Here is a 57,671-nt window from a genome sequence, read left to right as displayed (position 1 = left end):
CTCAAATTACACCTCCAAAAGAAAAAGAGTTATTCTTTTATCTCATAAAGATGGATGTGAACGAAAATACGGGTGAAACATTACAAGATATTATTCGACGAATTGAGGTTACTCTAGAAGGAGATAACGAAGCAATTGCTCTGTTTTGGAAGAAATTATTAAAGATGAATTATCCAACAACAGGAATACATAATGCTATTTACTTCCATGAACTCCTAATTCATGAAAGATGGTATCGTATTCCATCTACATTGAGTGACATCGAACACGATTCTTGTTTGAGGATGAAAAACATTGATTTTTCCTCCTTTTTATTTGAACAATCATACCCTGAAAACACTACAAATGAGAAAGAGGCAATCCGTTATCTGAAAAAACAAAAGAAAATTCTATAATTTGTAATAATAGAAAGTTGCTGTTCTAGAAGGTGTATTTGACTAGCTCATCAATACTAATAATTGATGAGCTAGAACCAATTCAATAAGAACTTAGGCTTTCGTAAAGTAACCAAAAGCGACAAGATAATTTGGATTTTGAGGATATTGTGGTTAACTTACCCACTACTTCTTTAGATGCTGATGAAGTAAGAGAAGGAGAAAGAAATCCAACAGTTAGAAAAAGAATATCAATATTGGATTTTGAATTTGAGGATATAGGATTAACTATGAGTACAATAGGGTTTTTAAAGGAAGTAAAAATAAGTGAAAAATACTCAATTATTACTTTAACTGATGATTATGATAGATTGACATTTCCTCTATTTCTTGAAGAAGTATTTTATGTAAATTCAAGTTTAACTATAAATGCTATGCTTGAGGGATTAAAGAAACTTCATGAGAACGGGGAAGAATTAATTGTTACTTGCCTAGGTGAGGTAGTTTTAAGAGAAGGTCAGTTAGGCATGTTAATAATGGATGTGGATAAATTTAATTTTAATAGACTACATTTATCTTCTCTTCTATTATCGAAAAATACATTATTTTAATTAAAAGAAGGTGTCAGTTTGACAGCAATTGAAGTACTTTCATGGCCGTTTAAACATGAAAGCATGAGCCAAATTAGCAATAACGAGCAATATTTAAATTATCCAGTCATTTACGTGTTAAATGGAAATAAGGAAGCTTACATCGGTGAGACGGTTTATTTTAAAAATCGAATGAAGGCGCATTTAAAAATACGTAAAAATATCGACCAAATTAATCTCATTAAGCATGAGAAGTTTAATCGTTCGGCAACATTCCACTTAGAGACGAAACTCATTAACTACTTCCTAGGTGATGAAAAATATACACTTCAAAATAAAAGTAAAACGGCTAGTGATTTTACTCACAACTACTACAACAAGCCATATTACGATCAACAATTATTTAAGGAACTTTGGCAGAAGTTGCATGAACAAAAACTTGTCGACCATGAGTTACATGTAATAGAAAACAAAGACATTTTTAAATTATCTCCATTTAAAGAACTATCCCTGGAACAACTCGAATTAAAAGAAAAAGTACTCAAATTTTGTGAGAAGCAGGTAAAAGTAAATACAAGTGAATATGGCAGCTTATTAGTCATTGAAGGAGAGGCTGGCGTTGGAAAAAGCGTCGTGCTAAGTTCGATTTTTAATACGATTCAGGAACGTGCAGAGGAAGCATCCTCTAATCTGTTTGGTACAGAAAATTATTTAGTCGTGAACCATGAAGAAATGTTCAAGACATACAAAGGCATTGCGAAACAAGTGAAACATCTAAAAGGGAAGAACTTTGCAAAACCAACTCCTCTTGTAAATAAGTTGCAAAAAGGGAGCAATAAAGTAGATATCATTTTCGTGGATGAGGCACATTTATTATTAACGAAATCTGATACGTACAATAACTTCCACGGCAACAATCACTTAGAGGAATTACTGAAGTTAGCGAAGGTAGTTGTCATAATTTATGATCAGGATCAAGTGTTAAAGTTGAAAAGCCTATGGGGTGCAGCAACGTTACAGCAATTAAAGAAGCATAGTACCTATCATGAGGAATACCAATTAACAAACCAGTTCCGAATGCAAGCAAACGATGATGTGATTAACTGGATTAACTCTTTTAAACGTAAAAAGTTAAGCCCACTCCCGAAAGATAAAAACTATGAATTTATGGTGTTTGAAAATATGAAAGATATGCACGAAAAAATTAAGGAGCAAAACAATGCATTTGGTTTAAGTCGTGTTGTATCAACATTCGATTACTTACATAAAAAAGATGGCGGTACATATTACGTGAAAGAATCCACTGGTGAATACAAAATGCCATGGAACACAACAAGCACCAAATACACGTGGGCTGAAAAAGCGGAGACAGTTCATGAAGCTGGCTCGATTTATACAATTCAAGGATTTGATTTAAATTATGTTGGCGTTGTTCTTGGCCCTTCTGTACAGTATGATGCAACCAAAGATGAAATTGTTATTGATACAAGTAAATACATGGATAAAGGTGCTTATACAGGTACTGAAGTCGTTGAAAATATAAATGAAGCGAAAGAAAAAATCGTTCTTAATTCCATCAACATTTTGATGAAGCGTGGTATTAAGGGGCTTTATATTTATGCAAGTGACGAAGCATTACGTGAAAAATTATTAGAATATCAAAAAGCAGTTGAATCAAATGAGTAACTTTAAGAAACTATCCTGTGTTAGAAATGTTCATGTTAATTCAAACAATCTTTAATGTTATGATTTTCATGTTTTTTTCAACACAGGAACCAAACACAAGAGGAAAAATCATTATTTAGTATGTTTAATACAAAATTTAAACCACATATTCTAAAGGTGCTTTAATTAAATTTCTGAAACAAAAAGAGTGGGGGGATGAAAATATGAAAAAAGCTGAACTAATAAATTTTATAAATGAAAAATTTGATGAACTAGATACAATTCTTATTGATGACTTACAAGATATCTTTGAAGAAGAAGATGAGAGTTCTCGAAATGAAGCATTGTTAAGAGCATTACACAGTAAAGATTTAGAGGTAAATTTTGGGCTTCCTCTAGAAAAAGTTATTAGGGATTTAGCTGTATGGACTACGGAACAAATCTTTAGAAGTGGTACTATTGAAGAATTACATGCAGGAAGATATAATTTTGAGCATTACGAAAATATTCCTCCAAATACACCGATTGAACATATCAGTCAGCTTACCCAGGAAAATATGAAAACTTTGAACAAGGAATTAGTAGACAATATAGGGTTTATTTTAAATTTATTTTCTAGAGCTGATTATTTCAAACTAGCCAGTTTTGTCAATTCATATAGACACTATGGCGATGATTGGGATAATCCGAATGTAAATTCTATAGAATCCAAGCATGAAGACTATTTATTGCTTATTACAGGAGCGGATAAATATTTAGATAACAAAAATATGAAATAGCCCTCTTAAAAGAAATATTAATGTGTTGAGTGTTGGAACTAATTAATAGAGATACTGGATACGTCCTCATACAAAAGAGGTAAACCCTTGTAATATCAAAGTTTTACCTCTTTTTATCTTGTTAGTAGTTATATTTTGGATTTGGGTAACAAAAACTCATAAACTAGGAGGCGAGCGCAGTTTATTTTTATTATTTGGATAATTAGCGATGATTTTTTCCGCTTCCGCAAATCATCTTATTCTTTGTCTTCTCATCCACTGTGTCTCAACCCACTTCTCACCAACTGTAACGGGCGCCCCAGCATGCAAAGTCAACGGTAGTTCAAAGTTTTATTAAGTAGAAATGAATTTATAACTAAGCAATCTACGGGGTGCTTTTTTATTCGTAGTTTTCGTAAAAATGAAAAATAAGGACGATGAGAACCCAAAGAAGATGTCATGCACCTTATTCATGTGAATCAAACAAATGAGAATGTAATTATTTTCAAGTTTGTTTCTGATATAGAATCAAATAGAATGTTATAACTTCAATTCCGGAGCTCCCTAGTGTATTCTGTAACTAGAATTCATAATGGAGAGGGTGGCACAGATGGGCTTATTTGATTCTATAAAGAAGAAACTATCTTCAATAGTAGACGAAGAAGATCGAGAACAAAATGTGGTAACAGGACAGGCACCTCCTAGAAGAACTATATCTAATTTAAAGTCTAGCAAATATTATCAACCTGTAAAAAAATATAAATTCCATAAAATAAGCACAATCAAACTAAAGAGGGAAATTCTTTCTACTTGGGATTCTTTTTTCTCGATGGCGAAAACGAATCCTACAATTATCGGGTTCGACCGACGTTCAAGGAAGAAATTCAAACACCTTTATCATGATGAAACGATCCTCATTGCGGAAGCTGCTGGTGTTATGGAAATAGTAACAAAAAAGGAAATTAAACAAATAACACTTAAAGATTCACCTCTCGAAAAACTTACGGCAGGGGTAAGTAATCAAATAGGCACCCTATATATTAAAAATGAGCAAGTTGCTTTTGTAAATCACCAAGAAAATAACGCGATGCTATTTGAATTTAAGTGGCAACCATTTCGTTTCTCTATAGGAGCAGATTTTTGGTTGGTCGGAACAAGAGAGACATATAATGGACCGGGAGAATTGTATTGTTTTGATTTGAATGGAAATGTGAAATGGGCAATCGAATTCAAAGAAATAATACCGAGCTTGTTTGGGGAAATTTCGTTTATGCCTTATTTGTTGGAGGTATCTACAGATTCTACCGACATTTTTGTGGCTTCAATGGATAGATTGTATCGTTTGGATATAGAGGGTAATTTAAAGGCGCGCATAGCAATATCTGAATTGAAAGAGAAAGAACTACGGGAAAAGCAAGAAAAAACAAAGCGCTCTTTAACCAGAACACCACGGACCGAACAAGAAACTATCAGTCAACTTGCAGAACAATTAGCAAGTGAGTTTTCAGCTGGTTTTGAACGGATGGCACATAGTTCGCCGTTTGCCGGGTTCGCGCATGACCCGATAACGGATATGGTGTTTGTATTAGAAGAACAAGGTAGGTTGTCTGCGTGGGATGAAGAAGGAAAAATGGTCTGGTTGAATATTTTTAAAAACGAGGGAAGGTTTATTTCGTGGATTGATGAAAAGGTTGTGGTTTCGTTTAAAACTGGGGAAACCTTTTGGATGACTCGAGATGGACAGGTTGTGTATGGGGCTAAACTTCCTAATCAGGTCAGAACGATTGGATTAATACCAAATCAAGAAAAATATTTGATTGTAAATGAAGATAATCGCTTATATGAGCTTCATAAATCAACTGGTGAGTTAGTTACAGGCTCAGAAGGACATCCGGGTATGGCATTATTTACAGTGTCTGGGCAAATGATATTCTTTGACGGGGGACTCTCGACCCAAGGCTATTTTTGGTTATCTCCAGAAGGACATTTATGGAAACATTACGAAGCCAAAACGATTGCGGATGGATCTTCTGTAGAGGCAGGAACAGGTGGTCTCGCTCCAGAAATTGCTGCTATCAAGAATTTCCCAAAGAAATACTCGGTGAAAACGGAGAAAGGTGAATTCGGGAATCGTGTTATCGATTTGGTTGGTGAACGAATATATGTAGCACATCGAACGGAACGAATGGAGAATATGGACGACAGGTATTTCTCTTTAAGTGATGAAGAACGAAAACTTGAGAATAAGAGGCATAATTTGGTGTGTATGGATTTTCAATCTAACGTTCTGTGGAAGAAAGAATTCTATTCTTCTATGTGGTCCTTGTTCATTTCCCCAGATGGCAACTACATTTTCACCAGTATTCCGGAAGATACAGAAATAACCTATCTGCCGGGTCATTTATTAATCCTGACAAAAGATGGGGAAGAAGCAGGTAGGATAAAGGTTTCTGCTCACGGATTTAATTTGGAATTTACAACGAAAGAGACGGCGAATATCCAGTTAGCTGCTGAGTCTGCTGGAGAATTAGTGAGAGGGATCCTGCGTGCTAACTATAACAAGAAATGGGAATTTATCGAACAAAAGAATGGGTCTAATTCTTCCGAATTTGGAGCAGGTTTATACAAAGAAAAAACCACTAATTTTAAGCTTAAAAGAACAGATAAAAAAAGGTATATATTAGCGACAAAGGATAAAGAAGTAGAGTTGAAGTTGTCAGCTGCTGTTTATGAAATATATGAAGTAAAGAATAGAAGAATTGTTTTGAGAACAGGTACAAGGGTTGTATCTATGTATAATGAGAGTCTGGAAAAAGTCATGGAAGTAAAGGAAACGGAAAATATTACTTCTGTTGTGGTTTCTAATAATGGGTTTGCAGTGGTCACGAAAAAAGAGGTTAAAGGATATAACTTCGAAGGAAAGATTATGTGGAATTATAGTGCACTCCCTAAATCTTATGAATCGACTGTTGTTTGGAATCCGAATAGCCAGCAGTATGTGTGGGTCGTGTCGAATAATTTAGAAACGGTGATTGCAACTGTAGCCGAGAATGGCGTAATTGCACATAGCCAATCTTTTAATAAAAGTTTGTATCATCATCAACCTATTGTTTCTGTGGAAAAAGGATGGTTTGTTGTTCAAACGAATGATGTGATAGAAGCATATAAAATGGGGTAATGGTTATTCCGTGTAACAGAAATAATCACCAATTTAACCATTTTCATTAGTGATTCACATTTGCTTATTAATTCATGATTAACAGTACTAACACAATGTTAGAAGGAATGATTACTCGATCGCCATCTTAACTTTTGCAACACATATAAAACGCAGCATCTAAAATGAGATATTATGTTTCCACTATTATTCCTTCAATTCCTTAGAGCAAGCATAGAGAGAGGGATTAGGATAGTGAGGTATATTTGAGTGAATATATAGCAATGATAAGTAAATGAAAACAGTGCATCACAACTAAAACTATTGTGATGCACTTTTTATTTTATTTTCTATTAAAATTATCCATCAATACTATTTAATATTTCATCTGTGTTTCTAAATCTGTTTTTCCTTATCCCTTCCCTTATTCATGACCTTCAAGTTTGTAATAATTTTTAATTGAAAATTGTGTCTAACACAGGGAACAAAATAACGCAGAACGGTTTAGGCATGAACACGAGTAAATCATCAAACTGTGCTATTTCAAAACAACTCAATAAATATAGTAATAGATTTGGGCTAGAGAACATCAATGCACATGCTATTAGAAGGGCTTTTGCAAAGAGATTATTAGAAAAAGGAGCAAGTGTACCTCTAATCAGTAAAGCATTAGAACACTCTGATTTAGCTGTTATTGTTTAAATACAAAAAAGACCACCTCCGAAAAGATAGCCTCTCTTGTTATTGTCTCCTAGAACTATATCAGATTATTCCGTTTACAAAAAAGAAATAATAAATCATCTAAATCGTTGTAGCTACTCGTTTATGAAAGGTTGCTAAATCTTTTGATAACTAACTAATTAACTAACTACTAACTTACTTAGAACGCAATTCTATGTAAAGGTATATTGACATTCAGGCTATTTATTAGGAGCCGTTACTGCAATAAAAATTTTTGTTGTATTTATTCTTTTGTACAACCAATTACGTTATTCACAACATAAACTATTTTAAATCTATAATGTGAAAGGAGGTGATAAATTTGTCATCTAGAAGAACAATAAATAAAGGGGGCTGTGGGGGTTGTGGAAATTGCGAAATTTGCAGACACAGGCCCGCATTTAAAAATTGTTGTTCATGCGGGTCTCCAAAACCTTGTGGGTCTCCAAAACCTTGTGGGTCTCCAAAACCTTGCGGGTCTCCAAAACCTTGTGGGTCTCCAAAACCTTGCGGGTCTCCAAAACCTTGTGGGTCTCCAAAACCTTGCGGGTCTCCAAAACCTTGCGGGTCTCCAAAATCTTGCTGTCCTTCAAAACCTTGCGGGTCTCCAAAACCTTGCTGTCCTTCAAAACCTTGCGGGTCTCCAAAACCTTGCTGTCCTTCAAAACCTTGCGGGTCTCCAAAATCTTGCTGTCCTTCAAAACCTTGCGGGTCTCTAAAACCTTGTTGTCCTTCATGCCCCGGGGTAACACCTACGTTTGGTTCGCTATATGGAAATTCTACTTTTAGAGATCCTGAATCAAATGTTCCTATAGAATTTGATTTCTCTGGACCTGTTTCGAATATAGTTGCTGATCCAGTTACAAATTCAATTACAGTCTTAATCAGTGGGGTATATGAAATATCTGCAAGCGTAGAAACTTTTAATGATAACAGTTTTGGGAGATATGATATTAGAATAAATAATGTTCCAATTGCAGGTTCATCATTTATATCCCAATTAACTGGTGCAGATGGCCTTAATACCACAGGAAAAACTATTCAAATCGTTTTGGTTGCTGGAGATTTTATAACAGTTACTACAGACGCCGCATCCAATAATACTCTATATTTAAATGCATCATTGACTGTAAATCTTATAGGTCCATAGATGAACCTCATTTTTTCACACAAAAAATGTCCCTATGTAATTAAGCTAGGGGCATTCTTTTTGCTATTTATTAGCAGCCGTTACTATGAAATAAAATTCTTCGGTATTTTTTTCAGAACTTTGATGGATTTATTCCGGATAAATATCCAATTTGGAGATATTTCTCACAAAGGAGGATGGGAAGAGTGGAGAATAAACAAGTTCTTTAATGTTGTATTACACCCTAATAATAAAATAGTTTAAATATAAAGTATGGATGCATGCAAGAGATTTCTAAGTTAGCGTACATGACGCCCGCTTGTCGGCATAGTGCTACGCGAAACCTAAATAGGTAAGATACACGCGTAGAAGCTTAAATGTTAGAGTTTCTGGGTGCGGGTTCGACTCCCGCCCTTTCCGTATACCGAAATCATATTATTTTATACAGTTTCATGTGAAATAAAGCATAAATTTTTCGTTTGGAAAGTTTATGCTTTATTTACTGTGGAAAACTTATACTTTAATATTTGTATGACAATCATTTGCTTATAATTATTCTAACAGAAGATTCCGTTCTATCACCTAGTGTAAAACAAATTATAAGATTATTATATTTAATGAAGTTGGAGGTTCTAATGTAAATGATAGAGCAGAAAAGTCCAAATAAATTACTTCTGAGAGTGACGATTATTATGTATAAGAAAATTTAATGGCTATCTGACACCGCGGCAGATGGAGGACCAATGCCGGGAAAGCAGTGTCTGCATTGCTTACCCCCACTTTTCGTGAACGACATCCATGGTGCTTCTTTCCTTCGCAAATCATAGGAATATCCCATAAATAGATGTCGTTCTGAAAAACTTAAGTGGATCCAATGGGGCAAATCAATTCTTTTCTGATATACGTTGCGGTTTCCAGAACTGCTCTAGTAATATGACTAGAATCGTTCCAACAAGAAGGCCATTGCTGACGATATCCTGGATGACCGCTGGCAGTGTGCTGAAAAGACCGGTCGGCAGGAACATGATGCCAATGCTGATCAAAAGCGTAATGCCAAGGATGGACAGTCTGCGCTGATCGAGTATTTCCTTCGTAAGTGACGTTAGTGCAATCGCAATCATATTAATGAAAGAAGCCATCAAAGCTGCATTCGCAATCGGTCCTGGAAGAAGCGACAGTACATGGACGACGGACGGAATGAGTGCGAGAACAGCAAGTCCCATGCTCGCGAATAGGAATGGCCGGATCTTCTTCTCACCAGTCATTTGCAAGAAGCCGGCTGTGACAGGGAGTGGCACGACCACGAGCGATGAAAAGCCGGATGCGAGAATATGAGATATGCCGCCTGCAAACAAGCCGCGATTAATTGTCGACTCGAAATTCTTCGTATCATTGCCAAGCGATTGCCGGACTGCGGTAACTGCAGCAATCGTATTGGAGATGAGCAGGAAAGAAAACAGAATTGCTGTAACGATCATCCCAGCATTCAACTTCGGCAATCCCCAGGCAAGCAGTTCCGGAACTTGGAATATCGCTGAATGTGTTCGCGTACTGATGGATGCCTTGCCCAAGACAAGTGCAATGAGCCATCCTGCAAGAATACCGATAAGAACGGCGTAGCTCTTCACCCAGCCTTTCCCCTTGTTGGAGAGCAGGATGACCAAGATGAAGACGAAGAAGGCAATCGCTGCCATGCCATAGTCAGGTACAGCCGGTTCCCCTTTTGTTGCAAGCATCCCTTCAAGGAATACACCACTCAACTGCAGAGCGAGCAGCAATAGAAACGTTCCAGTAACGAGCGGACTAAAGAGAAACAGGATTTTTTGCACAAGTCCGCTGATGCCGAGTACGATTAAAAGAATACCTGCGAAGAACACAGCCCCCATAAGGAGCGGCAAAGCTGTCTGTGGATCACCAGTCTGTTGGATAGCGATTGCTCCCAACATGACGAATATGCTGACCCATGAGCCAGCAGGACCATCTGCAAGAGGGAGCCTGTGACCGATAAATCCTTGAAGGAATGAACTGATTCCGACGATGAAGAAGACACGCTGCATGAGCGAGGTGATTTCATCAATGGAAAGGCTGAACGCCCCACCAATTACAATCGGCAGAGCAATCGCATTCGCCAAAAGGAAGATGAACCATTGGAACGTACTAAGCGTTCCGTTAATATATTTCTTATCCAAAACATTCACCTGCACAATCTATGTAATTTCAGCTTTGGGAAAAGTCTGGCCACGATTAAAGTTTTACCTGAATATAGCCTTTTTATTTTGCACCCGCTGTTAACCAAATTTCTTCAATTTCATAAATCCTCTAACATTCTAAAGCCTAGGTATGCCTCCTATATCCTTATACAAAATACGAGAGTTTGATCATTGAGAAATCATAAAGTAATGATATTCTATTTAATATCATATGGGAAATATTAAAAAAGTAAGTTTTTCTTATTTTTTTCATATACATAGAGGTTTCAGAAATGGATATAAGACAGTTACGTTTTTCATAGCGGATTGTGGAAGAAAGATTTCAGCTGCAGCCAAAATATTACATATTTCACAACCCCCACTGAGCTAATAATTAAAAGAAGTGGAAAAAGAGTTAGGGACTAAACTAGTGGAGAAAACTGGCAGATTTATAGGAGCGACAGAGGCAGGATCGGCAACCTCTATTATTCTTATACCGTTATTCTATTGTTGTTTATACAATTTTTATATTTTGTTCATTTTGATTTTATATATTGTTTATATGGATTTTATACTCTTTGTTTATTATTTGGTTAGACAAAAATTAAAGGAGATGTAAAATCTATGTTTACAAAGAAAAATTTATCGATGGTCATTTTGAGTGGTGGCCTTATTCTTGCGGGGTGCAGTCAAAATGGGAGTGTTAGTGAAAACGAGGAACAGAAAACAAAAACTCAGGAAGAAACTAGTCAAGTAGAAAATGTATCAAATGTTGAAGAGTTGTCCAAAGGCGAGGAACTATCCAACATTCTTACCACTACGAATTGGCAAGGCACTAAAGTATATGATGAAGAAGGAGATGATCTAACAGAAGAGAATAGTAATTTTATTGGATTGGCAAAATACGATCAAGAAACGAATCGTTATGAATTTTTCGATAAAGCAACAGGTGAAACACGCGGGGATGAAGGTATATTCTTCATTACGAAGGATGGAGAAAAGAGAATTTTAATTTCTCAAAGTATGGGCTATCAAGCAGTTGTGGATATTACGGAAATCACTGATGAAATCTTTACTTACAAACGTATGGGTGTAGACAAAGATGGCAACGAAGTAGAAGTGTTTGTTGAACACGTACCATATACTGAGTCTGAGCTTGAGTTTACAAATGCTGGTCCTGAGTTAACTAGTGAAACGGGCGAAATTGTTAAAGATATTCCAGGTGTTAATATTTTAGCGGATACTTTGTGGAATGGTACTAAAGTCTTGGATAAAGACGGCAATGACGTGACAGAGTTCAATAGTAATTTCATTAGTATTGCTAAATTTGATGCGGAGACAAGCAAATATGAATTCTTCGATGTAACTAGTGGAGAAAGCCGCGGAGATTTTGGATATTTTGACGTAATCAATGATAATAAGATTCGTACACATGTATCGATTGGTGAAAACAAATACGGTGCTGCTCTGGAAATCACTGAATTAAACGATGATCGCTTTACTTATAAACGAATGGGTAAAGATGCTGATGGAAATGACATCGAAATCTATGTGGAACATGAGCCTTATAAAGGCGAATTTAATCCTTCCTTTGGATTTTAAAGAAATTTAAGTTATCCTAATGAGGAATTGGTACTTACTATAGCTAGGGGGTGAGGAGGCAGTATGGATATGCGCACAAAATTTTTAATCACTTTTCTCGGTAGTCTGTTTGTTATTATATGCTCGATGGTAGCTATATTTTGGCTTTTGTTGTTTGCTATAAATGGACAAGTCTCCTCACCTGTTCAGCTTTATAAATCCGTTGCACAGCAAAAACAAATTACATATGACGAGCAAGAAGCGTTGGTTACCTTTCGTAAGATTGCTAAGGAAAATCCGGATGATTTGATGAAGCCCAACATTCAACAAAATATTGATACCTATGAAATGAAAGGTTTAAATATTGTTATCCGGAAACAAGATGATATCCTTTATCATTCTCCTGACCTTGTTCTAAAATCTTTAATCGTTCATGCACCTAAATTTGATATTGAAAATATTTATACTCAAGGCACCATTGACAACAAAGGCAGCCTTTATCGCTATCTTAAGTTTGATTTTCATTTTTCCGATAACGAAAAAGGTAGTGTGATGATCTTAAAGCAAGAAAATAGCTTTGCTGAATTTTTACAAAGATGGGGTTTCTTTATCGTCACCTTAATTTTAGCCATTGCTATTTTTCTTGTTATTATGTTTAACCGTTCTTTAAATAAGACAATTATTGTCCCTTTACGAGAATTAAGTATAAAAGTGCAACAACTAAAAGAAGGTAAGTTGGAAGGGAAAATTGAAATTTCAACAGGCAAAAAAGGGGAAGTGAATGAGCTTGCCCAAGAATTTGAGAAATTGCGTGAAGCGTTAAACAGAGTCAGTAAAGAAAATAAAAAATACGAGGAAAATAGAAAGGAACTACTTTCTAATATCTCTCATGACTTAAAAACACCTATCACTTCGATTATTGGCTATGTAGAGGGATTAAAAGATGGTGTAGCAGATACAAAAGAAAAACAAGGTAAATACTTGAATATTGTTTATAATAAGGCGAAAAGCATGAACTTTTTAATTGACGACTTATTTGTATTTTCTAAACTAGACCTCCAAAAATTACCGTTTCATTTTGAGTATATTGACTTAAAAAAATTTCTCGTCCATTTTGTTGAAGAATATCAATTAGACCTTGAGCAAATAAACATTCACCTTACTTTTCAAGATATTCATTTAAACAAAGCCATTGTACGAATAGATGTACAACAAATTCGGCGAGTGCTAGACAATATGATCCAAAATAGTGTAAAGCATATGAACAAGAATGAAAAAAAAATAACGATTGTTGCAAAACAAGAAGTCGATGAAGTGATTATTACCGTACAAGATAATGGTGCAGGGATGGCTGAGGAAAATTTAGAAATGATTTTTGATCGATTTTATCGTATAGAAAGCTCCAGAAATAGTGATAAAGGTGGCAGTGGTTTAGGTCTTGCTATTGCAAGGCAAGTTATTTTAGAGCACGGTGGAATCATAAAAGCGGATAGCAAATTAGGTGAAGGTACAAGCATCACTTTTACGCTGCCCTTAAAGGAGAATGGACATAATGAAGGAAATTCTATTAGTGGAGGATGATCAGGATATAGCAGAATTGCAAAGGGATTATCTGGAGCTAAATGAGATGAATGTCAATATCATTGCCGATGGATTAGTTGGTTTAGAAGAAGGACTCACCGGAAAATATGATTTAATCATACTAGATATCATGATTCCAAGTATGACCGGATTTGAAATTTGTAAAAGATTACGTGAGGAAGTGGATACACCTATTTTAATGGTATCTGCTAAAAAGGAAGATATCGATAAAATCCGTGCGCTTGGATTTGGTGCGGATGATTATATTACCAAACCCTTTAGCCCTAATGAGTTAGTCGCTCGTGTAAAATCACACTTAAATCGTTATGAGCGTTTAACAAAGGGACCTCAGTCCATATCGGATGAAATCTTAGAAGTCAATGATATTCGGTTGAATACAAAATCACATAAAGTATTTTCCTTTGACCAAGAGATTAATTTGACGACAAAGGAATTTGAATTATTGAAATTTCTCATGAAGCACCCAAATCAAGTATTTAGTAAAGAAGATTTATTTGAACGAGTTTGGGGGTTGGATTCACTAGGCGATACATCAACCGTTGTTGTTCATATTAAACGACTACGAGAAAAGATAGAATTCGATCCAAAAAATCCATTATTATTTGAAACAATCTGGGGTTCTGGGTATAGATTTAATAATAACTAAAAAGAACCCAATTTCTTTATTTATTAAGGAGAAATTGGGTTATTACTTTGTCATTTTCCTAGTTGGATATGCAAAATAAAACCTTAAGTGATTACTTTATACAGTTTGAATCATCTCTATAAAATTTTGAGCAGCCTTGGATAAATTATGATCTTTGAGCCATATTATTCCAACTGGTCCAGTCAACTTGGTTGTGCTTGATATCCGATAAGCATTTACCGGATATCCTCGAAATCGTTGAAGTAAGGTTTCTGGAACAATAGATGCAGCAAAGTCAGCTGAAACTAGATCCATCAAAAGACTAATATCAGAACACTCTCCAACAATATTAGGTTTTAGTTTGAAACGAGAAAACGCTTCTAAAATCAAGTAATGCACACCTAGTCCCTCTGTACTTGGAAAGAGGAGAGGGTGATGTTGAATATCAGTAAGTGAGATTTCTTCATCAAATGATGGATGTTCCTTAGACGTGACAAAATAAAATGGCTCGTTGCATAAATGAAGTACCGAAAAATCGTCTAGATTTAGTGGCATGCGGATAATTGCTAATTCTACCATTCGGTCCCTGACTAATTGGCAAAGATGGGAAGATTCGTTTTGTTGAATTTTATATGTTATATTTGGGAATTGCTTTCGAAATTGCTCAAGAATATGAGGCAATCGGTTAACAGAAAAGGTGTTCACTCCAATAGTGAGCCTTCCATTTAACCCTTTACCAACTTCCATTACTTCTGTTTTGGTTTCCTCCATCAATTGAGTTCTTTGTAAAGCATTTTTGTATAGAGCATTTCCTGCCTCTGTCAGTTCTAAATATTTTCCACTTCTCTCCACTAATTTTGAACCGAGCTCCTTCTCCATAGCTTTCAGTTGCTGGCTTAATGGTGGTTGGGACATATGAAGTTTTTTAGCAGCAGCAGAAATCTTTCTTTCTTCTACAATTGCAATAAAATAGCGTAGTTGCTTAATATCCATCATTAACATCCTTCCATTCTATATATGAAAAAAGTTAGTAAAGTGAAGTTTATTAATATTTTTCATATAGGTACTCTAATGATAACATGTTTATAAAGGAGGTGCAGGCTATTATGAAGCGGAAAGGGATTTGTTTAAGTTTTCTCGTAGTTATGCTTACCGCATGTAGCACGACTCCAGACTCAGAAGAAGGTTCAACTATTAAATTAGAAAAAAAGGGGAGAACTAATGTGGAACAACAGTTAATTGCTGCAGCAACAGAAGGGGACATAGAAACCGTTTTAGAATTATTAGAAGGCGGAGCCGATATTAATGCGACAAATAATCAGGGAGATACGGCAGTAATGGCTGCAACGCAAAAAAATAATGTAGATACTGTTAAGATACTTATAGAACAAGGGGCAGACATAGATATCCGCAATAACAATATGGATAATGTGCTTTTATATTCTGGAGCAGAAGGTTTGCTGGAAATCGTTAAACTTGCTATCCAAGCAGGAGCTGATACAACAATCACAAATCGTTTTGGTGGAACTGCGCTCATTCCAGCTTCAGATCGAGGACATGTGGATATTGTGGAGGAGCTTTTAACTAACTCTGACATCGACGTCAATCACCTCAATAACTTACATTGGACTGCATTATTGGAAGCAGTCATTTTGGGGGATGGAAGAGAAAATTATCAAGAAATCGTACAATTATTAGTTGATCATGGCGCTGATGTCAATATTAGTGATAGAGATGGGGTTACCCCATTAGAACATGCGAAAAGACGTGGATTTAAAGAAATTGAACGTATTTTGAAAGAAACTGGTGCATAATCGTCATATTTGAGCATGAAAAAGTGGTGACCAAAAACTTGGTATTTGAAGAACTAGTTGCTTTCACGAGTAATCAGGTTGCTCTTAGCCATTTACTGGATGCAGACAAGGAATGGCGGAATTAGTGAAGATAAGCTTTTTGGAGACGTTTGAAAATAGTACTTGGAAAAGAACAGGTTCAAAAAATACAGTTACATTTTCTTCAAAATGTAACTGTATTTTTTCGCGTCTGAAAACTAATTTACTCTCGGCTCTTGTAACCCAAATAGAAGCAAACAAACCAATACCATCACCAATCCTCATGAACCCGAAAGATAATATTACAAGTCGCATTTCCCGAAAGACTCGTAACAGCTAATGTAACTGGAGTTGTACCATTCAACACAGTGTCTACTGGAAAGCTTTGCTGTGCTGCATGTTGTCCTCCTTTAGCAAATCCGCTCATAAGTTTGATTCCAGTCGAGGTATTGATGGCAGAGGCAGAAACATCCGATTGGCTACAAGTTTCGGATGAAGGGGTATCGCTTATATTTCCAAAGGAAGCCCCGGTGAGTGTAGAACCATATCTTAATTGCCATCTTAAGTCGTTGCTTGCAAGAATATCGAAGCTGCTAATTTGTACATTGACCGAGTTATTTCGATTGGAGCCGTCAGGGAAGATGGCTTTTCGTCGGAAGCTGATCGTTGGAACAAAGGCGCCGGCTCCTACTGTCATATTTAACCGGCTTTCTGAGGTGATTCTATTCGTAGGTACTGTCGGGCCGAGAACAGCATAATACCTTCCTCGAACGATTATGGAAAAGGATCCGCCCGATCCTCCGTTTTCGGCACGTACACGAATGACTTGGTTTGGATCAGAAAGTAAAATGGAGTTAGTACCTTGGGTTTGTCGATGGCATACGACGATTTGTTGGAAATTTAAAGAGTTCACAAATACAATCCGGAACTCAATGATTCCGTACTCGTATCCAAATCGTATTTGAAACATTTTCCCCGCCGTTGTATCAAGTGTAAGTTTACTTGGCCCTGAACCATTAAGCTTATCCTCATTCCATGACGATTGATAAACCTTAAATATTTCGACCCCATTGTTGAGGACCCCGATAAAAATGCCTGCAGAATCCTGACCGAAGTAGGCTCCATTACTTCCATCAAAATATCCCCAAGTTGCTTTTTGAGTACCAGTTGGAGCTACCGGTATACGGATAGAAACACCGGCCTCGAATGAATTTCCAGGAAATAGCTTTCCGCGTTCTGCCGTATCTAAAATTGCTGAAGCATTTAGAGTTGCCGATGTTGATACTTGATAGAATCCTTGTGTGTTGGTAACTGTTCCGCCTCCTACAGTAGAAATGACATCTCTTAATGCCGAAATACCATAGTTGGATGTATAGTTAAACAGTGGAGTTGCTTCAGCGGTTTGTAAACGATCAAACATAGAATTTAATGTTGGGGAAATTCCTGTTAAATTAATCGTAGGCCAAATGAAATCTGTCACAAATTATGCCTCCTAGCTAAGAAATAAGTTCATTAACATGTATATTCCATGACGAACCATTAAAGAATCAATGGATTTCTTGTAAAAACTGCTATTATTTTGTTTTAAAGAGTGGGGGCGACTCTAACTGTATCCATACTTCTTAGCACACATATTTAAAAAACCTTCTAATTCAACTGGTGAATTAGAAGGTTTTTGCTAACGAATTTTGTACTAATCTGGTTTATTACTAATGTACATAAGGAGACCTCTAAGTTACGAAATTCTTTAATATGACCATAAAGTTCAATGAAACAACCCAGATTCTCGTGACTTTTTAAGCATTAGTTTTGTTTTTCGGTTTATCTTTTCTTTTAAAAAGGTGCCAAATAGTAAAAATGCTAAGCTGAAGAGCAACAGGAAGGAAGCATCTCGTATTGCTCTTTGCCAGACGATTCCTCCTACAGCTTCTCTCATAAGATCTACTGCATACGTAAAAGGGAGGGCAGGGTTAATCGCTTGAAAAAATTCTGGTAATAGAACGACTGGATAGGTTCCGCCTGCCCCTGCAATCTGCAGGACTAGCATAATAATCGCCAGCGCTTTTCCTACATCGCCAAATACGGAGACAAGTGTGTAAACGATGGACATGAAAGCGAAACTGATAAGAAATCCAAATAATATAAACCATAAAGAATCTTTGACATCCACACCTAATAGAACAATGTCACCTATTGTTACAATCAATGCTTGGAGTAGACCAATGGCTGAGAATGTAAACAATCTACCGAAATATACGCTACGCGTGCTTACATTCATTTCATGATTGGCGTCTGTAGCAAGCAGTGAGATAAGCAGCAAACAACCGACCCATATAGCGAGAACTGTATAAAAAGGAGTCATGCCTGTTCCATAGTTTGCGATAGGAAAAAGTTTGTTTTCATTCAAGACAATTGGCTCTTCGAAGAAGCTACGTTCCGCTTGTGGATCATTGCGGAGTAACTGGATTATTTCAGTGATATTCGTTTCCCCTTGAACTTTTCGTATCCTATCTGCTAACTGGTTCACTTTATCATGTATATATGGATATTGTGCCAATGCTTGATCTAGTGTTGTTTTTCCTTCTTTAATATGGGCGCCTGCGCTATTTAGCGTTTGAGCGACTTCGGGTAAAGTTGACTGTATACTGGTCAGCATTTCTTTCGCATTTCCTAGCGTCTTTTTTGCTTTGGCTACTTCGGAAAGAACAGTTGGTTCAATCGTGTTTTTGTATTCGTTTATAAAGGCATCCAGTTGGACGGATGTATTCTGAGCTATTTGTTGTAAATCATTCAACGTTGTTTGCAATTCTTTTTCTTTATCTTTTACAAGTGTATCGATGGTTCGGGTATTTGTTTGCGCTTCTTGTAGAAAAGCTTTCAGTTCGTTCGTTTTAGCAATGGCATTGTCTAGTCTTGTTTGTTGTTCTTCGTTGTTTGCTTCCGCACTCGAGTCGTTTGAGCTGTTGGATACTTCCTTTAACCAATTAAGGTCCTTGCTAATCGCGTCAACTGTTTGGATATTGGAGGTCATCTTGTTGTCGAGATCCTCTTTTACTCGGTCCAATTCTGTAAAATCCAGTTGGACATTTTGAACGCTTTGCAGAAATTCATTTGTATTCTTTGAAATCTTTGATACTTTTTCCAAATCATTCTCCACTTGAGGAGCCAGTTCATTTAAGCGATTTTGCGCTTTCGTCAAGAAATCTATCGTTCTTTCAATGGAACCCAAACCTTCTGTCGTTATTTGTTCGGCACGTGGTAACATGGAAGTGGCTTGAGTGATAATTTTCTGTGCGGAAGAGGCATCTTTTTGAGCGCCGGTCAGCAAATTGTGAATGGCGGGCAAGTCTTGTTCCATTTTGAATACATAGTTTTCGAAGTTTTGAATATCTGGCAGGTCTCTTTCTATTTCAATCCCTAAATCATTAAAGAGGTCAAAAATGACTCCATTCACACTTGAGATGAATTGACTGCTCACTTTTTGAACAATAACCGTGGCACCTTTTTCTGTTATTTTGGGCGCAATGGAGTTTATTTTTTCATTTACATAGTATTCGATATCCGCTTTCTGAGGATTATCCGAAACGACGGAAGCTAACTTTTCGGAGAAATTTTTGGGAATAATGATGACGGCAAAATAATCACCATACTCCACTTTTTCCATAGCCATTTTTCGAGAAGTAAAAGACCATTTCATGTCTTCATTATTTTTCAATGTATCAATCAGTTCATTTCCAACATTTAGCTGTTCTCCCCGTACTTCTGCTCCTACATCCTCATTTACAACGGCAACAGGAAGCTGATCCGTTTGAGAATATGGGTCCCAAGAAGCATAAATATTAAGCCATGCATATAAAGATGGTAGAAAAACTAGTCCTCCTATAAGAATGGCAGCAACCCAATTTTTACTTATATTTTGAATGTCCGTCTTGAAAATCTTCCAACTATTTTTCATAACTTGACCACCCTGTAAATTGAAGTTAATCGGTCCTTGATGGTGGTAGTATACCCCCAATAAATAGTGATTAACCTAAGTGGGGGAAGGAGGTATATTTTCGCTATTTTTAACTACAATCTGTAATGAATCTAAAACGTCTTTAATGAAAATGATATATGAAAATTATGTAGTTTATGTGAATTCAATCCCCAAAATTGTACTTTTCGTTACAAATGATGTACCTTTTGTTCTACATATGGACACTTGGTTATAAAAACAGCCGAGGCAATAATTCCCCGATTATAATGTGTTTTGTATCCCAAATTATTTGCATTTATTTGGTCATATAATTCACATTTCCGGAGGGGTCATCGTGCGAAATACACAGCAGCTGAATAGAGAAGAACAGCAGCCAGAAAAGAAAAAGAAGAAATTTGAGATGCCGCATATTTATGTTATTTTATTTGTCTTTAGTGCGTTAGCGGCATTGACAACATATTTTATCCCAGCGGGGGAGTTTGAACGTGTGCCAGGACCAGATGGCAGAACGACTATCGATCCGAATTCCTTTCAATATGTTGATCAGACACCAGTTGGTATTCAGGACTTTATAACGGTTATTCCTCGAGGATTGATTGATGCGGGAGAAGTTGTATTCTTCACGTTTATCATTGGTGGAATGTTTATGGTACTTAGACGTACGGGAATTATTGAAATTGCTGTTGATAAACTCGCAAGGAAATTTGCGCATAAAAGTATTATGCTCATCCCTGTTTTGACAACAGTATTTGCATTGATCGCAACATTGATTGGAACAGCTGAATTATCACTCGTTTATATTCCGGTAATCATGCCGCTGATTATTGCGCTTGGCTACGATTCCATAACAGCAGCAGCCATTGCACTTTGCGGGACAGTTGTTGGATTTACAGCGGGAGTTTTAAATCCGATTAATACAGGGCTTGGACAGAAGTTATCTGGACTGCCGGTTTTCTCAGGGCTTGGATTACGCTTAATCGTATTTATCATAGCGGTTACGGCAGCAGTTTTATTCATTATGCGATATGCAAAGAAAATCAAACAAAATCCGACGCATAGTTTTGTGTATGAAGATGATATGGAAAAACGTTCATTGTATAACAATGTAGGAAAAGCTGAAGCTATTCCTGCAACAGGAAGACAAAAGTGGGCAGCAGTTGTAGCTCTAGTATTCTTTGCCATCCTTGTATACGGAGTTATTTCAAGAGGCTGGTTTATGGTTGAAATGGCAGGACTCTTTATCATTATGGGAATTGTCGTAGGGATCATTTCTGGTCTTAAAGTCGGCGATATTTGCGAAGCATTTAATCAAGGTTTTAAAGACGTCTTAATGGGGGCGTTCATCGTTGGACTGGCCCGTGCGGTCGCTGTTGTACTAGAGGACGGTAACATTATGGATACGATTGTCCATGCACTTGGTGCAGTCGTTGGTGATTTGCCGCCGGCATTGGCAGCAGTTGGTATGTATGTTGTGCAAGTACTTATTAACTTTGTTATTTCATCCGGTAGTGGACAAGCACTTGTAACAATGCCAATTATGGCACCGCTTGCAGACATGGTTGGAGTGACAAGACAAACTGCTGTTCTTGCTTATCAGCTTGGAGATGGGTTTACACATATTTTCTACCCGACAAGCGGATACTTCATGGCAGCTTTAGCGATTGCAGGTGTGAAGTGGCAAACGTGGATTCGTTTCTTCTATCCATTATTCCTAATATGGGCTGGAATTTCTATTGTAGTACTTGTCATTGCCCAATTAATTGGCTGGTCATAATAATTGTAAGAAATAGCATCCATGTATATGGGTGCTATTTTTTTATAGTGTGTTACGGGAAGTAGGTTAATCAAATAATGATTAGCCTACTTCTCATTTTTGGCAAAGTAAAAGTAGCTCATTTAAATCCTAATTTTTGCATAACGTTTTTGGCAAAGGAGCGGCTGACGGGTACTTTTGAACCGTCTTTCAAAAATAAATTATAAGCACGGTTAAACCATGGTTCCATGGCAGTAACATACTTGACATTGACAATGTATCCTCGATGCACTTGCAAAAAGTCTTCCCCAAGTTTTTCTATCAATTGATATAGCAACAAATCCGATTCATATTTGTGATGAGCGGTTTTAATAAAGGTTTGGCGGTTTTCTGTTCCGATATAGTAAATCTCATCTGCTTGAACAATAATCATTCTATCTCCGTCTTTTGCCGGAATTGTTTTTGTTCCTTGCGGCTGTGTACTTTTTTGCATTTGCTGATCACTATGGAGCTGAGCGTGTGTTAGTAATTTGTCTACGGTTTTACGCAGTCTTTTTTCATCGATCGGTTTGACAATGTAATCAACGGCATCGAGATTGAAGGCTTCAAGCGCATATTCATCATAAGCTGTTGCAAATACGATCATCGGCTGCTTTTTCATATGTATAAATTGTTTGGCCAGTTCCATTCCATTTCCTTTGGCAAGTTCGATATCCAGAAACACAACATCCGGTTGAAGATCATTAATATCCCATAGCGCCTCATGCATCGTTTCCGAATCACCGATGATTTCTATATCGCCTGTCTCGGTTAATAAATACTTCAATTCTTCTCGTGCAAATTGTTCGTCTTCTACGATAAAAGCTTGTAGCATATCCATCTATCTCCTATTAAAAGTGTATCGGTAATGTGATAAAAATGGTTGTTCCTTGTCCCTGCTTACTTTCCATTTTAAAAGTGGCGTCTTGGCTAAATAGGGCAGTTAAGCGCTCTTTAATATTGAATAGCGCAGATCCGCTGCCGTTTTTCGTTGAATTGACCACACGCTGACCTAAATCCGCGAGCCTTTCCGGCGGCACGCCAATTCCGTTATCTGTAACGGTTAATAGCAGTTTCGCTTCTTCTTGTTTAATATCAATGCGGATTTTTCCGATTCCGCCTAGGTCTTTTAATTCTCCATGTGTAATAGCATTTTCAACAAGCGGTTGCAGTAAGAAAGGTGGTATAAGCGCATTATTTAGATGGGATTGCATTTCAATTGTGAGCTCAAACTTATCCGGAAACCGGGCGTTTTCTAATGCGAAATAAGCATGGACATTTTCCAACTCTTTTTCCACACGAACAAGACGATTTGTAAGTCCTCTTAGATTGTTCCTTAAAAAGGTCGATAAATGGAGCAGCAATTGACGCGCTAGCAATGGATCCATACGGCATAGTGCTACAATTGTATTTAAAGCGTTGAACAAAAAGTGCGGGTGAATCTGGGCATGAAGCGCTTTTACTTCAGCATCCTGCAGCAAGTGATTATAACGTTCAACCTCGCCTAACTCTAATTGGCTAGAAAATAAATTGCTAAGCCCTTCTGCCATTTCCCGATCTACAGATGTGACGTGAAATGGATGATTAAAGTAAAATGTTAATGTCCCAATCGTTTTATCTTTAACGATTAATGGAAAAATAATAAACTCATACTCTGGGGAGTGGGCGCTTTCCATCTTACCGGTTTTAAATACGAGCTCTCTATATTTTATTTCAGATTGGCTGCTAGGTCCGCCAGTATGTGCAAGCTCCCTAATGCCCCGTGTGATTGCCACATCATCAACGTTTGTTAACTGCTGGATGATCTTGGTAGCTTTTCTTGCAGAGGATTCGTTTAATCCTTGGCGAAAAAGTGTCAGCGTCTGATTTGCAATCGAGAGTGCCGTTGCCGTTTGGCTGGCGCGTGTATGTTCCTCATCCTGAATAACGCTATTAAAAACAATCGCACAAATCCAGATTCCTATGCCATTAATGACGATAATAGGTATCCCAGTATAACTGATTAAATGAAAAGCGGTACTGTGCTCGGAAGCAATCAATGGGATAAGCAGAATTTGAATGATAAGGATCAAAAGCCCGCTTAAAAACATTGGCAAAGGACGTATTAAGCCAAAGACTCGCAATTTCCGTCCAAACAGCCCTGCCAATCCACCACCAATAAGCGTAGCAATGAAAGTGGCATCTCCAATAAATCCACCCATTATTAAACGATGTCCACCTGCAATTATAGCTGAACCAAGCCCAACTACTGGACCGCCGACCAAGCCACCTATGATGATACCGATATTACGTGTATCTGCAATAGCATTGTCCATCTGAAGAGCAGGGTTCCACAAGCTGGAAATCATATGTGCTTCCGGATTGACAACTATAGCTGTATAATTTCCGATTACACCAAATAAACCAAAGAGTAGAATCATTATAAAGCTGTCTTTCATATTTAAATCTCGATAAATCATCTGTCTAAAAGTGCGCAGACGTGTTATGAGGAAAGCAATCGTGATGATTAGTGTCATTCTTGACAGCATTTGCGCAAGTAAATCCCACATGTCGGTATCCTCATTTCTTTTCAATTTATTAATCTTCCTGCATTCCAAGTATATCTTTTTTTCTGTTAACGCGTTGCTTTACTACTTGGCCTCTATAGTTGTTTATAGTTTCCTATGAAAATTGTATTGTTCTTTATAGGGTTTAACCGTATCAATAGTAAATTACCATTAAAATAATATCAAATCCTAAACAGTTGGATGTAATTGTTTAAGAAGTGAAGAAGTCCTTATTACCAATAGTTTTTTTGTCCAATTATTCAATAAGGACTATTCCTGCTAGGATTACTGAAATAAAGGTTGTTACTGTTTAAAAATTTGAATGTAGTCTTTCGTTTTATTTACTATTCCTCCATTAAAATCTATCCACTTTTCCTTTTCTCGCTCTACCGCTCGATTTTGCCATTCAAACCAAATTAATGAGCATTCACTACAATGACTTTCGACACCACTATTATTTTGCATATCTCTTCGTATAAATAAGGTCCTTTTCCGACAGCAATAACAATAAATTATTTTATCATCACTTTTTTTTATTATCATCATAATTTATCCCTCCAATATACACTAGTAATTGTCTATTGTTTGGAAATTTATTCTTTATTCTATAAATTGTTCTGTTAGTAAAATAGAAATGGAGGATGACATAGAAGGATAAGGAATTGGAGAAATAAGTGAAGATGGACAGGTGTTAGGCAATTTATGTTGATCATTGATTTGTGACTGAAGTAGCTGTTTTATTGATAAGCAGAAAAGAGAGTAAGGTGGGCTGGCCTTTCAGTATGCCTTCAGACAAGGGAAAGTACCCCTGTACAACTTAAATTTCAAGCGTCTCACTAAAGAAGTGCCTGTTTGTCCACAATCTATAGGGATTATGGACAAGAAAATCAACTAATTAAAAGCCCTCCATTTTATTGTTTTTATGAATTTCTTCTGTTCCAGCATCCAATGAGGTCTTGTAATAGTTGCATTTATGTTCGATGAGTTCCATTGTTTTTTCAAGTTCCTCCATCTGTGCTAAAACAGTAGCTTTGCGTTCCGTAAACATGTCATATCGTTGTTGCAATGAAGCATCCCCCTCCGAGCACCAATCGATGAAATTTTTAATCTCCTTAATAGGCATCCCTGTAGATTTTAGACATTCTATTACTTTTAAAGCATCTAGATCGGATTCTTTAAACACACGTATCCCGCTAGGTGTTCTTTCTACAAAAGGAATTAGTCCTTCCTTGTCGTAGTAACGTAAAGTATATGCTGTGAGATTTAATTTTTTTGCAACTTCTCCGATAGAATATGTCATCGTTGTTTATCTCCTTTTTAATGTAGATTTAGAGCTAACTCTATGAATTGACATGATTCTATCATGCTAAATGCTGATTGTAAAAAGTACGACTCAAATCCTGTTAAGTTTTGATTTATGCTCTAAACTGATGCCTTGACTTAGAGTTAACTATAAGGTTTATCCTAATTTTGAAAGAGAAAATATAAGAAAGTTCTCTTAAAGAATCGTATTATTGGAGGGGTAAACAAATGGTAATAGCTAAAGCGCGTGCGGTAGATGGTCCAGACAAACCGTTTCGACCTGCCGAAATCAAAAGACGTAATTTAGATTCACAAGATGTTCTGATTGAGATTAAATATGCAGGTATCTGTCATTCCGACATCCATACTGCCCACGGAGAGTGGGGGCCAGTCCATTATCCACTCGTTCCAGGACATGAGATAGCGGGGGTTGTCACAGAAGTAGGACCTAATGTTACAAAATATAAGGTAGGAGACCGAGTGGGTGTCGGCTGTATGGTTGGTTCCTGTGGCGAATGTACGAACTGCCGAAATGGAGAAGAACAATACTGTCTAAAAGGGAAAGTTGATACTTACGCTGGGGTTGATAAATACGGGGAGCCTACTCAAGGGGGGTATTCTACCCATATTGTAGTACCGGAAGATTTCGTACTCAGAATCCCTGATAATATCGAATTTGACGTTGCAGCACCATTGCTTTGTGCAGGAATTACAACCTATTCTCCACTAAACCATTGGGGAGCGGGTCCTGGTAAGAAGGTAGCGATTATAGGTTTGGGCGGTCTTGGACATATGGCTGTTCAAATTGCACATGCCATGGGTACTGAAGTCACTGTTTTGTCGCAAACTTTGAAGAAAAAGGACGATGGCCTGAAGTTAGGAGCAGACAATTACTATGCAACAAGTGACCCAGAAACATTTGAGAAACTTGCTGGAAACTTTGACTTAATCATTAATACGGTAAGTGCAAATATTGATTTGAATGCCTATTTAGGACTACTCACGCTTGATGGCACATTGGTAAACGTTGGTGCTCCTGCAGAACCACTTTCACTGAACGTGATAAACTTAATCGGTCATCGCCGTTCATTTGCAGGATCAATGATTGGAGGAATACGTGAGACGCAGGAAATGTTAGATTTTTGTGCAAAACACAATATTGTTCCTAAAATTGAAGTGATTTCTGCTGATCAAATTGACGAAGCATACAAACGAGTATTGGCTTCAGATGTGAAGTACCGATTCGTGATTGACATTAGCACAATGTGAATTGTATAAGTGATAAAAGAAACAATATTTTTCTGCAAAATTCTTTAAGGTGTCTTAAAAGCCCGGCTTTTTGGACACCTTTTTTATAGAAGGAAAGGTGATAAGCGTTGAAAAAAATTGTAAGTGTATTTATGGTAATGATCTTATTAGTTGGATGTTCCTCTAATGGTCAAAAAGAAACTGTATTTTACAATAACGAGCAGGACACTACACCCAGTCAGCAAGAAAATAATGAAATAGAAGTGGTTGCCGAAGATCTCGATGTTCCTTGGTCAATTGAAAAAAATAACAATACTTACTATTTGACTGAAAGAACTGGGGCCGTTGTGAAAATAGAAAATGGGAAAATGGAGAGGCAAAGTGTAGAACTTGAGAAAGACCTTGCGACAGCATCGGAAGCTGGTCTATTGGGATTTGTACTTACTCCTGACTTTCAAGAGTCGAATCTAGCTTTTGCTTATTACACGTATGTAGACAGTTCGGGGCAATTTAATCGTATAATAACACTTCGCTTAGAAGATAATGTGTGGAGGGAAGATGGGGTGCTTCTTGATAAGATCCCAAGTGGTTCCTATCATCATGGAGGAAGGCTTAAAATAGGTCCAGATGGCAAACTCTATGCAACCGCCGGTGATGCCGCTGATTCAACTATAGCACAAGATCTCCAGTCGTTAGGCGGTAAAATTTTAAGAATGAATTTAGATGGGTCAATTCCAAAGGATAATCCGTTTGCGGATTCATACGTCTATAGCTATGGTCATCGAAATCCACAAGGAATTACGTGGTTGCCTGATGGAATGCTATATGCTAGTGAGCACGGAAACAACGCAAATGATGAAATAAATAGAATAGAGCCCGGTAAAAATTACGGCTGGCCTATTATAGAAGGGCACGAAAAACAGGAAGAAATGGTTTCACCTCTATTCACTTCTGGAGATAATTCAACCTGGGCACCTTCTGGAATGGATAATTATAATGGAAAATTGTACGTTGCCGCATTAAGAGGGACTGCCGTTATAGAGTTTGACCTTGAATCAGGAGAAAAGCGTGAAGTAATAACTGGCCTAGGCAGAATCCGAGATGTGCTAATAGACGATAATTACCTTTATTTCATTAGTAATAATTCAGATGGACGTGGAAATCCACAGGAAAGTGACGACAAATTATACCGCATCCCTCTAACAGTTTTAAATTGATTGAAAAGTATTTATGGCAAAAAGGATAGGTGAGTTCTAAATTTATAGATCGGTGATGGAAGATTTAGAACTCCTATCAGCACTAATTATTTTTTGAGTTGTATATATCAATATTGCTTCGAAGCTGATCTAAAAACTTCTTCGCTGCACTCGAAAAAACTTGATGTTTTTTCCATATAATATTAAGCCCAGCTTCCAGTTTAGGGGATAACGGTCGAAAGCAAAGCTCGCTATCCTCTGAAGTGTCTATCAGTTTATCGATACACATGGCATATCCAATATTTTCTTTTACCATAAGAGAAGCATTATAAAGTAAATTATAGGTACCCACAATAGGTAGATATTCAATCTCTTGACCAAACCATCCCGCTATTTCATTGCTTCCAGCAGTTTGGCGCGAAATAATAAGCGGTTTATCGATTAAGTCTTTTGGTTCAAGAAAAGACTTATCTGCCAAAGGACTAGTCTTTAGCATGAGTACACCCCATGTATCTATCGCCGGTAATTGTATAAAGTTATATTTTTGCTTGTCTGCTGGTTCGATGACGATTCCGAAATCTAATAACCCACTATCTAACTTGGCGGTAATGTCATCTGCGTTACCGCTATATGTATGAAATTTAATATTTGGAGAAGTGGTCAGAACTTCTTTTAGTGTTTTGGCAATAATGTGCATCGCTTCTGTTTCTCCACCCCCAATATATATTTCTCCACTAATAATTTCTTCAGGCTGATTAAAATTTGCTTCCGTTTTATCTACTAATTCTACAATTTCTTTCGCCTTTTCTAATAGGAATACGCCTTCATCGGTCAAAGAGATTTTTCGATTTCCTCTTATCAATAAAGTGGTTCCCAGCTCTTTTTCAAGGTCATTTATTTGTCTGGATAAAGTAGGTTGCGATAAATGTAAATAGTTTGCGGCTGCTGAAATACTTTCTTGATTGGCTATAGCGATAAAATAACGTAATACACGAATCTCCATGTTATCCTCCTTTTGATATGTCTTTTAGTTATAGCAGTTCATTTGATATAGGTATTTGTTATCCAAAGCATAGCATCTTATAATCATATTTACAAAGATCAAGCTAAAGAGAAAGATACTAGGATGTAAAGGAGAAATTTAAAATGGATACCATTCAATTAAATAATAAAGTAACTATGCCATTATTAGGGTTTGGTGTGTTTCAAATAACGGATCAGGAATTATGTGAGCAAAGTGTTTTAAATGCTTTAAATACGGGCTATCGAATGATTGACACAGCTGCTAGTTATGGAAACGAAGAGGCTGTTGGAAATGCCATAAATAAAAGCGGAATTGCAAGAGAGGATATATTTATTTCTTCAAAGGTTTGGATACAAGATGCGGGCTATGAAAAGACAATGAAATCTTTTGAAAAAACACTGCACAACCTGCAAACCGACTATGTGGATTTATATTTAATCCACATGCCTTATGGTGATTATCATGGAAGCTGGAGAGCGATGGAGGACTTATATCGATCAGGAAGAGTTAAAGCGATTGGTGTGTGTAATTTTCTTGAAGATCGTTTAGTCGATCTAATATTGAGCCATGAAATTGTGCCGGTGATCAATCAGATTGAGATGCATCCGTTTTGTCAGCAAAAGGATTTGCGGACTGTGATGCAACAATATCACATTAAAACCATGGCATGGGCGCCTTTTGCGGAAGGCAATAATGGCATTTTTACGAATAAGACATTGGCAGAAATAGGCGTGAAATATGGGAAAAGCCCAGCTCAAGTCATTTTAAGATGGTTCCGACAAAATGACATTATCACGATTCCAAAATCAATTCGCCTGGAACGTATTCAAGAAAACTTTATGGTCGATGATTTTGCATTAAGTGGCGAGGATATGATTCAGATTGAACATATGGATTTGGTAGAAAGCTTGATACTGGAAATTCAAAATTTGGATGAAGTGTACCGACTCCATAAGATTCAATTTGAACAATAAGCAGTCCTCCGACAAACGAAAAACAAATAGAAGGGAAAGAGAAAAGTGAAGATACTGATGAAAATACTGAATGATGAATATCCAGTAACTTTAAATGATTCGCAAGCAGCCAAGGATTTTGGTGATTTGTTTCCCTTAACACTAACATTAGAGGATTATTCCAATACGGAAAAGGTTGCTGATTTACCTCATCCATTAGAAGTCAGTGATTCTCCTTCTGGAACAGCAGCAGATAAAGGAGATGTGTCTTATTATGCTCCTTGGGGTAACTTAGCAATTTTCTATAAAGATTTTAGATATAGTGAAGGGCTAGTAAATTTGGGGAAAATTGATCAAGGTAGTGAAATGCTTACAAAGTATGGGGAAAGTTTCGAGGTTACTTTTCTAAAATATGAATAAATCAAAGCAGGCCTGATTGTATGAAGGAAGTGAAACATTTTTTTATGAACGATTCAAAAAAAATATTAATATTTATATTAGCGGTAGGGGTTTTCGGTATTCTAAATACCGAAATGGGGGTTATTGGAATACTGCCTTCCTTAGCTGATCATTTTGATGTCAGTGTTACTAAAGCGGGTTTATTGGTTAGTCTTTTTGCATTAGCCATTGCCATTGCTGGTCCAACACTCCCATTGGTTTTTTCGGGTATTAATCGAAAAAAAATGATGGTACTAGTACTAGGTATATTCATTGTCGGAAACATTATTTCTATTTTCACGGCTAATTTTACAGTTGCTTTAATAGCACGTGTGGTTCCAGCTTTCTTTCATCCTGTTTATGTATCGATGGCTCTATCTGTGGCAGCAGCTTCTGTAAGTGAAAAAGAAGCTCCCAAAGCAGTATCAAGGGTATTTATAGGAGTTTCTGCAGGTATGGTGTTAGGGGTACCAGTAGTAAGCTTTATTGCCAATACGGTTTCACTTGAAGTCGCCATGTCCTTCTTTGCTATCGTAAATATTATTACATTAATTGCAACTATCGTATTTGTCCCATCCATGCCAGTAAAGGAAAGACTTACATACGGATCTCAGCTCAAAATATTAACAAAAGGGATTACATGGCTATCTATCTTTGCGGTAATTTTTTTAAATGGAGCCGTGTTTGGCATATATAGTTACCTGGCTGAATTTTTAGATGTGGTAACGAGTATGTCAGCAAATGTTATCAGTATTATGTTATTTGTTTACGGATTAGCAAATATCATTGGGAATGTTATTGCCGGTAACTTACTGACACATTCTCCTATCCGTACTGTAATTTTATATCCGATTATACTAATTGGGCTATACCTAATTTTCTTTTTTGTAGCTGAACTTACGGTGCCTACAGCCATTATTATTTTGATATGGGGAATCCTTGGGGGAATTGGAGGGAACGTAAATCAATACTGGATTATGACTTCCGCACCAAAGGCTCCAGATTTCGCCAATGGCCTATTTTTAACTGCTACTAATTTAGGAACGACCATTGGAGCAAGCATAGCTGGAATTATTATTGCACAAATAGGAACAAAATATATTCTATTTGTAGGAGTAATTGCATTAGTACTCGGTTTTATATGCGTGTTACTTAGAAACTCCCTGTATAAATCTACTAGTGTCTAGATTGAATGGGAAGCTGATCGGAGGGATTTTATGAAGAAGGTTGTTAATTGGATACTAGTAATATTTATGGTGTTACCTGTGTTTTTAACAGCCTGTAATAACGGAAGTAACGAAGAAGATGTGAATATTCATCAAGAAAGCATACAAGAAGAAAATGATTCAAATAAACAAAATGTTAAATCGAATGATGATACAGCTGATTCTAATAATGAGGCAAAAAAGATAGAAGATACCAAAATAAAATTAACGTTTAACAATGAAGAAGTAATTGTCAAAATGCTTGATAACCCAACAAGTAACGATTTCTTATCACAACTGCCTCTTACATTAACATTTGAAGATCATGCAGGAACCGAAAAAATCAGTTATATACCAAGTGAATTATCTACCGAGGGAGCGCCATCAGGAATAGAACCTGTTGCAGGAGACTTTACTTATTATGCTCCATGGGGAAATTTAGCTCTATTTTATGAGGATTTTAGATTTTCTAACGGACTGATTAAATTAGGTGAATTTGAATCTGGAATAGAAAAGCTTGAACATCTTGATGGTGATTTCGAAATGGTAATTAAAAAAATCGAGTAAATGTATTGCTACCAGGACTAGGTCAGGACTTAGTATTACAGAGGGCATATTTAATGATATAAAAACATGGTAAATGGAGGAGTAAGGTATGAAATATACAGTAATTACTGGAGCAAGTTCAGGAATCGGATATGCAACCGCTTTGGCTTTTGCAGAACGTGGAAAAAACCTTATACTGGCGGCCCGCAGAGAAGAAAAGTTAGAACAATTAAAAGACGAAATAAAGAAGATAGATCAAAATATAGATGTCATCGTAAAGCCGGTTGATTTATCAATAGCCGAAAATGTCTATGTATTTTATGAATCATTGAAAAAATATGAGTTAGAGACATGGATCAACAATGCTGGTTTTGGTAATTTTGCTTCTGTAAAAGAACAGAACTTACATAAAGTTGCATCCATGCTACATGTAAATATCGAAGCAGTAACCATTCTGTCTTCATTGTTTGTGAGAGATTATGAAAATGTGGAAGGGACACAGATTATTAATGTCTCTTCAGCAGGCGGCTATATAATGATTTCTGATTTTGTGACTTATTCCGCAACAAAGTTCTATGTAAGTGCGTTCACAGAAGGTCTTGCCGGGGAGTTAAAAAGTAAAGGATCAAAAATGCAGGCGAAGGTTCTAGCCCCAGCTGTTACACAAACAGAATTTGAACTAAGTTCTTTGGATGTAGACGAGTTTCAATATGAAGGACAATTTCCTAAGTTTCATACATCAGGAGAAATGGCTAGATTTATGTTAACGCTTTATGATAGCAACAAAACTGTAGGTATGGTAGACGAATCTACTTATGAGTTTCATCTAAAAGATCCAATTTTTCCATTCAGGGAATTTGAAAACAAGAAATAAAATTGGTGCTCCACTTAAACATGTTACCCTAGGGTTTTAGAAAACATTCCCGCCAGTTTAAGTATGACGAGCTAATCATTAATAAGGATAATATACAAATTCATTTTGTATTATGATTGAGAGAGCAAAGGTATACACTTAGACTAACAGGACGGATTAGCTTAAGTACAATTCTTCAAAACAATAAAGAAAAAGTCGATTTCCACTAAGGAACATCGACTTTTCTTCTATGCTGCATAGATGAGAAGCATTATTTTTTATCTGGCATTTCACCTTCTGCTAAAGGACAGGATGTATTTGTCACTTTATCTTTCCCCCAATTTACTGGATTGGTATCGTCTGGAATCACTTCGTTTATAATGTCACGGTAGTGTTTTTCTTTGTTAGTAATAAATTCTGCCATTAATTTTACTTCTTCTAATTCAGCTAGAACCGCCTCTTTTTGCTTCTGTATCATTTCATAGCGTTCCTGAATGGTTGATCCGCCTTCTAAACACAGGTCTACATATTTTTTGATATCTTCCACTGACATCCCGCTTTTTTTTAATCTTTTAGCACCAGTAAGCCAGTGTATGGAAGCGTCATTAAAAACTCGATTATTGTTCTTATCACGTTGTAAACTTGGAACCAATCCCTTATCAGTATAGAAACGAACGGTGTGTTCAGTAAGATCAAGTAATTTGGATACTTCTTTCACAGTGTACATGTAAGTCTACCTCTTTCACAGTATTTTATAGTTAAAACGATATCATTGACTTCGTGTTACACGAAGGTAGTAAAGTGATATTACTTTATGTTCCCAAGATTGTAAAGCCCAATTGTAGAATGTGGAAAAATTAATGTGACATTATTGACTTCGTGTAACCCGAAGGCTGTATGATTTAATCGAGGGAACCAAAGGGGGTATTGGACATTTTATAGTTGCTAATAACATTTAAGGTTTAACAAAAGAATAGCACTATTGACTTCGTGTTACACGAAGGTTATATGATTATTTTGGTACAAAGGAAAATTAAATCCATGGAGGTCCTATATAAAGTATAGGAGATTCATTTCACGGGAAAATAGTGTATATAAATTAAAGATGAAAGGAAGTAAAACAACCAAATGAAAGCAATTATTTTAAGAGAAGCAGGCCTTCCAAGCCAACTGAAACTGGAAGAAGTAGAAGTACCTAAAGCTGGTTCAAAAGAGGTTGTTGTGCGATTAAAAGCAACTGCTCTTAACCGAAGAGATTTAATGATCGTACAGGGGCGATATCCAGGTATGAAGTTACCATCCATTCTCGGTTCAGACGGTGCGGGAGAAGTAGTTGAGGTTGGAAGTGAAATCGAAAATATTTTCATTGGTGACCAAGTGATTATTAATCCCGGTGTAAATTGGGGCAGCGATAAGAATAAAAAAAGAGCGGACTTCACCATTCTTGGTAATCCATTTGATGGAACTTTTGCTCAGTATGTAAAAGTACCGGCGGAAAATGTCTATTCTAAGCCATCTCATTTATCGTGGGAAGAAGCAGCCGCACTTCCGCTTTCAGGTTTGACTGCTTATCGTGCTCTTGTGACAAAAGGCAATGTGAAGGAAGGGGAAAACGTTCTGATTCCTGGCGTCGGTGGAGGCGTAGCAACCTATCTCGTGCAGTTTGCATCTGCACTCGGTGCTAAAGTTTATGTGACATCTAGCAAAGAAGAAAAGATTGAAAAAGCAAAAAGCTTAGGCGCAACTGGTGGTGTTAACTACACATCAGATCATTGGTCAGAGGAATTAGAAAAATTAACGGGGGGCATTGATTTATCTATCGATAGTATCGGTGGTGAAGTATTCAAAACGCTAGTATCACTTGGAAAGATTGGAAGCCGAATCGTCAGTTTTGGGGCAACGAGGGGACCTGTTCCAGATCTTCTACTGCCAAGTATGACAGTAAAAGAAATGTCAGTAATCGGCTCAACGATGGGCAGCCCGCAAGATTTTGTAGAGATGATCAATTTTGTGGAAAAACATAAAATTCACCCTATTTTAGACAAAATCTATTCGCTAGAAGAAATAGTTGATGCATTGTTCAGAATGGAAAAGGGAGAAAATTTCGGAAAAATAGTTTTGACAATCCCACAAAATTAATGAGAGTGCTATTTAAGCCAAATAACAAACCAAATTATATTCTAAGGAGAAATACGATAATGAAAACTTTAGTTCTTATTTTTCACCCAAATTTAACTGCTTCTCGTGCAAATAAACAATTGGCAGCTGAAATGGAGAATCAGGAAAATGTCACGGTTCACCATGTCTATGAGGCTTATCCAGATGAAAAGATTAATGTTGCGGCTGAGCAAAGTTTATTGGAGCAACATGATCGCATTGTTTTACAATTCCCATTCTACTGGTACAGCTCACCTTCTTTGTTGAAGAAATGGGAGGATGAAGTTCTTACTTATGGCTGGGCTTTTGGAAGTAATGGGGATAAGTTACATGGAAAAGAGCTACTAATTGCTGTTACTACTGGTGTTGATAAAGAAGGCTATTCACCTGGCGGAAATGTAAAGTTCACTGTTCCGGAGTTACTACGCCCATTTGAAGCAACAAGTAATTTGATTGGTACACGCTACTTAACACCTTATGTATTGTATGGCGCCGTTCAACAGGCTGATAAACAGCTTGAAAAAAATGCGAAGGATTATGTGGCCTATGCATTGAACCCTGAACTTAATCTGCTTAATATCCGCTAACATTGTCTGAAATCGTCCATTTAAAGAAGTTAAAAAGAATGGAAATGATTGATAATGTCTAGGTAATGTGAGGCTTTGTCTTCTCTATATGTGGCTCTCTCATTCGCCTTTCTAAGGGACCTAGAGTTAATATGAGGTTAACTAAAGGATAATAGGGAGGTAGAAATATGTATAGCTATCAAATTGAGGTTTTTGTTGCTGTTGTAGAAAACGGTAGCTTTAGTAAAGCTGCTAATCAATTGTACGTATCCACTACAGCTATCATGAAACAAATAAATCTATTAGAAGATCGGCTAAAGATGACTTTACTAAAGCGAACTTCACAAGGGATTACTTTAACACCGGCGGGCGAATCATTATATAAAGATGCTAAAGAGATTATGGAGTTATCCGAAAAAGCCATTCAAAAAGCCCATAAATTAGCAGCTGAGTCTACTTATACTATTCGGATTGGGACTTCTTTTCTAAATCCTGTTAAACCTTTTATGCCCATTTGGAATAAAATCAATGAATTTTATCCCCAATTCAAATTGCAAATCATTCCTTTCGAAGATGATCATTCAACGATCATGGAGACAATTCGAACATTAGGAACACGGTTTGATTGTATTTTTGGTGCCTGTGATTCTAAACAATGGCTGGAATATTGTCAAATAGTAAAATTGGGGAGTTTTCAACTGAGCTGTGCATTTCCATCAGACCATCCACTAGCTAATCGTAATATAATTCGTTTAGAAGACTTGCATGGTGAACGTTTAATGATGGTAAGTGCTGGTGATAGCCAGAGTAATGATGAATTGAGATCTTTTATTAAAGAACATCATTCAGAAATTATTATTATTGATCTGCCTAATCATTATGATTTAGAGGTATTTAACGCTTGTGAACAAACAGGAAGTGTATTACTAACTTTAGATGGTTGGGAAGATATTCATCCTTCATTAGTTACCATTCCCCTGGATTGGGACGGAAACCCGCCTTCTTTTGGTCTTATTTATGATAAAAAACCAAATGATGCAATGCGTAAATTAATTCAAGCAGTAAATCAAGTTCAAAGTAGAACTGATAGTCGTTCACTTGAGATAAAGTGAAGCTCCTATCAGTGGTTGATCCCCTTTCCCCACTGATGTTAGTTGAACCAATTCACTAAGGTTAAACCAAAAGTTTATACACTGTGAACTTTTTAGAACTTCCTTCTATTTGCATTTGGACATAGAATTTTTAGAGACAAGTCATTCTGATAATCACTCTTTAAGGACTTGCTGTCTATTTAACTTTTATGTAAAAAGAAGGGAGATTTATTATTGTGGAATATGTTACGTTAAACAATGGAGTTCAAATGCCATTAGAAGGTTTTGGTGTGTTTACGATTGAAGACTTAGATGTCTGTGAACAAGCTGTTACCGATGCATTACATACAGGTTATCGGCTCATAGATACAGCTGCTGCATACTTTAATGAAGAGGCTGTTGGGGCAGCCATTAAAAAATCTGGTATCCCTCGCGAAGAGTTATTCATCACATCGAAACTTTGGGTACAAGATGCCGGTTATGAAAATGCGAAAAAAGGTATCCAAACTTCTTTAGATAAACTTGGTTTAGATTATATGGATTTATATTTAATTCACCAACCGTTTAATGACTATTATGGTTCATGGCGAGCAATGGAAGAAGCTTATGCAGAAGGTAAGATTCGTGCGATTGGCTTAAGTAATTTCTATCCTGGTCGTTTAACAGATTTAACAATGAATGCAAAAGTAATTCCCGCTGTGCTTCAAGCTGAAATGCATCCGTTCTTCCAACAAACAGATGCTATTGAAAATATGAAACAATTTAATATTCAACCTCAGGCTTGGGCTCCTTTAGCGAAAGCATCAGATGAGATTCTAAATAATGAACAATTAAAAATGATTGCCGAAAATTATTATAAAACAGTTCCTCAAGTAATGCTCCGTTGGAATACACAACGTGGTGTTGCCGTTATTCCAAAATCGACTAACAAAGAACGTATCGAAGAAAACTTCAATATTTGGGATTTTAGCTTAACTGATGAGGAGATGGCTACCATTACTCTACTTGATCAAGGGCATAGCCAATATATTGATCACAACTCGGCAGATTCAGCAAAGTTATTCAATGATTGGAAGATTCATGACTAAAAGAAATAATCTGATGATATTAATATTGACCATAGGTGTTTTCGGCATTTTAAATACCGAAATGGGGATCGTTGGAATATTACCTTCACTTGCTGATCATTTTCAGGTTAGTATACCTAAAGCAGGGTTGTTAGTGAGCCTCTTTGCCCTTGCAGTTGCAATAGCCGGCCCAACTATGCCCTTATTGTTTTCAGGTATAAATCGTAAGAAGGTAATGTTACTTGTACTTGGCGTTTTCGTAATGGGTAACATTGTGTCCATATTTGCATCAAACTTTACTGTTGTTTTAATTGCTCGTGTGATTCCAGCTTTTTTACATCCAGTATATATCTCAATCGCTTTAACAGTAGCTGCTACCTCTGTTAATAAGGAAGAAGCCCCGAAATCTGTTTCTAAAGTAATGATGGGTGTATCTGCTGGGATGGTACTCGGTGTACCAATCACCAGTTTTATCGCTAATACAACTTCGATTGAAATGGCTTTTGTTTTCTTCACTATCGTCAATGTTATAGCATTTTTAGCTACATTACTATTTGTACCAACTATGCCAGTTAAGGAAAGAATTTCTTATGGATCTCAATTAAGGGTATTAAAAAAATCGATTATCTGGCTATCTATTGTTGCTGTTCTTTTTATACATGCAGCAATATATGGGGTTAATAGCTACCTTGCTGAGTATCTGGAAACCGTCATCAATATATCAGGAAACACTATTAGTTTAATGTTACTCATATTCGGTGGTGCAAGTATTATTGGAAATATAGTGGCTGGCAAGTTGCTTACAAAAAATGCATTAAAATCTGTCATATCTTATCCTTTCGCATTAGGAATCGTTTATATCTTCTTATTCTTAATGGGGCAGTTCACTGGACCTATGGCTTTCATTATTTTAGCTTTTGGAATAGTAGTTGCTATAGGAAATAATATTTGTCAATATTGGATTACTTCTGCGGCTCCAGAAGCCCCTGAATTTTCAAATGGTTTGTTTTTGGCATCCGGTAATTTAGGAGTAACAATGGGTACATCTGTAAGTGGGTTGATCATAGCAGGAGTCGGTACACAGTACCTTGTATTTGGTGGCTTCCTTTTCTTAATATTGAGTTTAATATTTATCGCACTAAGAAGTTATATGTATAATCCTAAAACAATTAGCTAGCGAAGGAGACAGTGGAATGGTTCAATCATTAGAAGGAAAAGTAGCTTTTGTCACGGGGGCTGGACGAGGGATTGGAAAAGCCATTGCAATGGATTTAGCGAAGGCAGGCGTAAATGTAGGAATGCTGGATAAGAATGAGGAATTATTAAAGAAAGTAGCAAGCGAAATCGGCACTATAGGTGTGAAAGTCGCTTATGGTAAAGCAGATATTTCCTCTTTAGAGCAAGTAGAACAGGCAATTGAAAAGATGACAACTGAAGTTGGTGCAGCTGATATTTTAATTAATAATGCTGGAATTGGCATTTTCGGTAAATTGTTAGATATCGAACCTGAACAATGGAAGAAGGTTATTGATGTTAATTTAATGGGAACATACTATGTTACACGTACTGTTCTTCCACAAATGATTGAAAAAAATGGGGGAGATGTGATTAATATTTCCTCTACAAGTGGATTATCTGGTGAATCGACATTAAGTGCTTATAGCGCATCAAAATTTGGTATTATCGGTCTTACTGAATCATTGGCACAAGAAGTACGCCACAACCATATCCGAGTTACAGCGTTAACACCAAGCACTGTGGTAACTGATTTTATAGCTGACTTACAGTTAGTTGATGATGATAAGGCTGAACAATACATGCATCCGGAAGACATATCTCAATTTATCGTCTCCCAATTAAAATTGGATCAACGTATTCATGTAAAAACTGCAAGTCTAATTAATACAAACCCGTTTTAATATAGCAGGAAGGTCAACCTTTTTAGACGTTAACATTCTAAGATCTATCGTTATTTCCCCAGGGTCCGTTGATACAGAATTATATACATCCATTAATCACAAAGAAAATCGGGAATGGATTAAAAATAACTCAAGTAACCCTGAACTAAGCATGAAGCCTGAAGATATTGAAGATGCTGTTGCTTATGTTGTAGGGACACCAAATAATGTCTCTGTAAGTGAGATGATCATTCGACCTACTAGACAACCGATTTAATATCTAAATTAAAAGAGGCTGGGACAAAATAAAAGATATCAAATTTCTCGCATAGAAATTTGATATCTTTTATTGCATTTCCGTCGTGAAAGACAAGCATCCTTTGGCACTGCTCCCTCTCCCTCATGTAGACTGACACTAACGCTTTCGTCACCAAAACCATCTAACGAAAGTAAAATAAGCGGAGAATTTCCGTCTATATACGGAGTGGAGCTCCTTACAAGGAAAATAAGGGCATTTTTTCCGATTAAGCAAGGCAAAAACCGCCATTTTCACGTTTTTTGACTCAATAGGCGGAATATTTCCGTCTATTTAAGTCTTTTTTCCTGTTAATGACGAAATAAGCGAATTTTTTCCTCTATTTAGCGGATTGGAATCTTCATCTGATTTCCACAATCGGCGGGAAAGATGGAGAGTCCTATATAATAACTTGCAGGAACATTGCGCGCGACTTGTTCGCTACATTTGCCGCTTCCCCATCGATGCAGAAAATACTGTTCCAAATAGTCGCACTTTCATTTAAAATCCATACATGAAGCATCCATTTTTTGATATAGTTTCTTGTCTCATATAAGGAGATTTCTACTTCTGTCCCAATCTCTTTTAAACTCTTTATATTTTTAATGTCTTCCACTGAGATATCTCTTTTATCACGCTGTAAACTGGAACTAATCCCTTATCAGTATAGAAACAAACGCTGTATTTTGTTAGCTCAAGTTATATTCTGTCCCTGTAATAGAAACATTCATAGTAATTCAAACAAACGTAAAAATTGAAACTTTCGTGTTTGTTTTTGTCACAGAGACCAAAAGTGCACATATAGAGCATTTATCACGGTGAACACTCATATCAATAAGACGGTACCACAACAGTAGATTTCAACAAAATGGATGAACATGACTTTCTCATCCCAAAAAATAACCCATCCTTGAGTTGACGGCTCAGATGGGTTACTTACCTCAATAGCCAATTCCCTTGAAGGGAACCTACTATTATATTGGATCATTTGATGCGCAAACATCAAATGGTCTTTTTTATTGTACTCAAATGTTAATATAAGTATACGTTTTTATGTTGGTTATATCAAGCTTCAAAGCATAATATCTTGATTTGTTTACATTCATATCATCTTTTAAGGACAAATCAATGATTGGGCTAATTGCAATTCCTTCTACTATGATATACCAATTGTCATTTAATTTGTAATGGAGATGAAAAAAGTATATGTTTTATTAATAGTGGATTTTTGTTGGCACAGCCAAAAATCAAATATAAAGGAGATTAAAACTATGTATCGAAATATTCTTAGACATCCGGGACCTACTCCAATCCCTAAAAAAGTGGAATTGGCAATGGCTCAGGATATGATTAGTCATCGTACGGAAGAATTTGTCAAACTCTATCGAGAAACTACTGCACGTGTGAAACCTATCTTTGGGACAAAGCAAGATATTTTACTTATTCCTTCAGGTGGTACGGCAGCATTAGAAGCAGCTGTGGTAAACACTGTTTCGCCAGGAGATGAAGTAGTCATCATCACAGTAGGCGCGTTTGGAGATTATTTCGTTTCGATATGTGAAAAGCATGGCTTGCAAGTACATAAACTTGAAAAAGAGTGGGGGGAAGCCTGCACCAAGGAGGATCTGATTGACTTTTTGAAGCCATTATCCAATGTGAAGGCCGTATTTGCTACTTATAACGAAACTTCTACAGGCATCTTAAATCCTATTGAGCAATTAGCAGAAGCAGTGCGCGATCATTCGGATGGTCTTTTTATAGTGGATGGGGTGAGCTGTATTGGTGGTGCTCCTGCTGAAATGGACAAATGGGGTATTGATATTTTGGTAACAGGTTCTCAAAAAGCGATGATGCTTCCTCCGGGACTTTCCTTTGTAGCGGTAAGTGAACGGGCATGGAAAGTGATAGAAGCTAATCAAACGAATGCCTATTATTTAAATTTATTAAGCTACCGTGAATGGGCAGAAAAAGGAATGACCCCTAATACTCCAGCGGTTTCGCTCATTATGGGACTTTCCGCTGTATGTGATTTAATAGAAGAGGAAGGCGGATTTTCGAAAACAGTTGAACGACATGAGGTCATGAAAAATATGGTTCGCGAAGCTATGAAGGCTCTATCTATTGAATTGTTAACAAGTGCTGAGTATGCATCACCAACAATTACGACGATACGGACCCCAGAAGGATTGGATCTTGCAGACTTTTTAAGCCACTTAAAGAATAAGTATCACATTGATTTTGCTGGTGGTCTTGGTCCACTTCAAGGGAAGGTGTTCAGATTCGGACATATGGGATATTGCTTCCCTAGCGACATACTTCAAGCAGTTTCTCTTATCGAAGCAGGCTTGCAAGATTTTTCTTATCCATTTGAACTTGGAACTGGAGTAAGTGCGGCACAGCGAGTTTACTTGTCCTCATTAGGTAAGTAATATCTTATATTTGACCGTTTGATGCTCAAACATCATTCGGTCTTTTTTATTTTACTAATACCTTTTGCTGTATACTAACATCCATGTTTACTTCAAACAAAGGAGAAGAAATAAAAAATCTATTTAAATCGATAGGAGAAAATATGCAATATCATAGGGAAACTTCAGCTTCATGGCAGAAATATACGTTGCAGAAAACCAAGAGCGGTGGATAATTGTATAATTTGATCAGTTTAAATAGATAATTAACGAGATAAATAGCCTTGTTAAAAACAATTTAACAAAGCTATTTTAACTATCTTCTTCTACAGTCTTTCCCATATGTTGAAGAAGAAAATGTTATTAATAAACTAAATGATCGTTTTCTTGTTTCCACAACAGAATTTCATTAGCAACTCTATCAGGACAGTCCCAATGAAGGTGGTGTTTAGCGTTTTCTATACCAATTACCTTTAATACTTTAATACCTTTGTTAATTTCCTGTATTCCCTTTTTTCGGGCTGAATCTGTCGGTAGAACTGATGCATGAAGTAATAAAACAGGGCACTGAATACTATCAAAAGTGGTCGAACAAGGCTCTTTATAGAATGCCTTAATAATTGCTGAAATACTGAAAACATCAGCCTTAAATATATAGTTATCTTCCACTTTTTTGAAGGAAGATGCTATTAGTGAATTAAGATTTGTATCCCATTGCTTTGTTGTGTAACTTTGGTATTCTTTGACCACTTCGTCCCAAGAACCATATATACTTGATTCAACGTATTTCTTCCAATCTATCAAGGCTTTTTCCTCTGTCAGTCCATCAACATGTTCAGGAAATGCAAATCCTCCGTCTAATAAAATAACGCCACTTACCTTATTCGGAAACATTTTTGTTAAGTTTAGGCAAATGTCTGCCCCCCATGAATGTCCCAACATGTAAAAAGGTTTGTTAGTAATATTTTGTATTACTTGATAAATACGCTTTGCTAAGGAGGAAAATAGATAATCCTCCTCCAGTTTTAGTGATTCGGTTTCGCCATGTCCTGGGTTATCTATAAGAATAAGATGAAAATCATTTATTAGGTATTCAATAAGACCCGAAAAACTATTTAAATCACCAGTCATTCCATGAAGACAAACAAGTGAAGGAAGGCTATTATCACCAAATTCACTTCCGTGAAAAGTATATCCATCTACAGATATGTTAAACTCTTTCAATTTCATTCATCCCCCTAATTTTCCCTTTTATGTTAAATCCCTCAATCTGTTTACCTTCAGCTAAATGTCCCGTTTGTTGAAGGGTTATCTTTATCATAGTATCACACTTGCAAATTTAGAAAGCATTAAAAAAGTGCTACGTATCAGGTCTTTTTATTACACAGTGCGGTCCCGTTTCGACATGAATAATATCATGTCATTCCTAACGATTATCAGGGGTTAGGCGACCTCTTAATGGCCAAAAGAATTCATGCGGCACAATCATCTGCTTTTCGTTGTGTCCGCATATGGCAAGCCCTCCTAGTCTACATTTTTGAGTTTTTTGTTAATGAGATTTAATATATTAGCCACTCCTAAAAGTGAATTTACTAACAGTATTTCTTCTTGGTGCCCATGTATGGTCCATTTGTATCCTCATTCAGGCCAAATAAGCTATTTATCCTCTTCAAACGTTTTGAACGGTTGATATTTCTCTAAAATATTCTCTATCCCAGATGTTGTAAGCGAACGACCGATAAAATGAAAGTGTAGCTTAAATAGCTATTGACAAGAAATTAAAAGGAGACTAATATCTAAATAGAAATGATTATCATTATCATTTGAAAACTATAGAGATGATAACAAAAATAAAGGAGAATCTTAAATTGAAAAAACTAATCATACCATTCATTTTAATGTGTGTTCTTATCATCAGTGCTTGTAGCGATAGTACAGAGAATCAGGCAGCAGAGGATGCAAATAAAGAGGGTGAAAGTGAAACAATTACATACCAGTCTGAAAATGGTCCTATTGAAGTTCCTGCTCATCCGGAAAGAGTTGTAGTTTTGACTGGTAATGCAGGTGACTTAATATCACTTGGCATCAATATCGTAGGAGTAGACGAATGGTCTATGGAAAGTCCTTTATTTAAAGATCAATTAAAAGATGTTACAGTTGTTTCAGATGAGGCATTAGAGAAAATTATTGAATTACAACCAGATTTAATTATTGGAGCGAGTGATAGTAATAACCTAGATAAGTTGAAAAAAATTGCTCCAACAGTTATCTATACGTATAATAAAGTAGATTATTTAACACAGCATTTAGAAATTGGCAAAGTGGTAAACAAAGAAAAAGAAGCTCAAGACTGGATTGATGACTTCAAAAAACGTGCAACTACTGTAGGAAATAAAATTAAAGAAAAAATTGGTGAAAATGCAACGGTGACTGTAATGGAAAGTTACGATAAAGATATAGGTATTCTTGGCGATAGTTGGGGAAGAGGCACAGAAGTTCTTTATCAAGCAATGGGTCTGAAAATGCCTGAAAAAGTAAAGGAAATGACAAGTAAAGAAGGATACTATATGATTTCTTCTGAAGTATTACCTGACTATGTTGGGGACTACTTGATTGTTAGTAAATACAACGGCCAAGATAATTCCTATCAAAATACGGATCTATATAAAGAAATACCAGCTGTGAAGAACAATCATGTAATTGAAGTGGATGGAAATACCTTTTTGTTTAACGATTCTTTAACTTTAGATTACCAATTGAACTATTTAGAAGAACAATTTTTAAAATAGTCTGTTTTCTAAGAGTTTGTTGCTATAAATAGTATTGAATATAAATTGGATGGAGCGGTCCATTGTTTGTACCCTAACACAGCAAACTTTACGAAAAGAGCATTAAAATAGGGAACGCAGAATGTAATGATTTAGCATTCTGTGTTCTTTTTTATATATATTATCATACTTGTTGACTAACCTATAAAATCCGAAAAAGTCTAGAAAACTAGTTACTAATCTCTTAACAAATGCTCCTAATAGGGACTCAATACTAAAAGTGCACATATAGAGCATTTATCACGGTGAATAACCATATCAGTAACACGGGACCACAACAGTAGATTTCAACAAAATGGATGAACATTACTTTATAATAGCTAAGCTCGGCTTTTCGAAAACCAAAGAAATCCCCTTGACTGATTATATATATAAACGCACTGACCACCATAAGGCAGGACATGAAAACCGAACTGGTTGGCAAGGAAGTAACATAGCGCGGGTTGCCACTAGTCTCCATATAGAACGGAATGTCCAATTGCTTGCTTAATACAAAGCTTACAATGACTAGAATATAGAGGAAAAGCGAAATGTTGAACGGATGCTTGCGGTAATCGATCAGCTCCAGCATTATTTTCGTTTTTCCTTTATAATCCCAATTCTCTTCTACTTCTACTCGATCACCTCTTAAAATATACACAAACCCTGCCAGAACAAATCCACAAAGTAAATACAGCGAAAAGAGCTGAAAAAACAATGACCAGCTACAAAATAGCGCGAAGAGCAGGGGGATCATGATAATGGCAATAAGCCATTTGCTGAATGGGCGCTTATCCTGAAGCCTCATATTTAAAGCATCCCGATTATCCTTTCGATATACATATGTATCCTCATGGTACGTGGAAAATCGATTCATTATAAAAGTCACAATGACAATTGCCAATCCAATCCCAAATAAAATATAGGAAGCTTTCGGATAAATAGATACCGAATCGTAGTTGTCAATAATCCAATTGCCACTGAAAGCGACGATTAAAATGCCCAAAAACATGCTGTACGCGGATACGTGCCTCATCCAATCACCTCTTATTCTATTGGAATACGTTTATTCTTTAAATTTACGTTGTGATGAGGCGAATAGTTTCAATTTAAATTCTGACCCTGTGATAGAAACATTTACATTTATTCAAACAAATATAAAAGTAGGAATCTTCCCAATTGTTTCTGACGCCGGTAAAAAACAGGTTAGGGAGTATACTGATAAAGTAAAAAGGTTTACTTCAGTAAAATAAGGTATATTATATTTGTTGAATAGATTCTCTTTAAAGACAAGAAAAGTAGGTGAACAAAGTGGGGAAATATCAATTGGATACTAAGAGCAAGATGGCTGTGGCAAAGTATCATGAAAAACACAAGCCTGCCAAATTTGATAAAAAGCAGCAACTTGAAAAAATACGTGCCGAGTATTTGAAAAAAAAGCAAGAACAAACAGATAAATAATAAGAATGAAGACATAGGAAGACTAAAAGCTCTCTATGTCTTTTTTATTTGAAGATAGATATAGAGGTGGAAATGAGCTGGATTGATTAAAGGGAATTGTGATTAAGAATAAAGAACAGTTGTTGGTCATAACAGAAATAAGGAAAAGGGGAGGGGGAATATTTCACTTGTTTCTTTTTCAATGTACCTATTTTTAGTTACTTGGTTTGAATCATTCCAAGTTTTTCAAGTAAAGACTTTGGTTGAAAAATATCTCACTTAAGGTTCTTTCCTTCAAGAATGATAATAAATTTAACATTTATATAATTGAATTGTAATAAAATTTTTGTTAACTTAGAAGTGAAAATTTTAATGAACTTAGAAAAGGAGTGATAATAGTTGGAGATTGATGTGAAAATGAAAAAAGAAGCACGTAGAGATTTATTATGGTTTTTCATTTTTGTTGGACTACCCCTTATATCCATAATGTATTCAATCGCTGAATTTCTTTATATTTATAGATTTTGAGTCTAGTATCTCCAAACAATAATAAAAAAACTAAACATAATTCAATGAGCTTGGAAATCCATTTCCAGCTCATTTTTTGTGCATTAAGAGAACTTACAATAAATAAGACCAATTGATGCGTTAACATCGATTGGTCTTATTTATTGTACTCAGATGCAATCTCTTCTACAGTTGTAGGCATTTATTGACTCTGGATTATTCGCACATACGATAACTACCTACATTTATAATCAAAAGACTCTTCTCACCGTATTCTCTGCTTCCTCATCCACTGTGTTGCAACCCACTTCTCCCCAGTAATAACTGGTGTTCCTGCATGTAAAGTCAACTCATTTAAAGTTTGATCGTTATAGAAATACTCGAAATAAACTGCCATCCCTTTTTTAGGGGATACGGAAAAATTTAGTTTAGGGAAAGTGGTTTCTCCGCCTTCTTCTACATCATTCAAGTACATAACGAGCGTACTAATTCTATTATTGTTTGCTATTTTACTAGTGGATGAAAAGAAATCGTAGTGAGCTTTATACTCTTGACCAGGCGTATATCGAAGGATCTGAAGGCCTTCTCCGTGTTCAATGGGTATATTCATAATAGTAGAGATTCTTTTTTCAACTCTCGCAACTATTTCGTTTTCACTTTCTTCAATAAACATACTGCTGCTTGTTCTCAGTTCATTTACTTCGCGTGTTGCTCCAATTTTTGAACGCTTCATTTTGTCCCGGGACAATCTGATTAGTTCATCGCACTCTTCGTCACTTAACACATTTCCTAACATCAAGATCAATGGTTCTTCTAGTCTCGTGATTATATTAATCTCTCTATCTGTCATTATTTTATTCCCAACGTGATCAAATATAGTTTGCTCTCTGTTCTCCGTTATCATCTTTAATGCTCCTCAACTATGAAATTTATAAAACAACTACATTTTGGGTAAGAAATATACGTGTTAAAGGACTTTTTACTTTAAAAGGGTATTTTCTCCTACTTAATTCTGGAATTAATTTCATTTTATTTTATCACGGCGTTTTTATATTTCGCAACTTTGTGAAAATTTTCGCAAGCAGATTCTTATTTTATGTATCAACTAGTAGATAAAGACAATGGTAGAATAAGATAAACTTTAATTTGAAGGGTGGAGTGAGTGGAATGATTAAAAACCTTGCAACCAATGAACATTCCGAATTAGAAGGAGAAGCCTATTTAGAATTATTTGACCAAACTATTAAGCTATATATAGATCAAGATTCTGATATCGAATATGCAGAACTATGTATAACTTATTTAAACAATTTAAGCGAAGAACTGATAGTTTCTCTGTGTGAAGCATCTATTAGATACTGTAATGAATTTCTAGATGATATTGGGGAAGAGATGATCAAATTTTCTAAGCCGACAGATGTTTTAGCACATATTACACCAAACACAATATGTATTCCGAATCCTAAAAATAAAACTGAAGCTGTTATTGATTTAGAATTAAATTGTACATGGGAAGTGGAACATGGGATGGAATGGATCATACGGAATGGGGAAGTTATGTATGTTGGCCCGTATCATGGAATCAATCCATATGGAGATTGTGATAGGGGAGAAGATTGGAATTATGTAGAGGTGAATAATGTTTGAAAAACGAAGAGCTATTTAAAGTAGAACAAGAAAAATGGATACCGGAGATTTCATTAAAAAACAATTTTCAATTAGCAGATATCCATTTGGTAGCTGGCGTTGATATTGCATATTGGTCGGAAGGGCAAACTGATTTTGGGGTTTGTTGTATTGTAGTAATCGATTATATTTCCAAACAGATCGTAGAAGAAGTAGAATACTATGGACAAATAGATGTGCCGTATATTCCAGGATATTTAGCTTTTCGGGAACTTCCGTTAGTTAAGGAAGCAGTAAAAAAATTGCAAAGTAAACCGAATCTTTATATGTTTGATGGAAATGGGTATCTGCATTACAGGAAAATGGGGATTGCCACACATGCTTCCTTTTATTTGAATAAACCTACAATCGGCGTTGCCAAAAGTTATTTGAAAATAAAAGAAACAGATTTTGACATGCCTAATAACGAAGTGGGAAGTTTTACATATATTAAAGTTGATGGAGAAATATATGGAGCAGCATTAAGAACGAGAAAAGATGTAAGGCCAATTTTTATATCATGTGGTAACTGGATAGATTTAGAGACTTCCATAAAAATCACACTCCACTTTGTAGAAAAAAATAGCCGTCAACCAATTACAACACGATACGCAGATTTAGCTACTCATGAGAGTAGAAAGAAATATTCTTAGTAGATTCAATACTGCTTTTTTTATAGGAGAAAACAGAGCTTTTATTCAATAAGAAAATAATCTGAAACAGATGAGAATAGTACAATCTGGTTTGCTCTGGTTAAAACCAATCCAAAAAGCATGTAGCAAATAAATAAAATGCCCATATATCGATTAAATAGATCGCGATATATGGGTATTTGTCATACGTACCGGAAAGGTAAGCTTATTTTAATAATTCGTGCTTACATTCCGATTATTAACCACCTAGCTTGTGAGTGCTCCTAGGTCAAGAGCTACCTGAACCCAAAATTGACATCTCGACGAAGTTAAACGGCATTGTAAAAGTTCTTCAATTTTTTCAATTCGGTAACGTAAAGTATTTCGATGAATGTGTAGAGCTTCAGCAGTTTTTTCTCTATTAAAGTCATTTATTACGAGGCTTTTAAGTGTGTCATAAAGTATTTCTCCACGTTGTGAAAAAAATTCATTTGGTAGAATGGCTCTGCGAAGTTCATTAGCCTGTTCTGGTGTGATCCCTTGATAAAGAAGTATTTCTCGTCGTAATTCATCTGAAAAATATGCTCCTCCCTCAGAATACAGAGTCCTAACTATTGATGATAGTGACTTTGCATCATCATAACTCTGATTCAAAGAGTGGCATTCCGTTTTAATCCCACCAAATAGCAATGTTAGGGATGTCGTTTGTTTTAAATACATGTGCATTTTTTTTAGATTATCTTTCAGTTGTAGAATATCTAAATCAGAAGAGATTATGAGGACCAATTGTTGTTGATAAATCTGGCAAAAACCGTCTATTCCTTCTGAATCATTAAGCCAACTTTGACATTTTTCACGTATAGAGCTTAATTTTTGTGCATCGGACGATTGCCTATTTAAATCAGTGATTACAATTCCAGTTATCCACTGTTTGCTCCTTTTAAGTCCGAGATTGTTTAACTTTCCTTCCACTATACTTGAAGCAATCTCAGACTTTTCAAACAGCAGTTCAAGTACTTCGAATTGGGTTAGTTTTAGTTTTGCTGCTATTTCCTTTTGTTTCAAGTACAAATCTGTCAGAACCGAGCTCGTATATTCAAGGATTTTAAATTCCTTTGCTTGCTCACCATCTTTTTCAAAGTTGGGTAGCCAAAGAATGCCCCATACATCGGTTCCTATATATAAAAGAACAGCAACTCCACTTTGAAATTCAGGATTTGTAAAATAGATAATCTGCGTTGCCTGTTTGGATGAATTATCTTGTGAAATAGAATGGTCCAATTTATCGGACCAATTTTTAATTAGAAGTAGAGGATTGAACTTGGAATGATTATCATCCGGAATGGCTTGAGTTAATATTTTTTGATCAGATGTTGTCAAGATTACAGGGCTATTAAAATAGGACGCTAAGATTCTACAAGTCTCTTTATAGTTACCGGAAGATTTTAAATCCTCTGTGAGGTCTGGAGATATGGAGTTCATTAACTCATTTTTTCTGAATTGTTTGTTCATAATAAGTTGATTAATAGCTTTTGTTACTTTCACAAATGGTACATCAAAGGGCATTTCTAAAATTGGAATACTATGATTGTCTCCAAAATCAATAGCAGCAGGAGGACAATCCATAAGATAATGTCCTGTCGCAAAAATTATACCAGAGACCTGATGGTTCAAGAGCGATTGAAGTAAATCTTCTTCAAGAACAGGATTGTTTGGCCATCCTTTTCCACTTGTTAAAAGAAGTTCTCCACCCTCTAAAAAATGCGCAATCTTATTACCCCCCATCACATGTGTCCAACTTACTCTCCGAGACAGCCCGCCTTGACCTGAACGTACTGTTACACTACTTAATTCTGATAGAGATAAAGATTCCTCAACAGTAATCATGAGTTTTCCTCCAATGTGCAAAATGTACAAAAAAATTCAAAAATCCGTTTTACTTTTGAGCATAACTGTACCATAGTTTCAATTGTACAGAAGTGTTAGTATACAAACAAGTCAGAAAATTGGGGTGATTTACAAATTAGATAATACTAATGTATACAAAATTTTATTCTATAACTGCACAGGAGGAAGGAGAAAAATGATGCACCCTGCAACAAGGTTGAAAGAATTCATTCATAATAAAAAGATATTGGTGATGCCGGGAGCCTATGATGCACTTTCAGCGAGATTAATAGAAAGAGCAGGCTTTGATGCTATTCAAATCTCAGGATATGGTTTAAGTGCTTCTTATTTAGGAATGACAGACGCAAGTTTTACCAATTTGACAGATGTTTTTACGATTACGAAAAATATTGCTAATGCTGTAGAAATCCCCGTTATGACAGATGCTGACACTGGCTATGGAAATGCGGTTAACACTGCTTGGACAATTCGACAGCTAGGTTTAGCTGGAGCAGCTGGAGCGAATCTTGAAGATCAAGTCTTTCCTAAAATTTGCGGCAATCTGGAAGGAAAAGCCCTTATTTCCATGGAAGAAATGGTTGGAAAAATTAGAGCTGCAGTTGATCATAAGACACATCCCGATTTCGTCATTAATGCGAGAACAGATGCAGTAGGAGTTACTGGATTAGAGGATGCTATTAGACGTGGTAATGCGTATGCAGAAGCTGGTGCGGACATGATTTATATTTCTAGTCCTCCTTCAGTAGAAATTATAAAAACATTAGTAAAAAAAATAAATGCACCCATCAGTATCAATATGCGTGAAGGTGGGTTAACTCCGGATTTGACGGTAAAAGAATTTGAGGAACTAGGAGTGGCTCGACTTAGCGTTCCATTAACTACTATGTTCGCTGCGGCAAGAGGAGTAGAACAAGCATTAAATCATTTAAAGGAAAACGGTACTGCAGAACATTATGACGGACTCATGTCTTTTGAAGAACTAAATGTCATAACGGATGAGAAGTTAATACGTTGTCAAGAAAAGAAGTATGGAGTGCAGCGTGAGCCTTATAATAGTGCTGAATAATTATATATTTAGACTATGTTTTGTACAACACAAGTGAAAGCGCTTTCTAACAGAGGATACAAAAAGATTTTTTAAGGGTTATTTATGAGAATTTTTAAAAAATAATTTGAGATAGGTAATTGTTATAGGTTAGTGCTGTGCTTATAACATGTGAAGTCTTAGCCTAGTTCAAGGGGTGTATTAAATAGCTCAAAAATGGGGAGAGATGCAGATGGAAATGACATTATTAAGTTTACAAGGTGATGTTGTTATACTTGGTGTTTTCTTAATTATTGGTTTTATTCTTAGAGAGGTAATAAAACCACTACAAAAGATATTTATTCCAGCTTCAGTTATTGGAGGAGTCATAGCATTAATTAGCGGACAGCAATTACTTGGTTGGGTTGAAATTCCTAGTTCCTTCTCACAGTTTTCAGGTGTACTAATTAATATAATCATGACTGCCCTCATATTAGGAATTAGCATGAACTTTGAAAAAGCTAAATCCTATTTGGATTACACGTTAATTTCACTTGGAATCTATGGTTTACAAGCCGCAGTGGGAATATTGCTAGGGGTTGCTTTAATTATATTCTGGCCAATGCTACCTGAAGGCTGGGGCGTCATGGGTGTATTCTCTTTCTTTGGTGGACATGGTACAGCAGGTGCTGCCGGAGCGGTCTTTGGAGACCTAGGAATTGAAGGTAACCTGGGGATAGGGATGATCTTATCGACAATAGGTTTGATTTCTGGCGTAGTAATAGGAATGATAATTGTAAACTATGGTATTCGAAAAGGCTGGGCTCAATATATTCAAGATGCTAAGACAAGACCTAATTGGTTTTACGGTGGAAGCTTACCAAAAGATCAGCAGAAGAGCATAGGAACTGAGAAGGTAACCTCTATGAGTATTAATAGTCTTGCACTGCAATTTGGCCTAATATTTGTAGCGATGTTTTTAGGAAAAGTATTGATACAGTCTCTAACATTAATTCTTCCATTTCTTAGTGTTTTACCGGAGTTAACTTATGGAATGGTGGGGGCCCTAATATTATGGCCAATTATGATCTTCTTTAAATTAGATCGTTATGTTGATAAGAAAACAATTAATAGCATAAATGGATTGTTATTAGAGCTTGTTATCTTAACAGCTATTGCGACAATAAGTATAGAGCTTGCGACAAAATTCTTTGTTCCGATTATGATTTATTCTTTAATAATGGTAACTATGACGATATTTATATCATTATATTTCTGCAAAAAGTTCTGTTCTACAGAATGGTTTGAAAAGGCAATGGCGTTATTTGGAGCTGGAACTGGACATGCAGGGGTTGCTCTTATGCTGGTTAGAACTGTAGATCCTGATTCAAAAAGTGGTGCAGGTGAGGCGTTGGGGGTTGCTTCTGGACTCACAGCATGGCTAAAGTTTTTCCCGGCCCTTCTGCCTATATTGATTTTAGAAGGTATGCAAATTTCACTGATTCTAATGTTTGGATTAGGAATTGGTGCCCTTGTTTTAGGATGGTTGTTATTTGCTAAAAAAAGCAAACTAGGAATCCTGCAAAATTTAAAATAACAGTTAAAAATACCTATATGTATAGGACACTAATTGTGGTTCGACATTACCTTAAACATTCCTCTAATAGTAGTGGTAATTATTAAATGACTCGTATTTTGTTAGGAGAGAGACAATTTGAGTGTAGAACTTGATGATAATGTAATTATCAATAAAACAAAGGTATTATCAAACTTTTTAGCTAAAACTACCCTTGCTGATATCCCTGTTGAGGTAGTAGAAAGAGCAAAATTAACAATAGCTGATACGTTGGGGGTCGCAATTAACGGGTCAATAGAACCTGAAATGCAAAAACTATATGAGCGACTACCTCAAGGTGGAGAAATATCTATTATAAGGAAAGGATTTCCTAAAACTAGCGACATCTCAATGGCAGGATTAGCTAATGCAACTGCAATATGTTTTGTAGAGTTGGACGAAGGTGCACCACCAAGTGGACATCCAGCTTTACATGTATTACCGCCTACTTTAGCGATGTCACAACTTCTAGGTAAATCGGGATCTGAGTTCCTTGAAGCTTTTATACTTGGATACGAGGTTCATTTTAGAGTACAAAAAGCTACTGTGTTACAAGAGTCAGTATATCCCCATGGGAATACTGGTCATGTAGGTGCTGTAGTAGCGGTAGGAAAGTTACTTGGTTGGAATGCTGAGCAGTTTCGCCAGGGAATAAATTGTGCAGCGGCATTACCGCTTGGGACGTCTTATGAGCCATGTCTAGCAGGCTCTACAATTGCTAGTGTTTTTCCATCCTTATCTGCACCAATTGTATTTATTATTAAAGATTTAATCGAAAGTGGTTTTACAGGCTATGACAATGCATTAAGTGATACATTCGGTAAGATTTTAGGGGAGAGCTTTGACCCACAGGTCTTGACAGAAAAATTGGGTGTTGATTTCGGAATCATGAATAATCATTTTAAATTTCACGCAACATGCGGTGTTATTCACCCAAGTTTAGAAGCAATTGCGGATGCCTTGAATTTCACATTACAACATGGGGAATATCCACCTTACAAATCTGACGTATTACTTAATCCTAATGATATAATGAGCATCAAAATCAGAGTCAATAATATCCGGGCTTTACGACTAATGAATCTAGCAGAGAATAAAAAACTTTCTGCAAAATTTTCTCTACCTTTTGCTGTAGCAACCTATTTGGTAACAGGAAATGCAAATGTAGAAAGCATTTGTAAGGAATCTTTAGAAAACCCTCAAGTAAGAATGCTTGAAAAACTTGTAAGTCTAGAGGTAGATCCAGAGATTAATATAAAAAACTCTAAAAATATATTAGCAAAGGTAACTATAAAGTTAAAAAATGGTGAAGTTATAACTGGAAAATGTCAAAAGATATATGGGCGTTCGGAGAATCCATCAAAGGATATTGATATATTCAATAAATTCATCTCATTGACTGACGGTATTTTAGATGAAGAAAAGAAAAATAGTATTTGGAGGAGAATTACTAGTTTAGAAGAATTAGAAAATATGAGAGAAATATTTTGATTGTGTAAAAGACATTGATAGAACGATATAATAGTTGAGCTTTTTCAATGTGTTAGTTAAGTGAAGAATTATTTGATTAGGAGGAATTTAATCATGAATTTTCGACCTAGACAAAATCGTATTTTAGAAGCTTTAAAAGAAGGAAGAATTCCTTTAGGCATGGAAGTTTACACAAGCAATCCATCTTTAATAGAGATTATTGGATATGCGGGATTTGATTTCTATAAACTAGATATGGAACATACACGTATCAACCCTGAAACAATGGAACATTGTATTCGCGCTGCGGATGCGGTTGGGATTACCACTTTAGTCAAGGTTCCGGATCTTAATCCTATAACTATTATGCATGCAATAGAAGCCGGGGCTCAAGCAATTTCCGTTCCACATATTAAAAATAAGGAGGATGCACGAAAAGCTGTTAACGCAGTACGTTATCCACCTGAAGGAAACCTTGGCTCGTGCTCTTCTATTCGTTCGGCATGTTATTCTACAAAAGGTTGGGATCATTATTTACAGCATCATAGTAAACAAACCATGCTTATGGCAGTTCTTGAAGACAAAGAAGCAATCGACAATGTGGAGGAGATTTTTGCAGAGTTAAAACCAGGGGTAGATGCGGTATCATTTGGTCGGGGAGATCTTGCTCAATCGCTTGCAAAACCAGGAGAAGAAGTGGATTGGGATCATCCTTTTGTTATGGAAGCTTATGAAAAGGTATTAGAAGTTTCTAAGAAAACAGGAATTCCGGTAAATGCAGTTCCATGGCCAGAAGCGACAAATGAAAACGTTAAAGCTGCAATAGATAAAGGTGCGAGAATATGTCTCTATACGATCGATCAACTTCTTTTCTACGAGGCCTGTCAGAATATTGTCAAGGATATGGAAGGAATACTGAATGGTGGAAAGTAATCTAGTCCTCCCATTATTCTAAGACACTTAATAACCTGCCCTTAGGTGAATTGGTGCAATTAACTAGGTTGCTTCGTATTTCTGTTCTTAATAATGATAACTAACTTCACTTTAAGGGTTCAATTAACAAGGCTTTGTTCCTACTCACTTATAAATACGCTATTTTACAAATAAACAGAATCCATTTTGAAAATAGATGATCAAAATGGATTCTTATCCAATAGATTTACTTTCAAATTTTTTTTGTTAGAGCCTCAACTAAAGCAACAAGCCTGCAAGAAAAAATCTATCAAACTCCTAAGAACTTCATTAATTTCTCTTACAAGAATACTCCTAAACACAAATGACAATCTTAGAATTAAACCTAGTAACCATAATACAAGTAATAAATTTTTCGTACATAATCTCTTTGGTATAAACCTAACCAGAATAGTTAATGATAAAAAAATACATAAAAATAGGATGTGTTGATTTATGTTTTTTATAATCATTTCAATCATCACTTTCAGTATGGTTATTTACTTTATGCCTAAGCGTATGACGATTATGGAGATGTACGCAACTTCGTGGTTTGCATTAACCTTTGTATTAACTGCTGATTTATATCTGTCCTACAAACACCACTTTTATGGTTATTTTTCAGAAGGTGATTGGGAATATAAAACATTGATTATCCACTTTGGTGTCTTTCCAACCTACAATGCTATTTTCTTGAACTTTTTCCCCCAAAAAAGATGGGGGCAATTGATGTATATACTTGGCCATTCGCTAATTTTAGTAGGATATGAATGGGCATCAATTCAAGCAGGTGCTTTTTATTATAAGGAATGGAAATTATGGTATTCAGCGCTTCTTTATCCGATCATCTTGCTTATTCTTTACTTGAA

General features: G+C 36.2%; 50 protein-coding genes (2 of these 50 cut by a window edge). 34 read left to right on the top strand and 16 right to left on the bottom strand.

Annotation, left to right across the window (positions count from 1 at the left end; translation table 11 throughout):
- From ACIP9W_RS10890 to ACIP9W_RS10865, 6 genes are all read left to right on the top strand, one after another.
- Positions 1-395: the 3' end of a PD-(D/E)XK motif protein gene (locus ACIP9W_RS10890; RefSeq protein WP_400789357.1), read on the top strand. The gene continues 466 nt to the left of window position 1, outside the view; only the last 395 of its 861 coding nucleotides appear in the window; its start codon lies off the left edge, out of view; it ends in the stop codon at positions 393-395.
- Positions 396-526: 131 nt separating this feature from the next.
- Entirely contained in the window at positions 527-985 is a 459-nt protein-coding gene (locus tag ACIP9W_RS10885) for a hypothetical protein (protein ID WP_400789098.1), read from the top strand.
- Positions 986-1,003: 18 nt separating this feature from the next.
- Complete coding sequence (locus tag ACIP9W_RS10880; RefSeq protein WP_400789096.1) at positions 1,004-2,650, top strand: DNA/RNA helicase domain-containing protein; 1,647 nt, start codon at positions 1,004-1,006, stop codon at positions 2,648-2,650.
- Between the two features lie 203 nt (positions 2,651-2,853).
- Positions 2,854-3,408, top strand: a complete 555-nt coding sequence (locus ACIP9W_RS10875) for a hypothetical protein (RefSeq protein WP_400789093.1) — start codon at positions 2,854-2,856, stop codon at positions 3,406-3,408.
- 589 nt (positions 3,409-3,997) lie between these two features.
- Entirely contained in the window at positions 3,998-6,565 is a 2,568-nt protein-coding gene (locus tag ACIP9W_RS10870) for an ornithine cyclodeaminase (protein WP_400789090.1), read from the top strand.
- 489 nt (positions 6,566-7,054) lie between these two features.
- Positions 7,055-7,246 (top strand): tyrosine-type recombinase/integrase, encoded by a 192-nt coding sequence (locus ACIP9W_RS10865; protein ID WP_400789087.1) that lies wholly within the window; start codon positions 7,055-7,057, stop codon positions 7,244-7,246.
- A gap of 303 nt (positions 7,247-7,549) precedes the next feature.
- On the opposite strand, the gene ACIP9W_RS10860 is transcribed toward ACIP9W_RS10865, so the two are convergent.
- Entirely contained in the window at positions 7,550-8,293 is a 744-nt protein-coding gene (locus ACIP9W_RS10860; RefSeq protein ID WP_400789084.1) for a collagen-like domain-containing protein, read from the bottom strand.
- 984 nt (positions 8,294-9,277) lie between these two features.
- On the bottom strand, positions 9,278-10,582 hold the full coding sequence (locus ACIP9W_RS10855) for a purine/pyrimidine permease (protein ID WP_400789081.1): 1,305 nt from the start codon (positions 10,580-10,582) through the stop codon (positions 9,278-9,280).
- A gap of 624 nt (positions 10,583-11,206) precedes the next feature.
- Here ACIP9W_RS10855 and ACIP9W_RS10850 point away from each other — a divergent pair.
- From ACIP9W_RS10850 to ACIP9W_RS10840, 3 genes are all read left to right on the top strand, one after another.
- On the top strand, positions 11,207-12,184 hold the full coding sequence (locus tag ACIP9W_RS10850) for a DUF4822 domain-containing protein (protein WP_400789078.1): 978 nt from the start codon (positions 11,207-11,209) through the stop codon (positions 12,182-12,184).
- 126 nt (positions 12,185-12,310) lie between these two features.
- Positions 12,311-13,744, top strand: coding sequence for a sensor histidine kinase (locus tag ACIP9W_RS10845; RefSeq protein WP_400789075.1), 1,434 nt, complete (start codon positions 12,311-12,313; stop codon positions 13,742-13,744).
- A complete protein-coding gene (locus tag ACIP9W_RS10840; RefSeq protein WP_400789073.1) occupies positions 13,716-14,411 on the top strand; it encodes a response regulator transcription factor in 696 nt (231 codons plus the stop codon). The genes ACIP9W_RS10845 and ACIP9W_RS10840 overlap by 29 nt, the downstream gene beginning before the upstream one ends.
- A gap of 96 nt (positions 14,412-14,507) precedes the next feature.
- Here ACIP9W_RS10840 and ACIP9W_RS10835 read toward each other — a convergent pair whose 3' ends face one another.
- The gene (locus ACIP9W_RS10835) at positions 14,508-15,383 is read right to left on the bottom strand and encodes a LysR family transcriptional regulator (protein WP_400789355.1); all 876 of its coding nucleotides are present in this window, start codon (positions 15,381-15,383) and stop codon (positions 14,508-14,510) included.
- Between the two features lie 230 nt (positions 15,384-15,613).
- Here ACIP9W_RS10835 and ACIP9W_RS10830 point away from each other — a divergent pair, with 230 nt between their 5' ends.
- A complete protein-coding gene (locus tag ACIP9W_RS10830) occupies positions 15,614-16,204 on the top strand; it encodes an ankyrin repeat domain-containing protein (protein ID WP_400789352.1) in 591 nt (196 codons plus the stop codon).
- 289 nt (positions 16,205-16,493) lie between these two features.
- On the opposite strand, the gene ACIP9W_RS10825 is transcribed toward ACIP9W_RS10830, so the two are convergent.
- Together ACIP9W_RS10825 and ACIP9W_RS10820 are read right to left on the bottom strand one after the other, a co-directional pair.
- Complete coding sequence (locus ACIP9W_RS10825) at positions 16,494-17,702, bottom strand: hypothetical protein (protein WP_400789071.1); 1,209 nt, start codon at positions 17,700-17,702, stop codon at positions 16,494-16,496.
- A gap of 285 nt (positions 17,703-17,987) precedes the next feature.
- A complete protein-coding gene (locus ACIP9W_RS10820) occupies positions 17,988-20,177 on the bottom strand; it encodes a YhgE/Pip domain-containing protein (protein ID WP_400789069.1) in 2,190 nt (729 codons plus the stop codon).
- A gap of 421 nt (positions 20,178-20,598) precedes the next feature.
- Here ACIP9W_RS10820 and ACIP9W_RS10815 point away from each other — a divergent pair, with 421 nt between their 5' ends.
- Positions 20,599-21,972 (top strand): YfcC family protein, encoded by a 1,374-nt coding sequence (locus ACIP9W_RS10815; protein WP_400789349.1) that lies wholly within the window; start codon positions 20,599-20,601, stop codon positions 21,970-21,972.
- 118 nt (positions 21,973-22,090) lie between these two features.
- Here the strand turns inward: ACIP9W_RS10815 and ACIP9W_RS10810 are convergent, their stop codons facing one another.
- From ACIP9W_RS10810 to ACIP9W_RS10795, 4 genes are all read right to left on the bottom strand, one after another.
- Positions 22,091-22,825, bottom strand: coding sequence for a LytR/AlgR family response regulator transcription factor (locus ACIP9W_RS10810; RefSeq protein WP_400789067.1), 735 nt, complete (start codon positions 22,823-22,825; stop codon positions 22,091-22,093).
- 16 nt (positions 22,826-22,841) lie between these two features.
- Positions 22,842-24,563: a LytS/YhcK type 5TM receptor domain-containing protein gene (locus ACIP9W_RS10805; protein WP_400789065.1), complete on the bottom strand. Its 1,722-nt coding sequence runs from the start codon at positions 24,561-24,563 to the stop codon at positions 22,842-22,844.
- A 276-nt stretch (positions 24,564-24,839) separates the two neighbouring features.
- Positions 24,840-25,082, bottom strand: a complete 243-nt coding sequence (locus ACIP9W_RS10800) for a hypothetical protein (protein ID WP_400789063.1) — start codon at positions 25,080-25,082, stop codon at positions 24,840-24,842.
- 349 nt (positions 25,083-25,431) lie between these two features.
- A complete protein-coding gene (locus tag ACIP9W_RS10795) occupies positions 25,432-25,836 on the bottom strand; it encodes a MerR family transcriptional regulator (protein WP_400789061.1) in 405 nt (134 codons plus the stop codon).
- Between the two features lie 230 nt (positions 25,837-26,066).
- On the opposite strand from ACIP9W_RS10795, the gene ACIP9W_RS10790 reads away from it, so the two are divergent.
- Both ACIP9W_RS10790 and ACIP9W_RS10785 read left to right on the top strand, forming a co-directional pair.
- A complete protein-coding gene (locus ACIP9W_RS10790) occupies positions 26,067-27,107 on the top strand; it encodes an NAD(P)-dependent alcohol dehydrogenase (protein ID WP_400789059.1) in 1,041 nt (346 codons plus the stop codon).
- A 107-nt stretch (positions 27,108-27,214) separates the two neighbouring features.
- The gene (locus tag ACIP9W_RS10785; RefSeq protein WP_400789057.1) at positions 27,215-28,303 is read left to right on the top strand and encodes a PQQ-dependent sugar dehydrogenase; all 1,089 of its coding nucleotides are present in this window, start codon (positions 27,215-27,217) and stop codon (positions 28,301-28,303) included.
- A gap of 82 nt (positions 28,304-28,385) precedes the next feature.
- Here ACIP9W_RS10785 and ACIP9W_RS10780 read toward each other — a convergent pair whose 3' ends face one another.
- Positions 28,386-29,285, bottom strand: coding sequence for a LysR family transcriptional regulator (locus ACIP9W_RS10780; protein WP_400789055.1), 900 nt, complete (start codon positions 29,283-29,285; stop codon positions 28,386-28,388).
- Positions 29,286-29,428: 143 nt separating this feature from the next.
- Between ACIP9W_RS10780 and ACIP9W_RS10775 the strand changes: the two genes are divergently transcribed.
- From ACIP9W_RS10775 to ACIP9W_RS10755, 5 genes are all read left to right on the top strand, one after another.
- Positions 29,429-30,280, top strand: coding sequence for an aldo/keto reductase (locus ACIP9W_RS10775; RefSeq protein WP_400789053.1), 852 nt, complete (start codon positions 29,429-29,431; stop codon positions 30,278-30,280).
- 57 nt (positions 30,281-30,337) lie between these two features.
- Positions 30,338-30,679, top strand: a complete 342-nt coding sequence (locus ACIP9W_RS10770) for a cyclophilin-like fold protein (RefSeq protein ID WP_400789051.1) — start codon at positions 30,338-30,340, stop codon at positions 30,677-30,679.
- 20 nt (positions 30,680-30,699) lie between these two features.
- Positions 30,700-31,884: an MFS transporter gene (locus ACIP9W_RS10765; RefSeq protein ID WP_400789049.1), complete on the top strand. Its 1,185-nt coding sequence runs from the start codon at positions 30,700-30,702 to the stop codon at positions 31,882-31,884.
- A gap of 30 nt (positions 31,885-31,914) precedes the next feature.
- The gene (locus ACIP9W_RS10760) at positions 31,915-32,469 is read left to right on the top strand and encodes a cyclophilin-like fold protein (RefSeq protein WP_400789047.1); all 555 of its coding nucleotides are present in this window, start codon (positions 31,915-31,917) and stop codon (positions 32,467-32,469) included.
- An 88-nt stretch (positions 32,470-32,557) separates the two neighbouring features.
- On the top strand, positions 32,558-33,322 hold the full coding sequence (locus ACIP9W_RS10755; RefSeq protein ID WP_400789045.1) for an SDR family NAD(P)-dependent oxidoreductase: 765 nt from the start codon (positions 32,558-32,560) through the stop codon (positions 33,320-33,322).
- Positions 33,323-33,572: 250 nt separating this feature from the next.
- Here the strand turns inward: ACIP9W_RS10755 and ACIP9W_RS10750 are convergent, their stop codons facing one another.
- Positions 33,573-34,028, bottom strand: coding sequence for a MerR family transcriptional regulator (locus ACIP9W_RS10750; RefSeq protein WP_400789043.1), 456 nt, complete (start codon positions 34,026-34,028; stop codon positions 33,573-33,575).
- Between the two features lie 401 nt (positions 34,029-34,429).
- On the opposite strand from ACIP9W_RS10750, the gene ACIP9W_RS10745 reads away from it, so the two are divergent.
- From ACIP9W_RS10745 to ACIP9W_RS10720, 6 genes are all read left to right on the top strand, one after another.
- Positions 34,430-35,440, top strand: a complete 1,011-nt coding sequence (locus tag ACIP9W_RS10745) for a quinone oxidoreductase family protein (RefSeq protein WP_400789041.1) — start codon at positions 34,430-34,432, stop codon at positions 35,438-35,440.
- Positions 35,441-35,499: 59 nt separating this feature from the next.
- Positions 35,500-36,045, top strand: coding sequence for an NAD(P)H-dependent oxidoreductase (locus ACIP9W_RS10740; protein ID WP_400789038.1), 546 nt, complete (start codon positions 35,500-35,502; stop codon positions 36,043-36,045).
- A gap of 167 nt (positions 36,046-36,212) precedes the next feature.
- Positions 36,213-37,136, top strand: coding sequence for a LysR family transcriptional regulator (locus tag ACIP9W_RS10735; RefSeq protein WP_400789036.1), 924 nt, complete (start codon positions 36,213-36,215; stop codon positions 37,134-37,136).
- A gap of 215 nt (positions 37,137-37,351) precedes the next feature.
- Complete coding sequence (locus tag ACIP9W_RS10730; RefSeq protein ID WP_400789034.1) at positions 37,352-38,203, top strand: aldo/keto reductase; 852 nt, start codon at positions 37,352-37,354, stop codon at positions 38,201-38,203.
- Positions 38,196-39,359: an MFS transporter gene (locus tag ACIP9W_RS10725; RefSeq protein WP_400789032.1), complete on the top strand. Its 1,164-nt coding sequence runs from the start codon at positions 38,196-38,198 to the stop codon at positions 39,357-39,359. Before ACIP9W_RS10730 ends, ACIP9W_RS10725 begins: the two co-directional genes overlap by 8 nt.
- A gap of 16 nt (positions 39,360-39,375) precedes the next feature.
- Positions 39,376-40,101 carry a 3-ketoacyl-ACP reductase gene (locus tag ACIP9W_RS10720; RefSeq protein ID WP_400789030.1) on the top strand — a complete coding sequence of 242 codons (726 nt, stop codon included), beginning with the start codon at positions 39,376-39,378 and terminating at the stop codon, positions 40,099-40,101.
- A 674-nt stretch (positions 40,102-40,775) separates the two neighbouring features.
- Here ACIP9W_RS10720 and ACIP9W_RS10715 read toward each other — a convergent pair.
- On the bottom strand, positions 40,776-40,991 hold the full coding sequence (locus ACIP9W_RS10715) for a hypothetical protein (RefSeq protein ID WP_400789027.1): 216 nt from the start codon (positions 40,989-40,991) through the stop codon (positions 40,776-40,778).
- Between the two features lie 655 nt (positions 40,992-41,646).
- Here ACIP9W_RS10715 and ACIP9W_RS10710 point away from each other — a divergent pair.
- A complete protein-coding gene (locus ACIP9W_RS10710) occupies positions 41,647-42,804 on the top strand; it encodes a pyridoxal-phosphate-dependent aminotransferase family protein (protein WP_400789025.1) in 1,158 nt (385 codons plus the stop codon).
- Between the two features lie 342 nt (positions 42,805-43,146).
- Here the strand turns inward: ACIP9W_RS10710 and ACIP9W_RS10705 are convergent, their stop codons facing one another.
- Positions 43,147-44,013, bottom strand: coding sequence for an alpha/beta fold hydrolase (locus tag ACIP9W_RS10705; RefSeq protein WP_400789022.1), 867 nt, complete (start codon positions 44,011-44,013; stop codon positions 43,147-43,149).
- A 638-nt stretch (positions 44,014-44,651) separates the two neighbouring features.
- Here ACIP9W_RS10705 and ACIP9W_RS10700 point away from each other — a divergent pair.
- Positions 44,652-45,572, top strand: coding sequence for an iron-hydroxamate ABC transporter substrate-binding protein (locus tag ACIP9W_RS10700; RefSeq protein WP_400789020.1), 921 nt, complete (start codon positions 44,652-44,654; stop codon positions 45,570-45,572).
- A 253-nt stretch (positions 45,573-45,825) separates the two neighbouring features.
- Here ACIP9W_RS10700 and ACIP9W_RS10695 read toward each other — a convergent pair whose 3' ends face one another.
- Positions 45,826-46,626 carry a nucleotidyltransferase gene (locus ACIP9W_RS10695; RefSeq protein ID WP_400789018.1) on the bottom strand — a complete coding sequence of 267 codons (801 nt, stop codon included), beginning with the start codon at positions 46,624-46,626 and terminating at the stop codon, positions 45,826-45,828.
- A gap of 275 nt (positions 46,627-46,901) precedes the next feature.
- On the opposite strand from ACIP9W_RS10695, the gene ACIP9W_RS10690 reads away from it, so the two are divergent.
- A complete protein-coding gene (locus tag ACIP9W_RS10690) occupies positions 46,902-47,051 on the top strand; it encodes a hypothetical protein (protein WP_400789016.1) in 150 nt (49 codons plus the stop codon).
- 751 nt (positions 47,052-47,802) lie between these two features.
- Here ACIP9W_RS10690 and ACIP9W_RS10685 read toward each other — a convergent pair.
- A complete protein-coding gene (locus ACIP9W_RS10685; RefSeq protein WP_400789014.1) occupies positions 47,803-48,441 on the bottom strand; it encodes a 2OG-Fe(II) oxygenase in 639 nt (212 codons plus the stop codon).
- Between the two features lie 263 nt (positions 48,442-48,704).
- On the opposite strand from ACIP9W_RS10685, the gene ACIP9W_RS10680 reads away from it, so the two are divergent.
- On the top strand, positions 48,705-49,184 hold the full coding sequence (locus ACIP9W_RS10680; RefSeq protein ID WP_400789012.1) for a DUF6985 domain-containing protein: 480 nt from the start codon (positions 48,705-48,707) through the stop codon (positions 49,182-49,184).
- A complete protein-coding gene (locus ACIP9W_RS10675; protein WP_400789011.1) occupies positions 49,181-49,855 on the top strand; it encodes an endonuclease V in 675 nt (224 codons plus the stop codon). The genes ACIP9W_RS10680 and ACIP9W_RS10675 overlap by 4 nt, the downstream gene beginning before the upstream one ends.
- A 246-nt stretch (positions 49,856-50,101) precedes the next feature.
- Here the strand turns inward: ACIP9W_RS10675 and ACIP9W_RS10670 are convergent, their stop codons facing one another.
- Complete coding sequence (locus ACIP9W_RS10670; protein WP_400789008.1) at positions 50,102-51,721, bottom strand: PucR family transcriptional regulator; 1,620 nt, start codon at positions 51,719-51,721, stop codon at positions 50,102-50,104.
- Between the two features lie 196 nt (positions 51,722-51,917).
- Here ACIP9W_RS10670 and ACIP9W_RS10665 point away from each other — a divergent pair, with 196 nt between their 5' ends.
- The 5 genes from ACIP9W_RS10665 to ACIP9W_RS10645 form a co-directional block, all read left to right on the top strand.
- Positions 51,918-52,808, top strand: coding sequence for an isocitrate lyase/PEP mutase family protein (locus ACIP9W_RS10665; RefSeq protein WP_400789006.1), 891 nt, complete (start codon positions 51,918-51,920; stop codon positions 52,806-52,808).
- Between the two features lie 211 nt (positions 52,809-53,019).
- Positions 53,020-54,363: a sodium/glutamate symporter gene (locus tag ACIP9W_RS10660; RefSeq protein ID WP_400789004.1), complete on the top strand. Its 1,344-nt coding sequence runs from the start codon at positions 53,020-53,022 to the stop codon at positions 54,361-54,363.
- 117 nt (positions 54,364-54,480) lie between these two features.
- Positions 54,481-55,872 carry an MmgE/PrpD family protein gene (locus ACIP9W_RS10655; protein ID WP_400789001.1) on the top strand — a complete coding sequence of 464 codons (1,392 nt, stop codon included), beginning with the start codon at positions 54,481-54,483 and terminating at the stop codon, positions 55,870-55,872.
- A 93-nt stretch (positions 55,873-55,965) separates the two neighbouring features.
- On the top strand, positions 55,966-56,784 hold the full coding sequence (locus ACIP9W_RS10650) for an HpcH/HpaI aldolase family protein (RefSeq protein ID WP_400788999.1): 819 nt from the start codon (positions 55,966-55,968) through the stop codon (positions 56,782-56,784).
- A 474-nt stretch (positions 56,785-57,258) separates the two neighbouring features.
- On the top strand, positions 57,259-57,671 hold the 5' portion of the coding sequence (locus ACIP9W_RS10645; RefSeq protein WP_400788997.1) for a hypothetical protein. Its footprint extends 37 nt past the window's final position; the window shows 413 of its 450 coding nt (coding positions 1-413); it begins with the start codon at positions 57,259-57,261; its stop codon lies off the right edge, out of view.

Origin of the sequence: Psychrobacillus sp. NPDC093180 (assembly GCF_044754065.1) — a bacterium.
In the GTDB taxonomy this organism is placed as follows: Bacteria; Bacillota; Bacilli; order Bacillales_A; family Planococcaceae; genus Psychrobacillus.
Note: the sequence above shows the minus strand (reverse complement) of the source record. Positions and strands in the feature narration are given on the sequence as shown.

Bases quoted from the DNA above. Each gene is read 5' to 3' on its own strand.
- ACIP9W_RS10875 (WP_400789093.1), top strand. From the start codon at position 2,854: ATGAAAAAAGCTGAACTAATAAATTTTATAAATGAAAAATTTGATGAA.
- ACIP9W_RS10870 (WP_400789090.1), top strand. From the start codon at position 3,998: ATGGGCTTATTTGATTCTATAAAGAAGAAACTATCTTCAATAGTAGAC.
- ACIP9W_RS10865 (WP_400789087.1), top strand. From the start codon at position 7,055: ATGAACACGAGTAAATCATCAAACTGTGCTATTTCAAAACAACTCAAT.
- ACIP9W_RS10850 (WP_400789078.1), top strand. From the start codon at position 11,207: ATGTTTACAAAGAAAAATTTATCGATGGTCATTTTGAGTGGTGGCCTT.
- ACIP9W_RS10845 (WP_400789075.1), top strand. From the start codon at position 12,311: ATGGTAGCTATATTTTGGCTTTTGTTGTTTGCTATAAATGGACAAGTC.
- ACIP9W_RS10840 (WP_400789073.1), top strand. From the start codon at position 13,716: ATGAAGGAAATTCTATTAGTGGAGGATGATCAGGATATAGCAGAATTG.
- ACIP9W_RS10835 (WP_400789355.1), bottom strand. From the start codon at position 15,383: ATGGATATTAAGCAACTACGCTATTTTATTGCAATTGTAGAAGAAAGA.
- ACIP9W_RS10820 (WP_400789069.1), bottom strand. From the start codon at position 20,177: ATGAAAAATAGTTGGAAGATTTTCAAGACGGACATTCAAAATATAAGT.
- ACIP9W_RS10815 (WP_400789349.1), top strand. From the start codon at position 20,599: ATGCCGCATATTTATGTTATTTTATTTGTCTTTAGTGCGTTAGCGGCA.
- ACIP9W_RS10810 (WP_400789067.1), bottom strand. From the start codon at position 22,825: ATGCTACAAGCTTTTATCGTAGAAGACGAACAATTTGCACGAGAAGAA.
- ACIP9W_RS10800 (WP_400789063.1), bottom strand. From the start codon at position 25,082: ATGATGATAATAAAAAAAAGTGATGATAAAATAATTTATTGTTATTGC.
- ACIP9W_RS10795 (WP_400789061.1), bottom strand. From the start codon at position 25,836: ATGACATATTCTATCGGAGAAGTTGCAAAAAAATTAAATCTCACAGCA.
- ACIP9W_RS10790 (WP_400789059.1), top strand. From the start codon at position 26,067: ATGGTAATAGCTAAAGCGCGTGCGGTAGATGGTCCAGACAAACCGTTT.
- ACIP9W_RS10780 (WP_400789055.1), bottom strand. From the start codon at position 29,285: ATGGAGATTCGTGTATTACGTTATTTTATCGCTATAGCCAATCAAGAA.
- ACIP9W_RS10775 (WP_400789053.1), top strand. From the start codon at position 29,429: ATGGATACCATTCAATTAAATAATAAAGTAACTATGCCATTATTAGGG.
- ACIP9W_RS10770 (WP_400789051.1), top strand. From the start codon at position 30,338: ATGAAAATACTGAATGATGAATATCCAGTAACTTTAAATGATTCGCAA.
- ACIP9W_RS10765 (WP_400789049.1), top strand. From the start codon at position 30,700: ATGAAGGAAGTGAAACATTTTTTTATGAACGATTCAAAAAAAATATTA.
- ACIP9W_RS10760 (WP_400789047.1), top strand. From the start codon at position 31,915: ATGAAGAAGGTTGTTAATTGGATACTAGTAATATTTATGGTGTTACCT.
- ACIP9W_RS10755 (WP_400789045.1), top strand. From the start codon at position 32,558: ATGAAATATACAGTAATTACTGGAGCAAGTTCAGGAATCGGATATGCA.
- ACIP9W_RS10750 (WP_400789043.1), bottom strand. From the start codon at position 34,028: ATGTACACTGTGAAAGAAGTATCCAAATTACTTGATCTTACTGAACAC.
- ACIP9W_RS10745 (WP_400789041.1), top strand. From the start codon at position 34,430: ATGAAAGCAATTATTTTAAGAGAAGCAGGCCTTCCAAGCCAACTGAAA.
- ACIP9W_RS10740 (WP_400789038.1), top strand. From the start codon at position 35,500: ATGAAAACTTTAGTTCTTATTTTTCACCCAAATTTAACTGCTTCTCGT.
- ACIP9W_RS10735 (WP_400789036.1), top strand. From the start codon at position 36,213: ATGTATAGCTATCAAATTGAGGTTTTTGTTGCTGTTGTAGAAAACGGT.
- ACIP9W_RS10725 (WP_400789032.1), top strand. From the start codon at position 38,196: ATGACTAAAAGAAATAATCTGATGATATTAATATTGACCATAGGTGTT.
- ACIP9W_RS10720 (WP_400789030.1), top strand. From the start codon at position 39,376: ATGGTTCAATCATTAGAAGGAAAAGTAGCTTTTGTCACGGGGGCTGGA.
- ACIP9W_RS10710 (WP_400789025.1), top strand. From the start codon at position 41,647: ATGTATCGAAATATTCTTAGACATCCGGGACCTACTCCAATCCCTAAA.
- ACIP9W_RS10705 (WP_400789022.1), bottom strand. From the start codon at position 44,013: ATGAAATTGAAAGAGTTTAACATATCTGTAGATGGATATACTTTTCAC.
- ACIP9W_RS10695 (WP_400789018.1), bottom strand. From the start codon at position 46,626: ATGAGGCACGTATCCGCGTACAGCATGTTTTTGGGCATTTTAATCGTC.
- ACIP9W_RS10685 (WP_400789014.1), bottom strand. From the start codon at position 48,441: ATGATAACGGAGAACAGAGAGCAAACTATATTTGATCACGTTGGGAAT.
- ACIP9W_RS10680 (WP_400789012.1), top strand. From the start codon at position 48,705: ATGATTAAAAACCTTGCAACCAATGAACATTCCGAATTAGAAGGAGAA.
- ACIP9W_RS10670 (WP_400789008.1), bottom strand. From the start codon at position 51,721: ATGATTACTGTTGAGGAATCTTTATCTCTATCAGAATTAAGTAGTGTA.
- ACIP9W_RS10665 (WP_400789006.1), top strand. From the start codon at position 51,918: ATGATGCACCCTGCAACAAGGTTGAAAGAATTCATTCATAATAAAAAG.
- ACIP9W_RS10660 (WP_400789004.1), top strand. From the start codon at position 53,020: ATGGAAATGACATTATTAAGTTTACAAGGTGATGTTGTTATACTTGGT.
- ACIP9W_RS10650 (WP_400788999.1), top strand. From the start codon at position 55,966: ATGAATTTTCGACCTAGACAAAATCGTATTTTAGAAGCTTTAAAAGAA.